The organism is Parabacteroides bouchesdurhonensis (assembly GCF_900186615.1).
GTDB classification, from domain to species: domain Bacteria; phylum Bacteroidota; class Bacteroidia; order Bacteroidales; family Tannerellaceae; genus Parabacteroides; species Parabacteroides bouchesdurhonensis.
Map to the genome: position 1 here is coordinate 1,775,192 of NZ_LT896588.1, position 57,671 is coordinate 1,832,862.

At 38.4% G+C, this 57,671-nt stretch carries 51 protein-coding genes and 3 tRNA genes (2 of these 54 running past the window's edge); 36 read left to right on the plus strand and 18 right to left on the minus strand.

Features of this window, described 5'->3' with window-relative positions; genetic code table 11:
- The 5 genes from gyrB to C1721_RS07575 form a co-directional block, all read right to left on the minus strand.
- Nucleotides 1-1,946, minus strand: partial view of a DNA topoisomerase (ATP-hydrolyzing) subunit B gene (gene gyrB / locus C1721_RS07555; RefSeq protein WP_102409320.1) — the 5' portion only. The gene continues 10 nt to the left of window position 1, outside the view; only the first 1,946 of its 1,956 coding nucleotides appear in the window; the start codon lies at nucleotides 1,944-1,946; its stop codon lies off the left edge, out of view.
- Nucleotides 1,947-2,391: 445 nt separating this feature from the next.
- A tRNA-Glu gene (locus C1721_RS07560) sits at nucleotides 2,392-2,463 on the minus strand.
- 66 nt (nucleotides 2,464-2,529) lie between these two features.
- Nucleotides 2,530-2,787 carry a 30S ribosomal protein S20 gene (gene rpsT / locus C1721_RS07565; RefSeq protein WP_102407822.1) on the minus strand — a complete coding sequence of 86 codons (258 nt, stop codon included), beginning with the start codon at nucleotides 2,785-2,787 and terminating at the stop codon, nucleotides 2,530-2,532.
- Nucleotides 2,788-2,830: 43 nt separating this feature from the next.
- Nucleotides 2,831-2,902 (minus strand) — tRNA-Glu (locus C1721_RS07570).
- Between the two features lie 132 nt (nucleotides 2,903-3,034).
- A complete protein-coding gene (locus C1721_RS07575; RefSeq protein WP_102407823.1) occupies nucleotides 3,035-3,424 on the minus strand; it encodes a DUF2721 domain-containing protein in 390 nt (129 codons plus the stop codon).
- A gap of 86 nt (nucleotides 3,425-3,510) precedes the next feature.
- Here C1721_RS07575 and recO point away from each other — a divergent pair, with 86 nt between their 5' ends.
- From recO to C1721_RS07605, 6 genes are all read left to right on the plus strand, one after another.
- Nucleotides 3,511-4,236 (plus strand): DNA repair protein RecO, encoded by a 726-nt coding sequence (recO, locus tag C1721_RS07580; RefSeq protein WP_102407824.1) that lies wholly within the window; start codon nucleotides 3,511-3,513, stop codon nucleotides 4,234-4,236.
- Nucleotides 4,237-4,304: 68 nt separating this feature from the next.
- Nucleotides 4,305-4,376, plus strand: a tRNA-Arg gene (locus C1721_RS07585).
- A gap of 261 nt (nucleotides 4,377-4,637) precedes the next feature.
- Nucleotides 4,638-5,804 carry a 6-bladed beta-propeller gene (locus C1721_RS07590; protein WP_102409321.1) on the plus strand — a complete coding sequence of 389 codons (1,167 nt, stop codon included), beginning with the start codon at nucleotides 4,638-4,640 and terminating at the stop codon, nucleotides 5,802-5,804.
- A 6-nt stretch (nucleotides 5,805-5,810) separates the two neighbouring features.
- Entirely contained in the window at nucleotides 5,811-6,224 is a 414-nt protein-coding gene (locus C1721_RS07595) for an ATP-binding protein (RefSeq protein WP_102407825.1), read from the plus strand.
- A 3-nt stretch (nucleotides 6,225-6,227) separates the two neighbouring features.
- Nucleotides 6,228-6,539: an STAS domain-containing protein gene (locus C1721_RS07600; protein WP_227472078.1), complete on the plus strand. Its 312-nt coding sequence runs from the start codon at nucleotides 6,228-6,230 to the stop codon at nucleotides 6,537-6,539.
- Nucleotides 6,540-6,749: 210 nt separating this feature from the next.
- Nucleotides 6,750-9,197, plus strand: coding sequence for an ABC transporter permease (locus C1721_RS07605; RefSeq protein WP_102407826.1), 2,448 nt, complete (start codon nucleotides 6,750-6,752; stop codon nucleotides 9,195-9,197).
- Nucleotides 9,198-9,288: 91 nt separating this feature from the next.
- Here C1721_RS07605 and C1721_RS07610 read toward each other — a convergent pair whose 3' ends face one another.
- Complete coding sequence (locus C1721_RS07610) at nucleotides 9,289-10,233, minus strand: FimB/Mfa2 family fimbrial subunit (protein ID WP_102407827.1); 945 nt, start codon at nucleotides 10,231-10,233, stop codon at nucleotides 9,289-9,291.
- A gap of 149 nt (nucleotides 10,234-10,382) precedes the next feature.
- Between C1721_RS07610 and C1721_RS07615 the strand changes: the two genes are divergently transcribed.
- The 6 genes from C1721_RS07615 to nagB all read left to right on the plus strand — a co-directional run bounded on the left by C1721_RS07615 (nucleotide 10,383) and on the right by nagB (nucleotide 16,552).
- A complete protein-coding gene (locus tag C1721_RS07615) occupies nucleotides 10,383-11,537 on the plus strand; it encodes a Gfo/Idh/MocA family protein (protein WP_102407828.1) in 1,155 nt (384 codons plus the stop codon).
- A gap of 33 nt (nucleotides 11,538-11,570) precedes the next feature.
- On the plus strand, nucleotides 11,571-12,572 hold the full coding sequence (locus C1721_RS07620; RefSeq protein ID WP_102407829.1) for a metallophosphoesterase family protein: 1,002 nt from the start codon (nucleotides 11,571-11,573) through the stop codon (nucleotides 12,570-12,572).
- 199 nt (nucleotides 12,573-12,771) lie between these two features.
- A complete protein-coding gene (locus C1721_RS07625) occupies nucleotides 12,772-13,668 on the plus strand; it encodes a diaminopimelate dehydrogenase (RefSeq protein ID WP_102407830.1) in 897 nt (298 codons plus the stop codon).
- 10 nt (nucleotides 13,669-13,678) lie between these two features.
- On the plus strand, nucleotides 13,679-14,512 hold the full coding sequence (lgt, locus tag C1721_RS07630) for a prolipoprotein diacylglyceryl transferase (RefSeq protein ID WP_102407831.1): 834 nt from the start codon (nucleotides 13,679-13,681) through the stop codon (nucleotides 14,510-14,512).
- 10 nt (nucleotides 14,513-14,522) lie between these two features.
- A complete protein-coding gene (locus C1721_RS07635; RefSeq protein WP_102407832.1) occupies nucleotides 14,523-15,716 on the plus strand; it encodes an FprA family A-type flavoprotein in 1,194 nt (397 codons plus the stop codon).
- Nucleotides 15,717-15,739: 23 nt separating this feature from the next.
- Nucleotides 15,740-16,552 carry a glucosamine-6-phosphate deaminase gene (gene nagB, locus C1721_RS07640; protein WP_102407833.1) on the plus strand — a complete coding sequence of 271 codons (813 nt, stop codon included), beginning with the start codon at nucleotides 15,740-15,742 and terminating at the stop codon, nucleotides 16,550-16,552.
- 78 nt (nucleotides 16,553-16,630) lie between these two features.
- On the opposite strand, the gene C1721_RS07645 is transcribed toward nagB, so the two are convergent.
- Nucleotides 16,631-17,677 (minus strand): winged helix-turn-helix domain-containing protein, encoded by a 1,047-nt coding sequence (locus tag C1721_RS07645; RefSeq protein WP_102407834.1) that lies wholly within the window; start codon nucleotides 17,675-17,677, stop codon nucleotides 16,631-16,633.
- 172 nt (nucleotides 17,678-17,849) lie between these two features.
- Between C1721_RS07645 and C1721_RS07650 the strand changes: the two genes are divergently transcribed.
- The 7 genes from C1721_RS07650 (at nucleotide 17,850) to C1721_RS07680 (ending at nucleotide 25,636) form a co-directional block, all read left to right on the plus strand.
- Complete coding sequence (locus C1721_RS07650; protein ID WP_159063562.1) at nucleotides 17,850-18,092, plus strand: NVEALA domain-containing protein; 243 nt, start codon at nucleotides 17,850-17,852, stop codon at nucleotides 18,090-18,092.
- Between the two features lie 117 nt (nucleotides 18,093-18,209).
- Nucleotides 18,210-19,079: a DUF1573 domain-containing protein gene (locus tag C1721_RS07655; RefSeq protein ID WP_102407836.1), complete on the plus strand. Its 870-nt coding sequence runs from the start codon at nucleotides 18,210-18,212 to the stop codon at nucleotides 19,077-19,079.
- Nucleotides 19,080-19,265: 186 nt separating this feature from the next.
- Nucleotides 19,266-19,487: an NVEALA domain-containing protein gene (locus tag C1721_RS07660; RefSeq protein WP_102407837.1), complete on the plus strand. Its 222-nt coding sequence runs from the start codon at nucleotides 19,266-19,268 to the stop codon at nucleotides 19,485-19,487.
- Between the two features lie 79 nt (nucleotides 19,488-19,566).
- Nucleotides 19,567-20,568, plus strand: a complete 1,002-nt coding sequence (locus C1721_RS07665) for a 6-bladed beta-propeller (RefSeq protein ID WP_102407838.1) — start codon at nucleotides 19,567-19,569, stop codon at nucleotides 20,566-20,568.
- A 24-nt stretch (nucleotides 20,569-20,592) separates the two neighbouring features.
- A complete protein-coding gene (locus C1721_RS07670; protein WP_102407839.1) occupies nucleotides 20,593-22,500 on the plus strand; it encodes a hypothetical protein in 1,908 nt (635 codons plus the stop codon).
- 95 nt (nucleotides 22,501-22,595) lie between these two features.
- Entirely contained in the window at nucleotides 22,596-23,618 is a 1,023-nt protein-coding gene (locus C1721_RS07675) for a BF3164 family lipoprotein (protein WP_102407840.1), read from the plus strand.
- 8 nt (nucleotides 23,619-23,626) lie between these two features.
- Nucleotides 23,627-25,636: a hypothetical protein gene (locus tag C1721_RS07680; RefSeq protein ID WP_102407841.1), complete on the plus strand. Its 2,010-nt coding sequence runs from the start codon at nucleotides 23,627-23,629 to the stop codon at nucleotides 25,634-25,636.
- Nucleotides 25,637-25,721: 85 nt separating this feature from the next.
- On the opposite strand, the gene C1721_RS07685 is transcribed toward C1721_RS07680, so the two are convergent.
- Genes C1721_RS07685 through C1721_RS07705 form a run of 5 tightly spaced genes read right to left on the minus strand, consistent with a single transcriptional unit; the run spans nucleotide 25,722 to nucleotide 31,454 of the window.
- Nucleotides 25,722-27,074: a TolC family protein gene (locus C1721_RS07685; protein WP_102407842.1), complete on the minus strand. Its 1,353-nt coding sequence runs from the start codon at nucleotides 27,072-27,074 to the stop codon at nucleotides 25,722-25,724.
- A 15-nt stretch (nucleotides 27,075-27,089) separates the two neighbouring features.
- A complete protein-coding gene (locus C1721_RS07690) occupies nucleotides 27,090-28,190 on the minus strand; it encodes an efflux RND transporter periplasmic adaptor subunit (RefSeq protein ID WP_102407843.1) in 1,101 nt (366 codons plus the stop codon).
- A 37-nt stretch (nucleotides 28,191-28,227) separates the two neighbouring features.
- Nucleotides 28,228-29,487: an ABC transporter permease gene (locus C1721_RS07695; RefSeq protein ID WP_102407844.1), complete on the minus strand. Its 1,260-nt coding sequence runs from the start codon at nucleotides 29,485-29,487 to the stop codon at nucleotides 28,228-28,230.
- 28 nt (nucleotides 29,488-29,515) lie between these two features.
- A complete protein-coding gene (locus C1721_RS07700; protein WP_102407845.1) occupies nucleotides 29,516-30,778 on the minus strand; it encodes an ABC transporter permease in 1,263 nt (420 codons plus the stop codon).
- Nucleotides 30,771-31,454 carry an ABC transporter ATP-binding protein gene (locus C1721_RS07705; RefSeq protein ID WP_102409324.1) on the minus strand — a complete coding sequence of 228 codons (684 nt, stop codon included), beginning with the start codon at nucleotides 31,452-31,454 and terminating at the stop codon, nucleotides 30,771-30,773. Before C1721_RS07705 ends, C1721_RS07700 begins: the two co-directional genes overlap by 8 nt.
- A gap of 354 nt (nucleotides 31,455-31,808) precedes the next feature.
- Here C1721_RS07705 and C1721_RS07710 point away from each other — a divergent pair, with 354 nt between their 5' ends.
- The 10 genes from C1721_RS07710 to C1721_RS07755 all read left to right on the plus strand — a co-directional run bounded on the left by C1721_RS07710 (nucleotide 31,809) and on the right by C1721_RS07755 (nucleotide 43,971).
- A complete protein-coding gene (locus tag C1721_RS07710) occupies nucleotides 31,809-32,531 on the plus strand; it encodes an MBL fold metallo-hydrolase (protein ID WP_102409325.1) in 723 nt (240 codons plus the stop codon).
- A gap of 25 nt (nucleotides 32,532-32,556) precedes the next feature.
- Nucleotides 32,557-32,934 carry a VOC family protein gene (locus C1721_RS07715; protein ID WP_102407846.1) on the plus strand — a complete coding sequence of 126 codons (378 nt, stop codon included), beginning with the start codon at nucleotides 32,557-32,559 and terminating at the stop codon, nucleotides 32,932-32,934.
- A 186-nt stretch (nucleotides 32,935-33,120) separates the two neighbouring features.
- Nucleotides 33,121-34,098, plus strand: a complete 978-nt coding sequence (locus C1721_RS07720) for an ROK family protein (protein WP_102407847.1) — start codon at nucleotides 33,121-33,123, stop codon at nucleotides 34,096-34,098.
- A gap of 92 nt (nucleotides 34,099-34,190) precedes the next feature.
- Nucleotides 34,191-34,712 (plus strand): NUDIX hydrolase, encoded by a 522-nt coding sequence (locus tag C1721_RS07725; RefSeq protein ID WP_102409327.1) that lies wholly within the window; start codon nucleotides 34,191-34,193, stop codon nucleotides 34,710-34,712.
- Between the two features lie 95 nt (nucleotides 34,713-34,807).
- Nucleotides 34,808-37,807 carry a tetratricopeptide repeat protein gene (locus C1721_RS07730; protein ID WP_102407848.1) on the plus strand — a complete coding sequence of 1,000 codons (3,000 nt, stop codon included), beginning with the start codon at nucleotides 34,808-34,810 and terminating at the stop codon, nucleotides 37,805-37,807.
- A 6-nt stretch (nucleotides 37,808-37,813) separates the two neighbouring features.
- Complete coding sequence (locus tag C1721_RS07735; RefSeq protein ID WP_102407849.1) at nucleotides 37,814-39,589, plus strand: TonB-dependent receptor; 1,776 nt, start codon at nucleotides 37,814-37,816, stop codon at nucleotides 39,587-39,589.
- A gap of 69 nt (nucleotides 39,590-39,658) precedes the next feature.
- Complete coding sequence (locus tag C1721_RS07740; protein ID WP_102407850.1) at nucleotides 39,659-40,759, plus strand: sensor histidine kinase; 1,101 nt, start codon at nucleotides 39,659-39,661, stop codon at nucleotides 40,757-40,759.
- 15 nt (nucleotides 40,760-40,774) lie between these two features.
- Nucleotides 40,775-41,929 (plus strand): sensor histidine kinase, encoded by a 1,155-nt coding sequence (locus C1721_RS07745; RefSeq protein WP_102407851.1) that lies wholly within the window; start codon nucleotides 40,775-40,777, stop codon nucleotides 41,927-41,929.
- A 3-nt stretch (nucleotides 41,930-41,932) separates the two neighbouring features.
- Nucleotides 41,933-42,787, plus strand: a complete 855-nt coding sequence (locus C1721_RS07750; RefSeq protein ID WP_102407852.1) for a sensor histidine kinase — start codon at nucleotides 41,933-41,935, stop codon at nucleotides 42,785-42,787.
- A gap of 8 nt (nucleotides 42,788-42,795) precedes the next feature.
- Nucleotides 42,796-43,971, plus strand: coding sequence for a PP2C family protein-serine/threonine phosphatase (locus tag C1721_RS07755; protein WP_102407853.1), 1,176 nt, complete (start codon nucleotides 42,796-42,798; stop codon nucleotides 43,969-43,971).
- Nucleotides 43,972-44,114: 143 nt separating this feature from the next.
- Here C1721_RS07755 and C1721_RS07760 read toward each other — a convergent pair whose 3' ends face one another.
- Entirely contained in the window at nucleotides 44,115-44,378 is a 264-nt protein-coding gene (locus C1721_RS07760; protein ID WP_102407854.1) for a tetratricopeptide repeat protein, read from the minus strand.
- Nucleotides 44,379-44,493: 115 nt separating this feature from the next.
- Between C1721_RS07760 and topA the strand changes: the two genes are divergently transcribed.
- The 3 genes from topA (at nucleotide 44,494) to C1721_RS07775 (ending at nucleotide 48,363) form a co-directional block, all read left to right on the plus strand.
- Nucleotides 44,494-46,842, plus strand: a complete 2,349-nt coding sequence (gene topA, locus C1721_RS07765; protein WP_102407855.1) for a type I DNA topoisomerase — start codon at nucleotides 44,494-44,496, stop codon at nucleotides 46,840-46,842.
- 128 nt (nucleotides 46,843-46,970) lie between these two features.
- Nucleotides 46,971-47,867 (plus strand): AraC family transcriptional regulator, encoded by an 897-nt coding sequence (locus C1721_RS07770; protein WP_102407856.1) that lies wholly within the window; start codon nucleotides 46,971-46,973, stop codon nucleotides 47,865-47,867.
- Between the two features lie 85 nt (nucleotides 47,868-47,952).
- Nucleotides 47,953-48,363, plus strand: a complete 411-nt coding sequence (locus tag C1721_RS07775) for a YybH family protein (protein WP_102407857.1) — start codon at nucleotides 47,953-47,955, stop codon at nucleotides 48,361-48,363.
- A gap of 29 nt (nucleotides 48,364-48,392) precedes the next feature.
- On the opposite strand, the gene C1721_RS07780 is transcribed toward C1721_RS07775, so the two are convergent.
- The 3 genes from C1721_RS07780 to C1721_RS07790 form a co-directional block, all read right to left on the minus strand.
- Nucleotides 48,393-49,262: a VIT1/CCC1 transporter family protein gene (locus C1721_RS07780; protein ID WP_102409329.1), complete on the minus strand. Its 870-nt coding sequence runs from the start codon at nucleotides 49,260-49,262 to the stop codon at nucleotides 48,393-48,395.
- 10 nt (nucleotides 49,263-49,272) lie between these two features.
- Nucleotides 49,273-51,066 (minus strand): arginine--tRNA ligase, encoded by a 1,794-nt coding sequence (gene argS / locus C1721_RS07785; RefSeq protein WP_102407858.1) that lies wholly within the window; start codon nucleotides 51,064-51,066, stop codon nucleotides 49,273-49,275.
- Between the two features lie 106 nt (nucleotides 51,067-51,172).
- A complete protein-coding gene (locus C1721_RS07790; RefSeq protein ID WP_102407859.1) occupies nucleotides 51,173-51,445 on the minus strand; it encodes an HU family DNA-binding protein in 273 nt (90 codons plus the stop codon).
- Nucleotides 51,446-51,633: 188 nt separating this feature from the next.
- Here C1721_RS07790 and C1721_RS07795 point away from each other — a divergent pair, with 188 nt between their 5' ends.
- Genes C1721_RS07795 through C1721_RS07805 form a run of 3 tightly spaced genes read left to right on the plus strand, consistent with a single transcriptional unit; the run spans nucleotide 51,634 to nucleotide 54,327 of the window.
- Nucleotides 51,634-52,356 (plus strand): rhomboid family intramembrane serine protease, encoded by a 723-nt coding sequence (locus C1721_RS07795; protein ID WP_102407860.1) that lies wholly within the window; start codon nucleotides 51,634-51,636, stop codon nucleotides 52,354-52,356.
- On the plus strand, nucleotides 52,337-53,215 hold the full coding sequence (locus tag C1721_RS07800; protein WP_102407861.1) for a rhomboid family intramembrane serine protease: 879 nt from the start codon (nucleotides 52,337-52,339) through the stop codon (nucleotides 53,213-53,215). The genes C1721_RS07795 and C1721_RS07800 overlap by 20 nt, the downstream gene beginning before the upstream one ends.
- Before the next feature lie 8 nt (nucleotides 53,216-53,223).
- On the plus strand, nucleotides 53,224-54,327 hold the full coding sequence (locus C1721_RS07805) for an endonuclease/exonuclease/phosphatase family protein (RefSeq protein ID WP_102407862.1): 1,104 nt from the start codon (nucleotides 53,224-53,226) through the stop codon (nucleotides 54,325-54,327).
- A gap of 20 nt (nucleotides 54,328-54,347) precedes the next feature.
- Here C1721_RS07805 and C1721_RS07810 read toward each other — a convergent pair whose 3' ends face one another.
- The gene (locus C1721_RS07810; protein ID WP_102407863.1) at nucleotides 54,348-54,893 is read right to left on the minus strand and encodes a DUF4468 domain-containing protein; all 546 of its coding nucleotides are present in this window, start codon (nucleotides 54,891-54,893) and stop codon (nucleotides 54,348-54,350) included.
- A gap of 8 nt (nucleotides 54,894-54,901) precedes the next feature.
- Nucleotides 54,902-55,918: a DUF4468 domain-containing protein gene (locus C1721_RS07815; RefSeq protein WP_102407864.1), complete on the minus strand. Its 1,017-nt coding sequence runs from the start codon at nucleotides 55,916-55,918 to the stop codon at nucleotides 54,902-54,904.
- 174 nt (nucleotides 55,919-56,092) lie between these two features.
- Here C1721_RS07815 and secDF point away from each other — a divergent pair, with 174 nt between their 5' ends.
- Nucleotides 56,093-57,671 carry the 5' portion of a protein translocase subunit SecDF gene (secDF, locus tag C1721_RS07820; protein ID WP_102407865.1) on the plus strand. The gene runs 1,430 nt beyond the window's last position, so only the first 1,579 of its 3,009 coding nucleotides appear in the window; its start codon is at nucleotides 56,093-56,095; the stop codon falls past the right edge of the window.

Consider the following 57,671-nt stretch of genomic DNA (forward strand, 5'->3'; position numbering starts at 1 on the left):
ATATTTGCATACGTAGCATTCTCTTCGATAAATTCGCGGCGCGGACCTACGTCTTCACCCATCAACATGGAGAATATCTGGTCTGCTTCGGCTGCGCTATCTATCGTAATTTGCTTCAATGTCCGGTTTTCGGGGTTCATGGTTGTATCCCATAGCTGGTGATCATTCATTTCTCCCAAACCTTTATACCGCTGCGTGTGAATCTGGTTTTCGTTACCGTTGCCATATTTGTCGATAAAGACCTGGCGTTGTTGCTCTGTCCAGCAATATTCTTCTACCTTACCTTTTTTACACAGGTAAAGAGGTGGAGTTGCCAAATAAACGTAACCGTTTTCTATCAGCGCACGCATACGGCGGAAGAAGAACGTAAGAATCAAGGTGGCAATGTGGCTTCCATCCACATCGGCATCGGTCATGATAATAACCTTATGATAGCGTATCTTATCCATATTCAAGGCTTTCGGATCATCTTCCGTTCCTATGGTAACGCCCATAGCCCGGAAAATATTTTGAATTTCTTCGCTCTCGAATATTTTGTGATCCATTGCCTTTTCTACGTTCAATATTTTACCACGAAGCGGAAGGATAGCCTGGAAATTACGGTCGCGTCCTTGTTTTGCCGTACCCCCTGCGGAATCTCCCTCGACAAGGAACAACTCACATTCGGCTGCGTCTTTCGATGAGCAGTCTGCCAACTTACCCGGCAGTCCGCCACCTGTCATTGGAGACTTACGCTGAACCAACTCACGTGCTTTACGTGCGGCCTGACGGGCCTGTGCAGCCAGGATAACCTTGTCTACAATTATTTTGGCTTCTTTCGGATGTTCTTCCAGATAGTAACCAAGTGCTTCGCCGATAGCCTGGTCTACTGCGCCGGTAACTTCACTGTTACCCAGTTTCGTTTTTGTTTGTCCTTCAAACTGCGGTTCAGCCACCTTGATGGAAATAACGGCGGTAAGCCCTTCGCGGAAGTCATCCCCCTGGATTTCTACTTTCGCCTTTTCCAGCAATTTGGAGTCTTCCGCATATTTTTTTAGCGTACGTGTCAAACCACGGCGGAAACCGGCAAGGTGCGTACCGCCCTCAATGGTGTTGATGTCGTTTACGTAAGAAAATACGCTTTCGTTGTATGAGGTGTTGTAAGTCATTGCTACTTCAACAGGTATTCCCTGTTTTTCGGTTACAATGTGGATTACATCCTGAATCAGCTTTTCTTTGGAGCGGTCGATGTAACGGACAAATTCTTTCAATCCTTCATCGGAATGGAACGTTTCGGATTTGTAAGTTCCATCTTCTTTCTTTACGCGTTTATCCGTCAGATGCAGTGTGATACCTGCATTCAGGAAAGCAAGTTCGCGTAAGCGAGTGGCTAAAATGTCGTATTTGTATTCGGTAACGGTAAAAATACTTCCGTCCGGTTTAAAGGAGATTGTTGTACCGGTTGTTTCGGCATCTCCGATAGTGTCTACATTGTGCAATGGTTTTCCGCATGAGAACTCTTGCATGTAAATTTTCCCGTTTCTGCGGACTTCCGCTTTCAGGTATGTGGAAAGAGCATTCACACAAGATACGCCTACCCCGTGTAAACCGCCTGATACTTTGTAAGTACCTTTGTCAAATTTACCTCCGGCATGTAATACGGTCAGTACTACTTCCAGGGCTGATTTTCCTTCTTTTTCGTGCATATCCACAGGGATACCACGTCCGTCGTCGGTAACGGTGATAGAATTATCTTCATTGATTATTACATCGATATTGGAGCAGTAACCGGCTAGTGCTTCATCGATAGAGTTGTCTACAACTTCGTATACTAAGTGATGCAAGCCTTTTTCACTGGTATCACCAATGTACATGGACGGTCTTTTCCGTACAGCTTCTAACCCTTCAAGTACTTGAATACTGTCTGCTGAATATTCGTTAGCAGTATTCTTCATTTCTTCACTCATGAATTTATGTTGTTTTAATCGGTAATTATCTGTTGCTAAAAAGCTAACAAATATACGAAAAATAATTGAGATTGGAGCTTGCATGAACGTGAAAAATGCTGTATGCCGTGTTGAATTTTCTCAAATCCGGTATTTCTCTTTCTCGGTTTAGAAAACCCTATTTGTATTTATTATATATAATATTTATTTTAATATATAGGGCTGTACGAAGGTGCGCCGGGCTTCTGTTTTGTAACCGGCGTGTAGGCCTGATGTGTGAATGGATTTGGGGGGCCGGATTTATGTCGCGATCCCCGCCACTTTAAAAATTGTAAGGAAGGGGAGAAAAGGATATATCTTTTGAACTTAAAAGTCCCGTCTTAACATTTCAAAAGAGCAGACCTTTGAAGTGTTAAGACGGGACTTTTACTTTCAAAAGAATGCTCTTTTGAGAGCTTAGTCCGGGTAGCCCGTGGGGGAATCGAACCCCCCTTTCAAGAATGAAAATCTTGCGTCCTAACCGATAGACGAACGGGCCGGGAAGTTTAAAAAAGCCGGGCTTTTCAGAGTCCGGCTTCATACTTTATGTAAAGTAATTTACCTTTTACTTAGCAAGGTTGTTGACATGTTTTGCCAACTTAGACTTCAGGTTGCCTGCCTTATTCTTGTGAATAATGTTCTTTTTGGCAAGCTTGTCTAGCATTGAACAAACTTTTGGGAATAAAGCTTGGGCTTCATTCTTGTCTTCTGTAGCACGCAAAACTCTCATTGCATTTCTTGCAGTCTTTGCATAATATCTATTGTGCAAACGTTTTGCATTAGTTTGTCTGATTCTCTTGATAGATGACTTATGATTTGCCATTTCTTAGATATCCTCTCTATTTAATCTTTAATTTTGTTTATTGTAGCCCGTGGGGGAATCGAACCCCCCTTTCAAGAATGAAAATCTTGCGTCCTAACCGATAGACGAACGGGCCATATAGTCAAAGCTCTCACTTTTAGCACTCTGGAAGTGCTGTTTTTCTGATTGCGAGTGCAAAGATAGATCATCTATGGAAACTACCAAAACATTTCGAGGGAAAAATTAAAAGAAGTATTTGTTTTAACTTCTATTTAGAACCTATATCCTCCAAATGAATCTCCAAAGCTTTTACGGAAATATTTATTTCCCAGATACATACGCATAATGATGCGGCTAAAAGCAGTAGGGCGATACCGAATATCCATGCTGCTATCAATTGCCACGATATATAAATGAAGAACATGGAGATAACGCATAATAATAAACTGAGAATGCCTAGAATTTGCATGGAACGTGTCAGATACAAGCGTTTTCTTAAATTTGCGATTTGGGCATAGTCTTTCGGATCATGTGTTTGCAGATGTTTTTCTTTTAGATTACGAACCACGCTTGCGTACGACAGGAACCGGTTGGTGTAAGCCAATAGTATTAAAGATATGGCAGAAAACAAAAGAGAAGGGGTTGTAAGGTCCAACATAATGCTTAATTCTTTTTAGTATAACTGATTATATATGTAAATAGTTCGTTGTTTTTGTATCTTTGTGGCTGTAAAGATATGAATTTATGCTGAGTAAGACACGTGGAATCGTATTGCATTCCATTGCATATAACGATAAATACTCCATTATATATATGTACACGGAGGCTTTTGGCAGAGCTTCTTATCTGGTAGCGCGTAACCGGGGAAAGAAGACGGCTGTATCCAAAGCTCTTTTTATGCCGCTTTCTGTTTTGGAGATGGAGGTGGAGCATTTAAATAAGCGGGACTTGCACCGTATCAAAGAAACAAAATTATGTTATCCTTTAACTGAATTGTTTTGCAATCCGGTAAAAAATGTGTTGGCTCTTTTTCTGGCCGAGGTTCTTTTCAGGGTAGTAAAAGAGACGGAACCGGATGCGCGTTTGTTCGGGTTTCTTTATGAATCGATTCATTTGCTGGAATATGCAGAGGAGGGGATTGCCAATTTCCATTTGGTTTTCTTGCTTCGTTTGTTGTCTTGCCTGGGGATTTATCCGAATGCGGATTCTCATAAAGCGGGTTATTATTTTGATATGATGAATGGTGTATTCTGCGATACGGTTCCTGTGCACCGTCATTATCTCGATAAAGAAGAAAGCCTGGTGTTTGCCCGTCTGCTGAAGATGAGCTTTGAAAATATGTCTCTATATTCTTTTTCCCGCCAGGATCGCGTCCGTATTATCAACCGTATTTTCGAGTATTATCGTTTGCATTTGCCGGAATTTCCAGAGATAAAATCTTTTTCCGTGCTACAAAGTCTCTTCGATTAGGCACTTTGCAATCTTATTACTTGCCAGTTTAAGGAAAAGATTATACTTTTGCCCCACCTCTTAGAGATGGTCTTGTAGTTCAATGGATAGAATAGAAGTTTCCTAAACTTTAGATCCGGGTTCGATTCCCGGCGAGACTACTTATTATATCTACCTCTCTTTTTTTATCTTTGCTTTTGAGTCTATAAATTCGCATAAACCAATCTGCTTGAAAGGAGTGTGGCTATACTATTAATAAACGATAATGAGATTCAACACTTTATTAAGCGGATATTATGTATGAATAAGTTTTATTGATTATATTGCAGGCAATATTTATTTTCTTGACATTTTTGAAAAGAAATGACTGGGGAGAGATGTTTTTCGGGGATGTAGAATGTCATAAATTAAAATGTATATTTATGAAAGGGATAAAGATTCTTGTATTATTACTTGTAACAACTATATTGTTTGGGTGTGTAAAAGAGAGTAAACAGGCAAGCATTATTACAATAGATGTTTCTGCCAATCATTCCTCAAAAGAATTAATTCTTCAAGATTTTATGGACGTAGAATATATTCCATTGGAAACGAATGACGATTTCCTCACTCAAGGTAATGTAATGGATATAGGCAACAAATATATATTAGTGAAAAATTGGGCTAATGACGGAAATATCTTTGTTTTTGATAGAAAAACCGGTAAAGGGATAAGAAAAATAAATAGAAAAGGACAAGGTGCCGAAGAATATAATTTCATCAACAGTATTATTCTGGATGAAGGCAACAATGAAATATTTGTCAACTGTTCTGTAACGAAAAAGATATACGTATATGATTTGTCGGGCAATTTCAAACGGAGCTTCAACTATACGGAAGGCTCTGAATATTTAGACATATTCAATTATGATAGAAACAATCTGATTGGCTATGACATGTCCATATATTATAAGGAAGGGCAACAGAGAGACAAAAACAAATCCTATCATGCGGTCCTATCAAAACAGGATGGTAGTATCACCCGGAATATCTACATCCCATTTGATATAGTCAAAGCTCCGTATGTAAGAAAAGGAGATGGAGTTGCAGTGGCTTCCGTGCGTCCAATAATTCCGAACCAGGGACAATGGCTGCTTGCCGAAACATCGTCTGATACGATATACAGTTATGTGCCGGAAGAAAATGAATTAACCCCATTCCTTATAAAAACACCTACTCAAGATCCTGAAATACTTCTTACGATAGGGGCAGCTACAGACCGCTATTATTTCATACATACCATAAAGAAAGTATTTGATTTCACTACCGGAAGAGGTTTTTTTATTACTGATTTAATGTACGACAGACTGGAAAGTGCTGTTTTTGAAGCTAACGTGTTCAATAGTGATTTTGTAAAAAAACAAAGTGTGGATATGATTTCATACCCTGTAAATAATAATGGAATTGCAGCCATTCAGACATTGGCTGCTTCTCAGATTGTTGAGGCATATAAAAATGACGGATTGAAAGGCAAGCTGCAAGAAATAGCCGCAGGATTAGATGAGGAATCAAATCCGGTGGTCATGCTGATGGAATATAAAAGGAGGTAGCTATATATGCAAAAAGCATTGTCTATTAAAAATGATATAAAGGAACTGAACCGGATGAACCTGTTTCTAGAGGAAGTTGGAAAGGATTTTCATTTGGAATCTTCCTTTTTAGTGAAATTGAATCTGGTATTGGAGGAAGCAGTGTCTAATATTATTTTTTATGCGTATAAGCCTGGTGAAGTTGATCGTCCGATAGATATTATATTGTCATATACCGATTTGCTGGCTGTTAAGCTTGTGGATAAAGGGAAACCTTTTGATCCGACGAAACGGGCGAATCCTGATATAACATTATCTTTAGAAGAACGTCCGATTGGAGGATTGGGGATCTTTTTAATTAAACAGATAATGGATGAAGTTACTTACAAGAGAGAGAACGGACAAAATATTTTAATCATGAAAAAAAGAATAAAAGTATAATATATGAATGATAATATGAAAGTAACAATTACAGAAGGGCCGGAAGTGATAATAACTATTTCCGGCAGACTGGATACAAATAGCAGTGCGGATTTTGAAAAAACAATTGAACCTATCCTTTCCGGAACTGCTTTGAAGGTAAAAATGAATTGTACCGACTTGAAATATGTAAGTAGTTCCGGATTAAGATTGTTCCTTTTATTGCAGAAAAAACTTTCTCATCGGAACGGAACGTTGCGTTTGTGCGGTTTGAGTGCTGATGTAAGAGAAGTATTTGATGTTACAGGCTTTTCTGCATTGTTCTTGATTGAATAATAAAAAGATTATAAATGTACGCCGTCATGCTGAATTTGAAGCATAAAGTGTCTAATTTCTTTACACTACTATCAAATAATTAGACACTCTTGAATGTGGTTTGTGTTATTAATCTATTGATAGTTAGTTGTTTGTATGTTTTGGCATGCTTTTTGATTATTTATATTATATAGTTGTAACTATTTATAGGTGAGACTAAATTAATTAAATATGCAAACCACATTCAAAAATTTACTTTACGTCCTTACGCGTTATAAGTTGGCAACAGCCACTAATCTTTTAGGGTTGAGTTTTGCTTTTGTGTTGTTTATTCTGATTTGGATACATGTAAACCATGAATATAGTTTTGATACATCCATACCTGATAGAGAGCGGATTTTTCAACTTGAGAATATGCGTAATGATGGGATATGGGAAGCCAACTTCTCTCGTCCCCAGCTTGAACGTTTTATTGCGGCCTCACCCGGTATAGAAGCTGCAGCAGTTACAAATAATCTGGTTTATTCTTCTGTCCGTTTAGGGGTTTCTACCAGCAGAGATGTTGATGGAAAGAGCTATATGGAACAAGTGGAACGAATAACGGTGGGATATACAAAAGTGTTTGGTTTTGAGATGGTAACCGGAAACACGGATTGCCTGACACATCCGGATGGTATATTGATATCGGAAAGTATGGCCCGGAAATTTTTCGGTGAGGATAATCCGGTTGGTAAACCTCTTTATTTTTCGGAATTTGGAAGCACTGAGGCCACAGATATATATGGACTCCATTTTGAACCGGTATATATAGTTGGCGGGGTTTATCGTGATTTTCCGGAAAACACCCGTTTGAAAAATGCGTTATATCTTCCAATCATGGAAAATGAAATGATGGAAGACTGGAATACCGGTCCATATTATTGTTACCTGTTGATGTCGTCTCCGGAAACCGTTTCGGCTATGGTTAATCAATATGTGACTGATAGTAAGGAATTTCTTAAAAATTTTGCGATTGAAGATATTCGTCTCAGACCTTTGACTGATCTTTATTTTGGTCAGCAGGTACGCGCAGACGCCGCCCCTGTAGGTGATAAATTGAGGACGAATATGTTGTTTTTTATTGCAATTCTGATTATAGGTATTGCGATGGTTAATTATATAAATCTCTCAATCGCATTGGCTCCCATACGTACCAAGTCGATTACCGTTCAAAAAGTATTGGGTAGTTCGGATATGACGCTTCGGAAATATCTTGTGCTGGAGTCTTTGGTAATAACAGTATTGGCTTTTTGTATAGCTCTACTTTTTGTCTTTCTTTTAAGTGATATACAATGGGTTGCAGATATGTTAGGACATCAGTTGGATTTATTCTCCAACTGGAAGATTTTAGCAAAGACTTTATTTATTGTGCTAGTATGTGGTATCCTGGCCGGAATATATCCAGCTTTTTATATAACGTCTTTCCCTCCGGTGATGGCTCTGAATAAATCTTTCACTCTTAGCGATAGAGCGAAAAATACCCGGAAATTGCTGATAGGATTCCAGTTTGTTATTTCAATTACGTTGGTGGTCGGTTCGCTGTTCATTTTTTTGCAAAATAAATATATAGGAAATGTTGATTTGGGATTTGACAAAGACCATATCATGGAAGTAAGATTAAGTGTAGGAGCTGCGTTGAATAAGAGTGAATTGTTTAAAGCCCGTCTTTTGGAGAATCCCGATATCAGTGGGGTTGCCTTTAGTGAGTTTAAATTTGTTTCGGATGAGTCCCGCTCCTTCATTGGATATAATTACGAAGGACAACATTCATATATGAGTTGGCTGGGAGTTTCTTCTCATTTCCCTGAGTTAATGAATATGAAGATGATTGCCGGTCGATATTTCCGCCCGTCGGATGAGGCGCCGGATAATAACCAGCCTGTATGTATTTTAAGCGAAAGTGCGGCAAGAGATATTGTATCTCATTTTACTTCCGGCGAAATAAATGATCTTTCGGATATAGTAGGAACAAACATCTTGGATAATAATGCTCCGGTACAAATCGTAGGTATTTTTGAAGATGTTCACTATGAATCGCTGTATAAAAAAATGCGTCCGCTGGGACTTTGGGTATCGGCGGAGAACCATTATCGCCGTACAGTGCCGGAAAGATATTCGTATGTGAAAATTGCCGGCGGAGATCCACGCGCAGCAATCGAACACATCCGTAAAGTAGCGGAAGAATTAATACCGGGATATCCGGTGGATATCCATTTTTTTGATTCTGTATTAGATGAGCTTTACTATAAAAGTCAGAAACAGGGAGCATTGGTTACCGTTCTATGTCTTCTAGCGGTGTTTTTATCGATGGTCGGAGTATTCGGACTGGTTATCTTTGAGTTGCAAGGCCGGGAAAAAGAGATTGCTGTACGCAAAATCTTTGGCTCTACGGTTCGACAGATTCTTTGGATGTTAAACTCGTCTTTTCTTCGGATTACACTTGTTTGTTTTGTCATTTCAATTCCTATTGCTTATTATGGCGTAAATGTATGGTTGCAAAGTTTTGCTTATAAAACACCTGTCTATTTGTGGGTATTTGTCGTGGCATTGCTGATCATCACTTTACTTACGTCATTGACAGTTACATTTCAGAGCTATCGTGCGGCTACCGCAAATCCGGCTTCCAAGTTGGGTCATTGATATTAACATACTTATGCTAACCGTACCCAAGAATGCGTTAAGAATCGCAAGCTTGGGTACGGTCTTACCGGTTGATCCTGTTTTAAGGTATTTATTCTACCGGAATATCTTCTGTAGGGTCATCCCATGCGCCTTCCCCGGCGATAATTAATGTGAATGTTTCATCTACATTTTTAGGAGAATAAAGTTTTCCTTTATATCGGATAATTTTGTTTTCAATAGGAGTAATATTGTTTATTTCCCTTTGCTGAATAACCGATCCGTCGGTATCTACAGCAATTAATATAGCAGATAATGTTTCGTTGCCGGAAGGAATCAACGAGTAGAAACTATGTGTTGGAGCTGGTTGTTCTTTTTCTTCTGCGACGAATGAATAAGGTATGCTGAATGAATTTATATGTTCTGTACTTTTTCCTGTAAATAAATCTACTTTGCTAAAATAAGGCTTTACCGTTATGTCTAAACTTTTTATGTTTGACGGAACGGCTTCTTCCGAAACAAATTCGATCCGGCTGACTATACGTTTTAGTTCTATTTCGTCCCTTACTGTTTCATTTCCATTTATCGGTAATATAGTGCAAGCATGAAATGTATCGGATACTTTATCAAAACAAATTGTATGGTCCGACAAGGTTGCTGTGGCTGATGAATGGGCCAGAAAGGCAATCTTATAATTTCCTGCCGGGAGAGAGTCGTAGACAATGCCGAAATCTTCATCTGTCGGAATAAATTGTTTGTGATGGATAAGTTTCTCAGGACTTTCCGTATTGTCGTAAACAACGTACTCAATTCGGTTGAATAACATTTCTTCCGGAGTCTCCGTATCGTCTCCGGGCGAACTTTCCTTTAGGACAGGTTCCGGTATTGAAAATGCAGGGATACTGCGTTTTTCGGGGAATGGAAGAATCTCTTTTTTTAATTGTACGGAGAACTGAACCGGATACATTTTGTCTGCCGTGTTTTGTTTTGTATCCATAGATTGGCAACCAGCCAAGCAGAGAATGCCGGCTAAAGCCAGCAACGCTTTCTTTTTCATAGTTGGTGTATGATTAAATTAGTAATGGCTGCAAAGGACGTATTTATTTTTTAATTTAGAAAATATTAAGTTCATCAAATTGATAAACGTTAATTATTTGTATAGCTTTGTCCAACCACATAGGTGTTTTATCGAGGAAAATTAATGCCATGAATCGAAAACTGAAAATGGGAATGATAGGCGGCGGCGAAGGTTCTTTTATCGGAGCTGTTCATCGTATGGCTGCCAATTTAGACGGACAGATCGAACTGGTCTGCGGGTGTTTTAGTTCTGATCCGGAGAATTCAAAACGTACCGGTCTTTCTTTATTCTTGCCTGAACACCGGATTTACAATACATATAAAGAAATGATAGAAAAAGAGTCGTCTTTCCCGGAAGGTGAGCGGATGGATTTTGTTTCTATCGTTACGCCTAACCATCTCCATTTTGAACCGGCTACATTTGCCTTGGAACATGGTTTTCATGTGGTATTGGATAAACCGCTGACTTACACGTTGGGCGAAGCATATTCATTATGGAAAAAAGTAAAAAGTTCAGGTAAATTATTTGCTTTAACGCATACATACACAGGTTATCCGATGGTAAAAGAAGCCCGCTTGCGGGTACAGCGGGGGGATATCGGAAAGATACGCCGTATTTATGTCCAGTATACGCAAGGGTGGTTGTATGATGATTGTGCTGGTACAAATAAACAAGCTTCATGGCGGGTAGATCCTAAACGTTCGGGGAAAGCCGGTTGTATGGGCGATATTGGTACGCATGCGTTTAATCTGGCTGAATATATAACGGGTTTGAAGGCGGTTGAAGTATGTGCCGAACTGAATACTTTTGTTCCCGGACGTTTGCTGGATGATGATGGCGCCGCGTTTATCCGTTATGAAGGAGGTGCGCGTGGTGTACTGACTGCCACACAAATAGCAACCGGAGTGGAAAATGATTTAAGTATCCGTATCTATGGTGAAAAAGGCGGATTGGAGTGGAAACAGGAAGAACCGAATACAATGATTCTCCGTTTTCCCGGACGACCGGCGGAGATAATACGAACGTCTAACAGTTATATGTCGCCTGTTGCTGCTTACAATTCCCGTGTACCCGGCGGACATCCCGAAGGTTATCTGGAGGCGTTTGCTAATATTTACCGGAACTTTGCACAAGCATTACGAGCTACGCAGAATGGAGAAGAGCCTGAACCTGAAAGCCTGGATTTTCCTTCTATTGAAGAAGGTGTTCGTGGTATGCAATTTGTTGAAACAATTGTGGTAGCCAGTGCAGATGATAGGAAATGGGTGAAAATGATAGATTGAACATTATTACAAATTTAATAAAATAATTAGGACATGGATTTAAGAAAAGTGATGCTGTTGGGCGCATGTTGCCTGGCATCGGCAATTTGTTCTCTGGGGTTTGCCCAGAAGCCGGAACTAAAGTTCAATAAGGACAAAAAGTTTAAGATTGTGCAATTTACGGATTTGCATGTGGTATGGCAGGATAAACGTTCGGATGTGGCTTTTGAACGAATGAATCAGGTTTTAGACGAAGAGAAGCCTGATTTGGTTATTTTTACCGGTGATATAATTTATAGTAAACCTGCTGACCGGAATTTGCGGAATGTGCTGAAAACGGTGTCCGATCGCAAAATACCTTTTGCTTTTACTTTTGGCAATCACGACCATGAGCAAGGCATGACAAATGATGAATTGTTTGCTGCAGTTGCAGATATGCCTTATAATATCACAGTAGATGAGGTTCCTGAATTATCCGGTACCGGAAATTGCGCGTTGCCTGTTAAAGCTTCTAATAGCAATAAAACTGCTGCTGTTTTGTATTGTATCGATTCCCATGCCTATTCCCAACTGAAAGATGTAGAGGGATATGATTATATTAAATATGACCAGATTAATTGGTACTTGGATCGAAGCGCAGGCTTTACAAAAGAAAATGGTGGCGAGCCGCTTCCGGCTTTGGCATTTTTCCATATCGCTTTGCCGGAATATGCACAGGCTGCTTCGGATATGTCGGCTTGTTTGTATGGCATTCGCAAAGAGGTGGTTTGTTGCTCTCCATTGAACTCGGGTCTTTTTACGGCTATGAAACAAAGCAAAGATGTGATGGGCATATTCGTAGGGCATGACCATGATGATGATTATGCTGTTTACTGGAAAGGTATCCTTTTGGCTTACGGACGTTTTACGGGTGGTAATACAGAGTATAATCATGTCCCGAACGGAGCTCGTGTGATAGAAATGAAAGAAGGTGAGCGCTCATTCCGTTCGTGGATTCGTACGAAGGCTGGCGTAGAACAGGAAACGACCTTCCCGGATGACTTTGTAAGGAAGTAATCCGGTATTTCACGTTTTTCTATAACATCCCGATCATTTTTCCAAATCATCCCGATGATTTGGAAAAATGATCGGGATGTTTTGTTTATGTCATCGAGAGAACCTTTCTGTCAACTTTAAACAAAAAACAACATCTTGCCTTACTTTTAGTGCTTAATAATGATTAACTTTGCAGCTGATTGAAAAGTAAAACTAAAATATGAAAAAGATTAGAGCCGCCATTGTTGGATATGGCAACATCGGAAAGTATGTGTTAGAGGCCCTGGAAGCTGCTCCCGATTTTGAAGTAGCAGGTGTTGTACGTCGTAATCCGAATGACGTACCGGATGAATTGAAACCATATGCTGTGGTAGACAGCATCACTAAGTTGGATAAGGTTGATGTGGCCGTATTGGCTACTCCTACACGTAAAGTAGAAGCGTTTGCAAAAGAAATTCTGGCTCTTGGAATCAATACGGTTGATAGTTTTGATATTCATGGAGGTATTGCCGATTTGCGCCGTTCGTTGGATGCTGTGGCCAAAGCGCACAATACCGTTGCGGTGATCTCCGCCGGTTGGGATCCGGGAAGTGACTCCGTAGTCCGTGCCTTGTTGGAAGCAATTGTTCCGAAGGGAATTACTTATACAAATTTCGGTCCGGGTATGAGCATGGGGCATACCGTAGCCGTGAAAGCTATTGAAGGCGTGAAAGCCGCTTTAAGTATGACAATACCTTTAGGTACAGGTGTCCACCGTCGTATGGTATATATCGAAGTGAAAGATGGATACGACTTTAAGCAGGTTGCCGCCGCAATTAAAGCGGATGACTACTTTGCCCATGACGAAACACATGTGATGCAGGTTGAATGCGTAGATAATCTGTTGGATATGGGACATGGCGTTAATTTGGTTCGAAAAGGTGTTTCCGGCAAGACGCAGAATCAGTTGATCGAATTTGATATGAAGATCAATAATCCGGCACTCACAGCACAGATACTTGTGTCGGTAGCCCGTGCAAGCTTCAAACAGCAACCGGGTGCATATACAATGATTGAATTGCCGGTAATAGATATGCTTTACGGCGAAAAAGAAGACCTGATTAGAAGACTCGTTTAAACGTAAAAATATGTTGGATTTTATTACCTGGACGGCTGATCCCGCCATCTTTTCTATCGGACCTCGTGAAATACGCTGGTACGGACTTGCGTTCGCTATTGGTTTCTGGATAGGGTATATGATTGTGGACCGGATGTGGAAAAATGAAAAACTTCCACCGGCATGGATCGATTCACTACTTATTTATACCGTGTTGGGAACAGTGATAGGTGCCCGTTTAGGACATTGCCTGTTTTATGATCCGGGATATTATCTGGCTAATCCGATCGAAATATTTAAAGTATGGGAAGGTGGTTTGGCAAGCCATGGCGGTACGCTGGGTATTGTTATTGCCATTTATTTCTACTCAAAGCGTGTGAGCCATAAAAGCATGTTGTGGACATTTGATAAATTGGTTGTCCCTACAGGACTGGTTGCCGCTATGATACGTCTGGGTAATTTAATGAATCATGAGATATATGGACATCCTACATATTTACCTTGGGGATTCCGTTTCATCGAGAATCTGCATGCGTGGAAAAGAGGTGCAGAACCTATATTCACAGTTCCGAGCCATCCCACACAACTATATGAAGCCATTTCCTATTTAATTACTTTTGTCTTGTGCATGTGGCTTTACTTTAAGAAAGACGCCTGGAAGAAAGAAGGACTTATTTTCGGTGTCTTTATGATTTGTGTGTTTGGCTCACGTTTCTTTATCGAGTTCCTGAAAAATAATCAGGAAGAATTTGAAGCAGGTATGATTCTGAATATGGGACAATTGCTTAGTATACCATTTGTTCTGGCTGGTTGCTACTTTGTGTGGAGGGCGCTGAATAATGGGAAATCAAAAATTAAAAGTTGAATTTTAGAGAATGTATAAGTTAAAAGAAATAGCAGATAAAGTTTATTATGTAGGAGTAAATGACCGTCAGAAGGCTCTCTTTGAGAATTTGTGGCCTTTACCATACGGCGTTTCTTATAACTCATATCTGATTGTGGATGAAAAGACCGTGTTGGTTGATACGGTAGACGTTTGCTATTCGGATATTTTTCTGAAGAAGATTGCCGATGCGTTGAACGGCCGTCAATTGGATTACTTGATTGTGGATCATATGGAACCCGATCATGCAGGCAGTATCCGCTTGTTACGCCAGCAATATCCGGATGTACAGATCATCGGAAACAGCAAGACTTTCGGAATGTTGGAAGGCTATCATGGCATTAAAGAAGGTTTGCATGAAGTGAAAGAGGGCGATACATTAAATATCGGTCATCATCAGTTAGTTTTCTATATGGCGCCGATGGTACATTGGCCGGAAGTAATGGTTACTTACGATGTTACGGATAAGATACTTTTCTCGGCAGATGCTTTCGGTACATTCGGTACACTGGACGGAGGAATTATCGACAGTGAAATGAATGTGGAGCATTACTGGGAGGAAATGATCCGTTATTATTCAAATATAGTCGGAAAATATGGAAGTCCGGTACAACGTACTTTGCAAAAACTTTCAGCTTTAGAGATTAATACCATTTGTTCTACGCACGGTCCGGTATGGCGTGAACATGTAGTGAAAGCGGTAGATATTTATGACCGTATGAGCCGTTACGAAGGAGAAGAAGGCGTTGCTATCGTTTACGGCAGTATGTACGGAAATACTGAACAGATGGCGGAAGCTATCGCATCTTCATTGGCTGCGAACGGAATCCGCAATATTGTTATGCATAATGTCAGCAAAAGTCCGGCTTCGTATATATTGAAGGATGTGTTTAAATATAAAGGACTTATCGTAGGTAGTCCTACTTATAGTAACCAATTATTCCCGGAAGTAGAAGCTATCTTGAGTAAGATAGAGATCCGTGAAGTGAAGAATCGTTGTTTTGGTTACTTCGGTTCATTTACGTGGGCGGGCGCAGCTGTAAAGCGTCTGGCTGCATTCGGTGAAAAGATGAAATGGGAAACAGTTGGTGCTCCTGTTGAACAAAAACAAGCACTGAATGCCGACAAATACAACGAATGCATTGCTTTGGGTGAAGCAATGGCCGCTAAACTGAAACAAATTTAATAACTGATTTAAAATACAGTATCATGAGATTAATTATTGAACCTAATTACGAACAGCTTTCAAAGTGGGCTGCCAATTATGTTGCAGCTAAGATCAAGAAAGCAAATCCTACTGCGGAAAAGCCATTTGTACTTGGACTGCCAACCGGATCATCTCCTTTGGGCATGTACAAGAACTTGATTGAACTGAACAAACAAGGTGTTGTTTCTTTTCAGAATGTAATCACTTTCAATATGGATGAATACGTAGGTCTGCCTAAAGATCATCCTGAAAGCTATCATTCATTCATGTGGAACAACTTTTTCAACCATATCGATATTAAGCCGGAGAATGTAAATATCCTGAACGGTAATGCTACTGATCTGGAAGCCGAATGTGCTTCTTACGAGGCAAAGATGAAAGCTGTAGGCGGTGTTGACTTGTTTCTGGGAGGTATTGGCCCTGACGGACACATTGCGTTCAATGAACCGGGTTCTTCTTTGTCTTCCCGCACACGCGTTAAGTCACTGACAACCGACACAATTATTGCCAATTCCCGATTCTTCGACAACGATGTGAATAAAGTTCCGAAGACTTCAGTAACAGTTGGTGTAGGTACGGTTTTGGATGCTAAGGAAGTGCTTATCATGGTAAACGGACACAATAAAGCTCGTGCTTTGCAGCAAGCTGTTGAAGGTGCGGTAAACCAGATGTGGACAATTACGGCTTTGCAATTGCATCCGAAGGGTATTATTGTTGCCGATGAGGCTGCCTGTGCCGAGATAAAAGTTGGTACTTATAACTATTTCAAAGACATAGAAAAAGACAACCTTTGCCCTTGCTCTTTGTTGAAGTAATCTATTAAAGATAAATAAAATAGAAGAGGATGTCTTTACGGATATCCTCTTTTGTTTTATGGATACTTATATAGTAAATTATTGTGATTCCTTTATTACTTTATTCCCTATCAGTAAACGATATCCTTTATCCCTTGCGTTTTCTATCCTCAATTCAGGGAATGGTTCAAGTTCGTTGCGTAGTCGTCTTATAGCCTGTACAAGTGCATCTTTGGTAGACATACCATCTGCCCAAACAGTATCTTTAATGATATCAACCGGAATGAAATGCCCTATCTCATTTAGTAATAAAGTAAATAATTTAAGCTTGTAGGTTGTCAATATAATTTCATCTCCCTCTTTATACTTTAAAATACCATCTTTCTCGTGAAAAATAATATCATCCGTAATTGCAATGAAGCCATCAGGAAGAGGAACTTCTTTTTTCTTCTTCTTCCTGAATATTAGCCAAGCCGTTATGCCAATTAAAAGTAACCATATCCCCAGTCCGCCAATATAAAAAGAGATGGATTGACGTATTATGTAAATAAATGGCAGTTTTACATAGCCTTGTAAAACTATTTTGTGATCCAGTTCAATTACGACGTCCTCCAGTTTTGATGCAGAAACATAAAAAGAGGAATCGGATGTGCTATAATGTTTGATTCCATCAATTCCATAGATAACAGCAGTCTGTGCCGGAATATGGTTTTGATGTAATGTTTCAGAGAAAATGCTGTCAAGCCGGAATGGACGAATTGGATTTATTTTGGCTAGATACATTTGTTCAGTAATGTATCTTTTTTCATCTTCTACCATTGATTTCAGTTTTTCTGTTTTTTCTATTAAAATCGTAGTATCAGTCGAATGCTTTATAATATGAGATGATTGTTTTATTTGTATATTTGAAGGGAAAGATTTAGAGATAGAGTCTTTGGGTAAAGGCATATATATTTTAAAAAAGGGCTTTTCTTTTTCTCTTATATATTTGTTAATTTGAATTGATTTATTAAATAATTGTTCAATCTCTTTTAATGTCTTTTTCTCAGTCGTTTTGTAATTTTTATTGATTATAAGTCCTTCTATAAAGCTTATACAAATAATAAGTGAAATAAATAAAATCTTTTTATTGTGAATATCTTTCATGAAAGTTAGAATTAATATGTGGCAAATGTAATTAATTCTTTGTTAATTTAAGTAAGAAGGAAAATAAATGGTTTTTATCGTTTTTTTATATCATGTCATTTACTTGTCATCGTCATAATTTGTAAATAAGGAAAATAAATAGAATAATTTGTATATTGAAAATAATAAACATATGAAAACAAGTATGACAAAAAAAATGTTGCTTATAATTGGCGTTTTAAGTTTTTTCTTTGTTTCTGCTTTTCTGGTAGAGCAACATGAAGAAAATGGGGATATTCAACTTTGTAGTAATGTAGAGGCTTTAGCTGGAGGAGAAGGAGGTGGTGATGTGCATTGCTATAATTCTGGTACAGTTGATTGCTACGGATTTAAAGTAGAAGAGATCACCTATTGGAGTTTAGAAGAATTTGAATAAGAAGTGGTAATTCTTCCTTATACTTAGCCAGTGACTAACAAAAGAAAGATAGGATATATGTTTTTAGATTCCTAAAACAATTTCCTATCTTTCTTTAAAAATGAAAAACACATACTTATGAAATGCCTGAATGTAATACTATTACTTACTGTATGTTTTCTTTCAATCTCCTGCAAGGATAAGAAAAAAGAAGAGATAACTCAGTTGGTCACTAACTGGCAGGATAAAGAGATCATATTTCCTTCCAACATGGTTTTTACGCGGTATATGATAGATACCATAGATTATCAAATACCTCAAAGTAATTATAAAGTGCTTATTTATGTTGACTCCATTGGGTGTGCCAGTTGTAAATTGCAGTTACCCAGATGGAAAGAATTTATCGCTCAGATAGACTCATTAACAAACAGTCAAGTTCCTTTTCTCTTTTTCCTCCATCCGAAAGACTATAAAGAAATACGGTACATTTTAAGACGAGATGGATTTGACTTTCCTGTTTGTATAGATACAGAAGATGCACTAAATAAACAAAATAAGTTTCCTGCAAACATCACGTTTCAGACTTTTCTATTAGATAAAGACAATAAAGTAGTTGTGATCGGAAATCCGGTCCATAATATAGCGGTAAAAGATTTGTATCTGAAACAACTTTTACAAGGGACGCATGTAGCTGACAATTCAATCAAAACAACAGCAGAAGTAAATATAACAGAAGTGAACTTAGGTGATATTCCGGCAAAAGAAACAAAAAAGGCCGATTTCATCGTGAAAAATACGGGGAATAGTCCTTTAGTTATTTTAGGAACCAGTACTACTTGTGGGTGTGCTGTTACAACATTTGATAAGCATCCTGCTAAGCCGGGAGAGAGTCTTCATTTAACAGTAAGCATGACACCGAAAGAATCCGGCATGTTTGATGAAGTTATCATGGTAAAGTGTAATACAGAAAAACCAATTCAACTAAAGATACGGGGACATGCCCAATAAAGGCAAGAAAGGGAAGAATGCCTAGATTTCAGAACACCAAAAGCAAACTTCCCCCATGTCCCCTCCAAAAAAGAAAGGAGGTGATGGAGCAAAAGTAAGAAGAATTCAGGAATAACAATGTTTCTTATTGAAAAATAGTAGATGAGAAGTAAAAGTCGATAGAATAACAGTTAAAGTTTAAATATTATGAAAAAGAAATTATTCGGTATAGCTATAGTTGCTATGATTGCAGTAGCAACTGTATGGAATGTAAATGAAAACAAGAATGAAGTAACACTGAGCGATGTCGCATTAGATAATGTGGAGGCATTGGCAAGTGGAGAAGGAAATTGTCCAAATGGCTGTCTTGCAAATGGAAAAGGATGTTATTGTAATGGAAGTTATCCTAGTGACAGAGAGGCTGGTTGATATTTGGTTTGTTGCGCCATAATAGGCGCAACTTTTTATAATTATCACATTTTAGTTGTTGAACTTTATAATAAAAGATATGAGAATAGTTTTTTTTCTATTATTTATGAGCTTATGTTGTGGTTGCACATATAAAGCAGAAACAGAGAAATATCAAACTAAACGTGATCGGATTGTCAATGTGCATAATAGTATAAAAGAAATAAAAATAGAAGAGCCTTTGATAAATGAAAATTCGAGCTTGTATTTGATTGATAAATATCTGATTATAGGAGACTATAAATCGTTGGATAAGATAATACATCTATTTGATCGTAATAACTTTAAATACATAACAAGTATCTCTTCGTTAGGGCAAGGTCCGGGTGAAATAGCTAATTTGGGATATATTGGAGTCAATAACGCCGATAGAGAATTCTATGTAACCGATCATGGAAAGCAGAAAATATTTAGTTATAAATTAGATAGTGTTATAGCCAATCCCTCGTATATTCCAGAAATGAAAATGGAAATAAAAGAAAATCAATTTCCTACTAAATATCAATACATAAATGATACATTATGCATAGGTATAATTATTGAACCTGTAGGAAATGCAAATTTCAAACCAACAGTCGCTAAATGGAATATGAATACCGGCGAAATTCGATTGATGCAAAATTATCATCCTGATATAAGTAAAAAGCGAATTAATTTGGGAGTGTCAATGCATGATAGTCTTTATGCTGAGTGTTATACTTACCATGATTTAATAACAATATGTGATTTGGATGGAAATCTAAAGTATAATATATATGGTCCAAATTGGGCGAATGAAGGTCCTCGGAAAATTCATTATTATGATGATATAATATTTTGTAAAAGTAAAATAGTTGCTGCTTATTCTGGTGGAGATAATCTTACCGATGCCTATTATCCAACTAAATTTATGGTTTTTGATTTAAATGGTAATTATATCAAAACATTGGAAACCGGATATATGATATTCAATATCTGTTATGATAAAGATAATGAACGGATTATAATGAGTTTGAATGATGAAATTCAATTTGCTTATCTGGAAATGGACAATTTAATTTAAAGTAAAAATTTAACATCTACGCGTTTGAAATACTTTGTTATCATACTATTCTTTTTCCTGTTTTCCTGTATCTCAAAAGAAGATAAGCGCTTGTTTCATACACTGGAATTTGCCGGTGAAAATAGGCCTGAACTTGAAAAAGTATTGGAACATTATAAAAATGATTCATTAAAACTAAAAGCGGCACGTTTTCTGATTGAGAATATGCCACAGCATTATACACTGGAAATACCTCAAGCCGATGTATTGGAACAACTGAAAGTAAAATCGGCAAAAGAAGATACCCTGACTTATGCTGAACGATTACGTATTCAGGATATACAGAGGTCTGTTTTGGGTGCAAAGAAGATATACGATTGTCAGGTTATTACTGCAGACTATTTGATTGAGAATATAGACCTTTCATTTAAAGTATGGCAAAAACGACCATGGGCTAAATATTATTCATTTGACGACTTTTGTCGGATGATTTTACCTTACCGTATAGAGCATGAACCGTTGGAATCATGGAAAAAGGAATATTATGATCGTTTTGCCCCTGTACTGGATTCTTTATATCAGGGGATAGATGTTATAGAGGCCTGCAATGCTCTGGCTTTGTTTATGCAGATAAAAGAATTTCCGAATAATAATCTGATGTCCTTTGAATTGCCCCGTTACAGAGCGTCTTTTCTGCTGAAAGAACAGATCGGTGGATGTAAGGAAGTAATAGATTTTGCAACTTATATATTACGTTCTTTAGGAATACCTGCCAATCTTGATATGCTGTACTTTTATTATGATTTGTCTTTTACCCATTATTGGGTATCTGTAAAAGATACGACCAGAAAGTTAGTCACTACCGATTTTGATATAAAAGGGATTAAGAGAGGAAGGAATGATGATGATATTCGTCCCAAACGGAAGATATACAGACAGTGTTATGCCGAACAACCTTGTCGTTCTGTTGAAGGTATTGGTTTCAAGGGAATTCAAAAGATTATAAGGAATAATCTTATTAAGGATGTAACATCCGAATATTATGGAGAAAATACGTTGTCTTTGAACTTACCTTCTGCAGATGGGGAACAGAATATTTATTTATGTGCTTTCGGACGTAAAGGCTGGGTTCCTCAAGCGGTTGCTCCTGTTCAAAAGGGAAAAGCTGTTTTCAAAAACATAGGTCCGAATTTGTTGTATTTTCCTGCATTTTATATGTCCAAAGAACTTAAGACTGTAGGTTGTCCTTTTTTCTTTGATGGTCAAGATATACATTATTATATACCGGATACATTGCATTTGGAAAATGTAAAATTAATACGTAAAACACCGCTTGCTACCCGTATTACAGCCCATTTGGATAATATTTTGGATATCTCTATAGAATATGCAGATAATCCTTCGTTTAAACCTGCGTATCAACTTCATAAAATAACCGATACGATTCGTACTAATTATAATGTTGTGCCGATTGTACCTGAGCGTACATTTCGTTATGTTCGTTGCACTGCATCGGCTGATAAAAAGTTGGAATTTGCGGAACTGGCATTTTATGGAGATGATAAAATGGAACGGGAATTACCGTATACCATTATAGATAAAAATGTTTCTTCTTCTGTGCAAAATATAAAGGATAATGATCCACTATCGTACTATACGGCTGAGGAAAAAGGAGCATCTTTGCATCTTGATTTTTTAAAAGAAGTAACAGTGAGGAAACTTATGTTTATTCCTCGGAATGATGATAACTTTATTCGTATTGGAGATGAATATGAATTGTTTTTTTTCAATGGTGATAAAGGCTGGGTTTCTTTAGGCAAACAGATTGCGAAGGAAAATTATTTATTGTATAAAGCTCCGAAAAACGCAATGCTCTGGTTAAAGGATTTAACACGAGGACAGGAAGAAAACTTATTTATTTATGAGGATGATGAACAGAGATTTTATCTTTAAATAAAGATATAATATCGTGTTATAATAATTTATATATTCGGTAAAATATATTTATTAAATTCACTATAACCGTTATTATTAATAGTACTGGAATTATGAAAAAACAAATACTCTTATTATTCCTCATGTTATGTTGCAGTTGTGTACATAATGCAGAAACAGAAATATATCAGAATAAACGTGATAAAACGATTAATATTCATGATAAGATAAAAGAGATAAACATAGAAGAGGTGTTGATTGGTAGAAGTAATCAAATACGGATATTGGGAGATTTTCTTATCATCGGAGATTATAAAGCGATGGACAAACTAATACATCTTTTTGCAAAAGACCGTTTTAGTTATATAACCAGTACCGGATACTTAGGGCAAGGCCCCGGTGAAATTGCGAATATGGGACATATAGAAGCCAACGAAACAGATCGTGAGTTTTACGTGACGGACCACGGTAAACAAAAGATATTTAGTTATAATTTAGATAGTGTTCTTATAAATCCTTCATACATGCCCAGAGTTAAAATGGAGCTAAATGAAAAACAATTTCCAAGTGAATATAAATATATAAATGATACACTATGTATAGGACGGATTATAATGCCTATGGGGAATTATGGTTTTAAGGAGTCTGTTGCAAAATGGAACATAACTACCGGAGCTATAATTCCCATGAAATATGAACATCCTGAAATAGAAAAAAAGCGTTCTGCACTTGCTGTTTCTGTGAAAAATAATATGTATGCAGAATGTTATAACTATCATGATTTAATGACTATTTGTGATTTAGATGGAAACATAAAATATAATGTCTATGGTCCAAAGTGGGATAATGAGACAACAAATAAAATAAGTTATTATGGAGATGTTGAGTTTTGTAACGATAAGATCATTGCGACTTATTCCGGAGAAGAATCTTTTATAAAGAGCCAAAATGGCCAGATAGAATCCAAACTACCTACAAAATTCCTCGTTTTTGACAGGAACGGAAATTATATTAAAACACTGGAAACGGAGTATAGAATTATCCGTTTCTGCTATGATGAAGATAATAATCGGATTATAATGAGCTTAAATGATGACATCCAGTTTGCTTATTTTGATTTGGATGGACTTATATAAAATACATAATGATGAAGCGTTTCTTTTTTATATTCGTTTTTGCAGGATGCCTGTCTTGCATATCAGATTCAGATAAACGCTTATCTGAATCTTTAAAAAGGGCAGGAGATAATCGTGTTGAATTGGAAAAGGTATTATCTCATTACAAAAATGATTCTCAGAAGCTAGAAGCTGCCCGTTTCCTTATTGAAAATATGTCAGGTCATTATTCTGTTTCTCCTGATAGTGAAGAAAAATACCAAACGTTATATGATCGGCATGAATCTATTTCTATCAAACATAATTGGACTACTAGTGAAGAATGGAAACAAGAGATTGACAGTCTTGAAAAAGCAAATATTCATTTATTATATTCAACTTATTCTACTTCAAAAATCTCCGATTTAACCTATATAAAATCGGACTGGCTTATCCAACAAATAGATTTAGCTTTTCGGGCATGGAAAGAGAATGTATATACGCGCAATCTTTCTTTTGAGACATTTTGTGACTTCATTTTGCCCTACAGGTTTCGGGATGGAATTATACCTAATTATTCACGCGCCCCATTTTATGAGAAATATGGCTATATGTTCCGGGATAGTACACGAAGTTTCATTCAGGCTGTAGATTCATTACTGTATTGGAACCGTGACATTCAGTTCAACTGGACTTTTGGGAATAAAATACCGGTTTACAGCCTTCGTGTATTACAGCAGATTAAATACGGGCAGTGTGATGAGAAAAGTTGGTATAACTGTTTAATGTTTTCTTCCTGTGGGATGGCTGTGTGTACGGATTTCGTACCCAACAGAGGAAACAGAAATAATGCGCATACATGGAATACTCTGATTGTAAATGAAGAATCTTATCCATTAGAACCCTTTTGGGATAAAGACCGTTGGAACTATAAAACTATTTATAACAATGTAAACATAGATCGTGAATGGGGTAAATTCCGAATTCCAAAAGTTTTCAGAAATACATACTCTATACAAAGAGAGGGACCGTTATTTGATAAAAACTGTCCTAAAAAGAATATCCCCGGTTTGTTTAGAAATCCACGTATCCGGGATGTCTCTGAGCAATATTTTGATGCACAGGATATAGATGTTGAGATATCGGACAATGCTAAAAATCTGCAATATGTTTATATATGTGTATATGGGAACCGGAAGTGGGTTCCGGTTCATTGGGGAAAGATTGTAAATGGACAAGCCCATTTTACGAAAATGGGGAAAGATATTCTATATATTGTTGCTTCTTATGCCAATGGAAAGTTAGAACCGATTTCAGAACCTTTTTACTTAACGCCGGAGGGTAATATTCAATATGTACAAAAAACGGATAAAACTACCAATATTTACTTTCATAATGTAGGATGCTATGTAAGGCCTGCTCCTAAAAAAGAAGCTGTTAATAAAATACTCGGAACTCTTATTGTTGGGGTAGACAGTTCTAATAATGGCATTGATACATTGGGTATTATTAATGAAGACACGGATGTTTGGGAAAATAGAATCACCGTGAGGAATAATAAAAAGTATAGATACATAGATTTATATTTACCCAGTGATACTGTAGCTTTTAATGATTTTGTTCTTTATCAAGAAGAGAATGGAAAAATAGATCCCATATCAAAAGCCCGGATATGTACTCAAATACTTCCGATCCATAAAAAGGAAACTTTAGATATGATAACAGATGGTATATCTGCCACCGGATTTATGGGACTAATAACAAATAAATCAGGAAGAGAGCATAAGCTTCGTATAGATTTACAAGAAGAACAAGAAATTGTTTCTATCTATTTCAGTCCATATATTTATAGTATTATGAAACCGACATGTACTTACAAACTTTATTATTGGGACAACAGTTGGATATATTTCGGAGAACAGAAAGGTAACGATAGTTTTCTTATATTTAATGATGTGCCACAAGGAGCACTTTATCGTATTGAAAATGAAGGTGATTCTTTTCAGCAAGGAAAAGAACGGGTGTTTCTTTATGAAAACGGTTTTATCAGATGGTTATGACTTTCTGTTAGTAGTTATTAAAACAAACTCTATTAAAATACGTACTGTACTTTAATAGAGTTGAAAAGAGTGGTTATTTATATACCTAAAGTGTTATAGGTATTCCGTTGTAGAAGTCCAGGATTTTTGCACGGAAGACAAAATCGTATTTCGCTTGGGCCTGCTCTGCTAAACTTTGAGCATACTTCGTTTTTGCTTCATTGTATTCAAAGACTGTACTTTTACCTGCATTGTATCGCTCCTCTGCATATTTGAATGCTTCTTGGCTTGCCAGGACAGATTTGTCGGATGAACGGTATTTTTCTTGTGCCGCTGTTGCATCGTAGTAAGCTTTCTGTATTTCTTTATAGAGAGCTTTCTTGGTATTTTCCATAAGCAATTCCTGATTGCGGATACCTATGTGTGCCGTGCGTACACTGTTGCGAACCTGCATGCGGTTGAATAGCGGAATGCTTAGAGAAAGACCTATAATTTTCTGTCCGTTTTGCTTTAACTGGTCTCCAAAGGAAGGGTTGATAAATGCCTCTTCACCTCCGCTGGTGGTATGATAATAGCCATTGCTGTAACTGGCTCCCAAGTTCAACTTCGGATAGTAACCGGCACGGGCTACGTTAAGCATTTTCTTTTGACTTTCTAACAGATATTCCTGTTGTTTGATTTGAGGTTTGAAAGTTACAGCATTATTGAAGATCAGTTCCGGAGGCACGATACTTCCCATGTTGGATGCAATAACATCGTCAATTAATGGGTTTACAATATCGAAACTTTTGTCTTCGCGTTCCAGTTCCAGACTTTGTGCCAAATCCAGCAATGCCAGATTTACATTGTTTTGCGATTCGGTAAGAGTAACCTCGTCTTTTGCTAACTGTGCCTTAATGTCATAAAGCTGTGATAAAGGTACTTTTCCTGCATTTACCATAGCTTCCGTCTTGGTAACCTGTTCGTTATCCAGTGTAACCTGTAGCTCTGCAATCTTTAATAGTTCTTTGTTGTAAAGTACTTGCAGGTAGTAAGAGGCTACTTGCATGGAAAGGTCTTCTTTTGCCTTATTGAGGCTTTCCATGGCTGCTTGTAAATCCAATTTACGGGCGGCGATATCATTAGGAATCTTCAATCCGTCGAATACAGGCATATCCAGATTGATACTGAGAGACGAGTTTGCTGCATTTTGGTCTACAATTAAACCGGACTTTGTACTTGAACGACCGAATTGGAAGCTCTGCCCCATACTTGCATTAACAGCCGGTAGCCAGCTGAGCTTGCTGGTGTTCAGCTCTACTTTGCGGCTTTCCTGTTCTTCTACTTTCTGCTTTAAGTCTATGTTATGCTCTATAGCGTACCGGATACATTCTTCCAGAGTCCATTGTTTTGCAGTTTCTTGAGCTTGTACTCCTGCGGTGAAGAGTAAAGCGATTGCCAGAAGTATGAAATGTTTCATAATGATTACGGTTTACTATTTGTTCTCTATGGCTGCACCTCTGATCTTATCACTTTCGGTGAGGCCTTCTTTAATTTCAATCTTGATACCGTCAGAAAGACCTACGTTAACAGGATGTTCTTCAAATATTTGTTCAGGTTCTTCTTGTTTTACGATTTGTACGAAGGCCGAATCACCTCTGAACTGTACTGTACTTTCGGGTACAGTGATTACATTATCCGCACGCTTCAATACGATTTCGGCATTGGCACTGTATCCGGCACGAATAAAGGCGTCTTCCGGAATCTCGGCAGCCGCTTTTATTTCAAACATGATAGCTCCGTTTTCTTCTACACCTTTTGGTGAAACATATTCCAACATTGCGTCGAATTTACGGCTCTCCAAAGCTCCTACCGTCAATTTGATAGGCATACCTTCGTGGATACGGCCTACTTCCGTTTCGTCTACTTTCCCTCTGAATATCATATCACCCATGTCGGCAACAGAAGCAATCGTAGTACCATCGTTGAACGTATTAGATTGAATAACAGAGTTACCTACCTTAATAGGCACATCCAGTATCATACCGGTAATGGTGGAACGTACCTGAGTGGTACTGGTGGCAGAAGATTTCTTGGTAATACCCTCGCGAATAATATCTAAGGCGTCTTGTGCATTATCCAGCTCTTCTTGTGCTTTCTTATAGTTAGCTAGTGACGCTTGATAATCTTCTTTGGAAATAACACCTTGTTCAAACAGTTGCTTATCGCGTTTGTATGTCTCGTCGATCTGTTCTTTACTGATTTTGGCTACGCGTACACGTGATTCGGCACTGTTTAACTGTACCATTTCAGGAATAACCTTGATTCTGGCAATAATTTCTCCTTCTTTTACCATCTGTCCGGCTTCTTTTAATACTTCCGAGATGATGCCGGATAATTGAGGTTTGATTAACACTTCGTCATGTGGTTCTACTTTGCCGGTTGCCACAGTCTTTGTCTCAATAGTATCTCTCTGAGGCGTTACTATTTCGTACTTGGTAATAACCGGTCTCGATTTCTTCCATAAGAAATAGAAAGTACCAATAACGGCTACCCCTATCAGTACAAGGATTACAATTCTGACAATTTTTTTCATGTGATTCCTTTATTTATAATTTTATTTTATTCAAAGTTTATTCTTCACGTATTGCATCAATTGCTTTAATCTGCATAGCGCGCCACGCAGGGATAAGTCCGGCCAAAAGTCCGCTGATAAGCAATATGATGGTTGCTGCTACCGCTGTATTGATATTGATTTCCGGATTATAAAAGAACGTATCGTCTCCGGCACCGGACGATTCCAGAAATCTATTCACCGCATCCAGCAGGAATACGCCTAAAGTCAGTCCGATCAATCCGGCCAGGGCTGTCAATACAAGACTTTCACTCATAACCTGAATTATGATACTCATCGGTTTTGCTCCAAGCGCACGCCGTACACCGATCTCTTTCGTTCGTTCTTTTACAGTAACCATCATAATATTACTTACCCCGATGATTCCTGCAAGAAGCGTACCCATACCAACCAGCCAAACCAGAATATCTATGCCGGTAAACAGCATATTGAATGTTTCTGCCTGCTTGGCTATGCTAAAGCTTCCAACGGCTTGCGGATCGGTAGGCGAAATCTCGTTTTGTGATTTCAACAGAGCTTTCACATCTTCCGTAATTTTGTCGCACGAATAGCCGTCTTCACCTGTAATGCAAAGAAACCAGAACTTGTCTCCATTATTAGTAACCTGTTGCAGAGTACTGAACGGCAACATTACACTCTCTTCCGTGCGTCCGCCTATACTGGCACGTGGTTTTGCCTTGATAACACCTATAACCTGATAATAAATACCATTTACCCGGATATACTGTCCGGTCGGGTCTTCTCCGGGCTTGAACAACACTTCATAGACGCGGGTACCGATCAGGCAAACTTTTCGTTTTTCTTTCAGGTCAATTTCATTAAGCAGGCGTCCATAGTAGATATGTTGCGTTTCGATGTTGAAATAGTCGGGATAGACACCGCGCACGTTGTAACTTCCGGCTTTTTGACCTCTTACAACGTTATTGTTCCCGGATTGTCCCCAGTGCATCGGTGAGATATATTTAATACCATGTACCTGCTGTTTTATGGCTTCCATATCCCGGTTTCGCATGCTCCAATAGCGACCTTTGCGATAGCCTTTATATGGTTCGGACGTACGTTCGGTGTAGAAGAAACAAGAGTTGGTGGCAAACCCGTTTACATTCTTGAAGATACCGTTCTGCATTCCTTTACCTGATCCTAATAATAATACGAGCATCAGTATTCCCCAGAAGACACCGAAGCAGGTGAGCAAGCTCCTCGTTTTGTTTCGAGTGATTGTGATCCATATTTCTTGCCAGCGGTCTATATCAAACATGAGTTCTAATTTTTAGAGTTATATGTTGTTATTCGGTTCTCATGGCTTCGATAGCCGTTATTTTGACGGCTTTACGTGCCGGGAAATAACCTGCCATCACACCTGCCAGTATCAATAATCCGGTTGCGGCAAATGCAATGCTTAAGCTAACGGTTGGATTGCGGAATATAGTCATATCGTCTCCGGAAGCTTGTCCCATATTCATCATATCCATGGCATAATTAATGCCTTCTGTAATACCGATTCCAAGCACCATGCCTACATACCCGAACATGGTGGTTATCAGTATGGATTCAACGATGATGAGTTTTAATATGGAGAAAGGCGTTGCCCCGATCGCTTTGCGAATACCAAATTCTCTGGTTCTTTCGCGTACGGTGATCAACATGATATTACTAACGCCTACAATGCCGGCAGTTAGCGTACCGATGCCGATAATCCAAAGGAATAAGGAAATACCATTCATCATGCCATTTAACATCAAAAACTCTTCGGCCGTATTCCACATATATAAAGAACCTTTATCCGTAGGGTCAAATCGATGGCGTTTCCCCATACTTTCACGGAAACGGGTTTCAAAGGCTTCGTTTTCTTCTTTAGTCTTTAATCCTTTTAACGTGAATGATATTTGTCCGATACCATATCCGAAATTATATAGCGTTTGTCCGGTAGAGAAGGGGATATATGCCGGAGAGTCGTTGCTGTTGTTTTCATCTTTATAAACACCAACTACCTGATAAACAATGTTACTGGTATTTATATATTTTCCTAGAGGATTTTCCGAATGGAAAAGAACTTCTTTCATTCGGGGACTGATAACGATTACTTTTCGTTTCTGTTGAATATCTATGTCATTGATAAAACGTCCGTTACCAACCAGCATTTGTATATTGTCTATAATAGAGTGGGCCGGAAATACGGCACGCATAGAGTAGGTTCCATATTCTTCTCCAACTGATAGTGTATCGGTATGATATACAACGGCACTAACCAAGTCTATTTCCGGATGGTCGTATCGTATAAGTTTCAAATCTTCATCTTTAAACTTAATGCTGCGATTGGTAGGCATACCTTGATAAGGCATCGTTGTATAGCCCGGCCATACGGAAACTCTGTTGGTGGACATATTCCGGAAATTGTGTAAAATACCATTCCGAAGTCCGTTTCCTGCTCCCAACAGGATAATAAGCATGAAAATACCCCATGCCACCGAAAATCCGGTCAGAAAAGTACGTAGCTTATTTTTCCGGATGGTCCCGAATATTTCTCTGAAGTTGTCGAAATCAAACATGAGCTTTTCCTTTTTCTATTGTTTCGATCAAACCGTCTTTTACGCGGATTATTTTACTGGTAGCGTCGGCTACGGATTGCTCATGTGTAACTATCACCATTGTCATTCCGGTGAGGTTTACCTGACGGAGTAATTCCATTACTTCCACAGTTGTTTTACTGTCTAAAGCTCCGGTTGGTTCGTCGGCAAGGATTACTTGTGGCTTCGCTATCAAGGCACGGGCGATGGCTACACGTTGTTTTTGTCCGCCGGACATTTCGTTCGGCATGTGCTCTGCCCAGTCTTTCAATCCAACCATATCCAAATATTCTAACGCCATCGCATTCCTCTTCTTTCGCCTTATTCCCTGATAATAAAGAGGCAATGCTACATTTTCCATTGCGTTTTTAAAAGAAATAAGGTTGAATGATTGGAATATGAAACCGATCATACGATTACGTAATTCTGCAGCTCGCGTTTCGCTCAGGTTTTGGATTAACTGACCATTCAATGTATAAGTTCCCGTATCATAAGTGTCTAATATACCAAGTATGTTTAACAATGTGGATTTACCGGATCCGGAAGCTCCCATAATAGATACCATTTCCCCTTTTTCAATATCAAGGTCAATTCCTTTCAGAACGTGCAACGGTGCTCCGTTGAAATACGTTTTGTTAATTCCTTTCAGTTGGATCATCATATTTTACAGTAACTTTTAATATTAGACGTTCTGTTTGCCGGAAATGTTACATTTTAGGTAAACTTTCTGTTTTTATGCTAGCAAATATAGAATCTTGCAAAATACCTTGTATCGCAAGGTACTTATAATTATAAAATATTAACAAAGTGTGTTAGTGGTCAAATATAAGGTAAAGAATATTTCATCCCGATGAAATTAAGAAAACATCCCGATGATTTTATAAAATGATCCCGATGAATTAAAAAAACGGGTATAGATATAATTGTTATTTTAGCTAAGTTTGTAGCGACATGCAACAACAAGTAAATAGGCTGTTGTGTTCTTATGAATATAATTAAAGACCGAAAAAAGATGAGACTTGTTTACATTTATCATAGTGGTTTTGTTGTTGAGGCAAAAGGTTTCTCTGTTTTGATTGATTATTATCGTGATACAGCAACTTCTTCCAATGGCGGATTTGTCCATGATGATTTGCTAAAACGGCCAGAGCCTTTGTATGTATTATCTTCTCATTTTCATCCGGATCATTTCAATCCGGAAGTATTAACATGGAAAGAGCAAAAGAATAATATCCATTATATTTTTTCAAAAGATATTTTGAAGCATAAGCGTGCTAAGGCCGAAGATGCTTTCTATATACAGAAAGGCGGAATTTATCAGGATGATAATTTAACAATAAAAGCATTTGGTTCTACGGATGTAGGCGTTTCTTTTCTGATGGAGATACAGGGACAAACTATTTTTCACGCAGGCGATCTGAACAACTGGCATTGGAAAGATGAATCTACAAAGGAAGAAGTAAATGAGGCTGAAAAGAAATATTTGCATGAATTGGATATAATAGCGAAGGATACTGACCGGATGGACTTGGCTATGTTTCCGGTAGATCCCCGTTTAGGAACGGACTTTATGCGAGGTGCTCAACAGTTTATAGATAAAATACAGACGAAAGTATTTGTTCCGATGCACTTTTGGGACAGACCTGCAGAAGTAGAAGCTTTTGCTCCCTATGCGGAGTCAAAAGGGGTTCGTTATGTGTTGTTATCAGTCCGTGGAGAAGGAACTGATTTTTAATTATTACTATTATAATAAATGTATTATGGAGATAAAAGGAAGATTTGATCATTTTAATATTAATGTACTTGATCTGGAAAGAAGTGTTGCGTTTTACAATAAAGCTTTAGGTTTGGTAGAACATCACCGCAAAGAGGCATCAGACGGTTCTTTCATCTTGGTTTATATGACGGATGAACAAACCGGTTTTCTTTTGGAGCTAACCTGGCTTCGTGACCGTAAAGAACCATATGAACTGGGTGATAATGAAAGTCATCTTTGTTTTCGTGTGGCAGGAAATTATGATGAAGTGCGTAAATACCATAAAGAACTGAATTGCATCTGTTACGAAAATACGGAAATGGGTTTATATTTTATTAATGATCCGGACGATTACTGGATAGAGATACTTCCTTTGAAATAAAGGGGGCGTAGAGCGGAAAATATACCCATTAATATATAACAATGTTGCATGATATAAGTTTGTAGAAAAACAAAATAAATATATCCTGTATGATAATTTTTTTAAGAAAACGTATTGCAACTTATTATAATCCTCTTATATTTGCTTCTCGTAAATGAGATCATTATTAATCCTAAATATAAAATCATGGAGAAACCTTATGTTGTAGGTATTGATATAGGAGGTACCAATACAGTTTTCGGTGTAGTAGATGCAAGAGGTACAGTTTTGTACAGTGGTTCGATTAAAACTGGCAAATATGCAGATATTGAAGATTATGTTGCGGCTTTAGGCCAAGGACTTATGCAAGTTATAGAACAAGCAGGCGGTTCAGACAAAATTAAAGGTATCGGTGTAGGTGCTCCGAATGGTAACTACTTTAATGGTTGCATAGAATTTGCACCGAATCTTCCTTGGAAAGGTAAAATACCTTTGGCTCAGTTAATCAGTGAAAAAGTAGGAGGTATACCGGTTGCATTGACAAATGATGCAAATGCCGCCGCTATCGGAGAAATGACTTACGGTGCTGCACGTGGTATGAAAGATTTTATCGTTATTACGCTGGGAACAGGTGTAGGTAGCGGTATTGTTATTAATGGTAATCTTGTCTATGGACATGATGGCTTTGCCGGAGAATTGGGTCATGTGATCGTACGTCGTAACGGACGTTTATGTGGCTGTGGTCGCGAAGGATGTCTGGAGGCTTATACTTCAGCTACCGGAGTAGCCCGTACAGCGCGTGAGTACTTGGAAATCCGTAAGGATGAAAGTTTGTTGCGCGAACTGGATCCGTCCGAGATTACATCAAAAGACGTATATGATGCAGCTATGAAGAATGATAAGTTGGCTCTTGAAATTTTTGAAATAACCGGTTCAATGCTGGGAGAGGCTTTTGCTAATTTTGTAGCATTTTCCAGTCCTGAAGCTATCATCTTATTCGGTGGTTTGACAAAGGCCGGCGATTTGATTATGGAACCAATCAAGCGCTCTATGGATGCTAACATGCTGAAAGTATTTGAAGGTAAAACAAAAGTTTTATTCTCTCAATTGAAAGAAAGTGATGCTGCCGTATTGGGCGCAAGTGCTTTAGGTTGGGAAGTGAAAACTCAGGACCCTACGTTATAATTGAATTTGTATCTACGCAAAAAAGTGTAGATTTCAGTGATATAACAAGCCGCATCTGAATGAAGGTGCGGCTTGTTGTTTATATTTTTTATATGAAACATCCATTAGATAAATTTGAATATTGTCCGGTTTGTGGGGCTGCAAGTTTTGTCTCGCATAATGAGAAAGCTAAGAAATGCGCAGTTTGCGGTTTTGTTTATTATTTCAACCCTTCTGCCGCGGTAGCCTGTTTTATTCGTAATAGAAAAGGAGAGTTGTTGTTGGTAAGGCGGGCAAAAGAGCCGGCCAGGGGAACTTTGGATTTGCCGGGCGGATTTGTAGATTTGCACGAAAATGCGGAAACAGCAGCTCGCCGTGAAGTAAAAGAAGAAACGGGGCTTGCGATAATAGACTGTCGTTATTTATTCTCCCTTCCTAATATTTATCCCTACTGCGGATTTGATGTACATACTGTGGATTTATTTTTTGAATGCTGTGTTGATTCTTTCGACTTGGCATGTGCCGGAGACGATGCTGCAGAGATTGTAATTCTTACTCCTGATAAATTAAAACCGGAGGATTTCGGACTGCATTCAATAAAAAAAGGGATAAAAAGTTATATTGCTTCATTTTAGATGATGACTTTCTTTTTATTTGCGGCTTATTCTTTATATTTGCAACTTAGAACAAACAGGTACTTTTGGTGTCTGTATTTAAAAGCAAGTGAGTGATGAAGAGAATACTTATTCCGCTATGTTTGATATTGGGAAGTCATGTGGCGAACGGACAAAGGTCGTATCAGTTTCAAGCGCCCGATCGTCTGTTCGTGGAAGGCAAAGAGTTGTTTAGTCTAAAAAATTATCCTGGCTGTATAGATAAGTTAGAGGCTTATAAACAGCACTCGACAGATGCCGACTTGATACAAGAGGCTGATTACATGCTAGTGTATGCTGCTTATGAACAAGGGCGGCCAAATGCCGATGAGTTGCTGAAAGATTATCTGGAAACTTATCCCTCATCCCGTCATAGCGATGAAGTAAATTTCCTGATTGGTTCTGTCCATTTCGGATGGAAGGAGTATCAAAAGGCTATTTTCTGGTTTGGGGAATCCAATATTGATATGTTGAACCCGGAACAACAGGAAACATATAGCTTCCGTTTAGCCTACTCTTTGTTACAAACAGGAGAAATGGATAAAGCTCGTAGCTATTTTGCCCGCATCGAACAAGTGGGTGTGAAATATCGTGAAGCTGCCACTTATTATGTTGCTTACATCGACTATGCTACCGGAAAATATAATGCTGCTCTGGCAGAATTTTCTCGTTTGAAAGAAATCCCCGCTTATCGTGAACAGTCATTATATTATATCACTCAAATTTATTTTATTCAAAGTAAATATGAACGGGTAATAAAAGAGGGTGAGCAGCTTCTTGCCTCTTACCCTGACAGTAAAAATAATACGGAAGTTTACCGTATGTTGGGTAATTCGTATTATCATCTGGGAAATCAAGGCAAGGCTATCGAGATGTTGAGCAAATATGTTTCATCAACTGATAACCCGTTACGTGGTGATTTGTATATTCTGGGAGTTTGTTATTATGACAAAGGAAATTATAGTAGCGCCGTTAATACATTAGGACGTACAGTTCGTGAAAATGACGCTCTGACTCAGAATGCCCATCTTTATTTAGGGCAATCCTACCTGAAATTGAAAGATAAAAATAATGCTCGTATGGCGTTTGAGGCAGCAGCGACTTCTTCTTTTGACAAACAGATTAAAGAAGTGGCAATGTATAACTATGCCTTATTGATTCATGAAACCGCTTTTACCGGTTTTGGTGAGTCTGTTACAATCTTTGAAGATTTCCTGAATGATTTCCCGAACTCTCAATACGCGGATAAAGTAAATGATTATCTGGTAGAAGTATATTTGACAACTAAGAACTATCAGGCGGCTCTTAACTCCATTGATAAGATTAAACATCCCAGTACGAAAATATTAGAAGCAAAGCAGGATATTTTATTCCAATTGGGAACACAAGCTTTTGCCAATATGAAACTGGACGATGCAGTTGGTTTGTTCAGTCGTGCTATTTCGCTGGGTGCTTATAATATGGAAGCCCGTAATGATGCCTATTTCTGGCGTGGCGAATCATATTATCGTTTGGGTGAATATGAAAAGGCTATTTCCGATTACCGTACGTATTTGAATAATGCCCGTCAACGTAATACGGATATGTATGCTTTGGCTTATTATAATTTAGGCTACAGTTACTTCAAGCTGAAAGATTACAATGAAGCATTGAGCCGTTTCCGTCAGTATGTAAATATTGAAAACAATCAGAGTGCCGCTTCTTATGCCGATGCCTATAACCGTATTGGTGACTGCTTATTCTATAATCGTCAATTTGCAATGGCGGAGGAAAATTATTCGCGTGCTGCACAATTACAACCTTCGGCAGGAGATTATTCCATTTATCAAAAAGCTTTTGTTTTGGGTTTACAGAAAAACTATCAGGGAAAGATCAGTACGTTGGATCGTTTGATTCGTGAATTCCCCGAATCTCAGTATATAGATGATGCTTTATTTGAAAAGGGACGTGCGTATGTGTTGTTGGATAATAATAAAGCGGCGGCACAATCGTTTGAAACCTTGATTCAAAAGTTCCCGCAAAGCAGTTTGGCTCGCAAGGGAGGTGTTCAGCTCGGGTTAATTTATTTCAACGATAATCAACCGGAAAAAGCTGCGGAAGCTTATAAAATGGTTATTAGTAATTATCCGGGTAGTGATGAAGCGAAGGTTGCTTTACAAGATTTGAAATCCGTATATATTGAATTAAACGATATTAATTCGTTTGCTGCTTATGCAAATTCTTTGGGAGGTAATGTTCGCTTTGAAGTAAGTGAACAAGATTCATTAACTTATCTGGCTGCCGAGAAATTGTTTCTGCGTGGTGATAATGACGGTGCCCGTAGAAGTTTAACCAATTATCTCCAGACTTTTCCTCAAGGGGCTTTCAGTTCCAATGCAAATTTCTATCTGGCCAGTATCGCATTTGCCAAGAAAGAATACGAAGAAGCAAAACGTTTATTCTCGCTTGTTCTGGAAAGCGGAGATACTAAATTCCTGGAAGAGGCAGTGGCCCGTAAAGCTGAGATTGAATATATGGATAAGGATTATCCGGCTGCTTTGGAAAGCTTTAAACGTTTGCAAATAGTAGCAGAGAATCCGGAGAACAAACAAGCTGCCAAATTAGGTATTATGCGTTGTGCGCAATTTACCGATCAACCGAAAGAAGTCCTTTTGGCTGCCAATGAATTGCTGAAAGAACCTAAACTTTCACCGGAAGTAAGTGCCGAGGCCCGTTATGCACGTGCGAAAGCTTATCTTTCTTTGAAACAGGACAACAAGGCTTTGGAAGATTTAAAAGAATTAAGCAAGGACACACGTACTGTTCATGGTGCGGAAGCTAAATATTTGTTGGCTCAACTGTATTATGACAGTAATGACGACAAAAATGCAGAAAAAGTTCTTGAAGACTTTGCAAAGAATGGTACGCCTCACCAATACTGGTTGGCTCGTGGCTTTATCTTGTGGGCTGATATTTATATCCGTCAGGGTGATGATGTTCAGGCTCGTCAGTATCTGACCAGTTTGCAGAATAACTACAAAGGCGATGACGATATTGCCGGTATGATAGAAAACAGATTGGGTAAACTAAAGAAATAAGTAACGATGAAGACTATATATAATATAAAAACGTTGTGTGTGCTTGCCTTTCTAGGTGTTTTTGCAACCACTGTAAGCGCACAGGAAGACAATACGGCTAAGGATAAGAATCTGAACCGTGAGATGACATTGGAACGTGAATATGACCCTTCTGTACAAGATGCCAGTAAAGTAAATACGCTTCCTGTGGTTAAGGAACCGGAGGTGCGTAAAATTCCTATTGATTATGCGATGTTTACGATTCCGGCAGATCCTGCTAAGGAGATAGGTTTACTTCCCTCCGGTAATATCATGACGCAGATGAATTATAATAAGCGTCGTGGTTATTTTAATTTCGGAGCAGGTACATATTTGAACCTGAATGGGGACTTGGGGTATCATATTCTGAGTACGGATAAGGATAAACTGAATATCTGGTTTTCCCACCGTTCTACAAACGGAAAGGTGAAATATATACAAACGGATGAAAAGGTAAAAGCAAAACTGAATGAAAATCTGGGCGGTATAGACTTTAAACATAACTTTGACAAATTATCTTTGTTAATGGGATTGAAATATGGATATTCGGCGTTTAATTATTATGGATTGCCGGTAGATAGCAAAGGAGGTCTTCCATTGCCTGGTTCGGAGCTCAATCCTCCGTTGGATATTGAAACTAATCAAGTAAACCAGACTATCCAGGCAAACATAGGAGTGGAATCAAAAGAAGATGCTCCTGTTGGTTACTTGTTGGATATTGCTTATGTCAACTTTTCCCATAAATATGCTTTGTATAAAGATATAGATGGCCCGACTGAACAAGCGTTTGATGCTAAATTCGATTTGAATGCCCGTTTTGGAGGAAATCAGAAAATTGGATTAGGTGGTAATATTGAATATTTCAGTTATAATCTTCCTTCCGAATATCTTTATTTTGAGAATCATGCGGAAGGGCGTGTTTCTCCGTATTATAAAGTAGAAGGAGACAATTGGAATCTGAAATTAGGGGTAAATGTAATGTTCGTTACCGGTGATGATAGCAAGATGATGGTCAGTCCGGATGTTGCTGTAGATGTTGAAGTTGCGGATAAGACTGTTTTGTATGCTGCAGCCGGTGGTAAGTTGAATTCTAACAGCATGTATGAGATATCGCTGATTAATCGTTATGCAAATCCTACCCAAGAAGTATCTCCTTCCCGTAATTGGCTGGATGCAACATTAGGAATTAAAAGCGGGGTAGCTCCCGGTTTTTGGTTTGATGTGTTTGCCGGATATAAAATTACAGGAGAAGATGTTTTGTTCGTTCCTTCCCGTTATGCGGAGATGGGCGGATTTTATAATTATTCGGAATCGATGAGTAATATAGATACTAAACGTTTCTTTGCCGGAGCTAACTTAAAATATAGTTATCAACAATTGGTAGACTTTTCGCTGAAAGGTGTCTACAATCACTGGACTGCAAAATATGGCAGTGGTTGGGACGGCGTTTCCGGTGATTTGGAACACGCTTGGGGCAAACCGGAAATGGAACTTAATGCGGGAGTTTCGGTTCGTCCATTGAACCCTTTGACTGTTTCGCTGGATTATTACCTGGCTACCGGACGTTATACCGAACTTTACGGATATGACGTAGTTAAAATGAAAAATATCAACGAACTTAATCTGACCGGAACATATACTTTCAACGATACATTTGGCGTATATGCGAAGTTGAACAATATCTTATGCCAGAAATATGAAGTGCTTTACGGTTATCCGTTGCAGAGTTTTAGTGCTATGGTTGGCGTGAATATTAATTTCTAGGCTTTCGGAAGAAATTAGAAATGCATTCGGAAGAAATTTGAATTTCTTCCGAATGGAATCAAAAATGTGATGGGTGATATAAACATAAAACAAATAGAAAATCTCCGGTTACGCATACAAGCGCTCGAAATACTTTCCTTAGTCGGGTTAGTCGGAATGGCGATCTTTGTATTTAAGGAAAAATATGATCTGGTGTATTATTGTATCGGCATAATTATTCTGCTTTATGTTTATAAGTTTTTTACGAATGTCCGGTTGAGGAAAAAAGAGTTTCTTTCCAATATAGTAGAAGCCCGGACAAATGAGCTACGTTCACAGCGGGATACGATACAAGCAGAATCTCAGAAATTATCGCAGGCCTTGGCTGCACTGGCGGATGCTCAGGATGAATTGGTGCGAAAAGAAAGATTAGCCTCTATAGGTCAGCTTACACAAGGACTTGTAGACCGTATATTGAATCCGTTGAATTATATAAATAATTTCTCCAGCTTGTCGGTTTCTCTCGCTAAAGATATCCGGATGAATATGGAGGAAGACGTAAAAAACGATAACCATGCCAACTTCAATGACTCGTCGGAATTACTTTTACTATTGTCTGGTAATCTTGATAAAATAACGAAGCATGGAGATAATACGGTGCGTATAGTGAAGGCTATGGAAGAGTTGCTGAAAGACCGTTCCGGTAATCGTACGACTGTTGAGATAAACGAACTCTGTAAGGTTAATCTGGGTATATTGAAACGTAATTATAAAGACGAAATAGACCGTAACCAAATACTTATCCACTATTCGGAACTTACTGCACCTCTCACGATGGAATTAAATATTGAACAGATGGGAAAAGCCCTGCAGCATATTCTTAACAATAGCATGTATGCTGTATTGAAGAAAGCGGGTTCATCTGAATATCTTCCGGCTATTTCTCTTTTTTTAGGCATAAAAGCAGATAAACTGCAAATTATAATCCGTGATAATGGAGTAGGAATAGAGGATAATATAAAGTCGAAGGTCTTTTCTCCTTTTTTCACAACGAAGACTACAGCCGAAGCTGCCGGTACTGGTTTGTATCTTAGCCGTGAAGTAGTGTTGAACCATAAAGGAACTATTGAAATTGCTTCTGAAAAAGATCGTTTTACAGAAGTAACTATTTCGTTACCTATTTATCAGTAGGAAGGAGAGTGCTGTATGGGAAGCTTATATGAAGAAATAAAGACACTGCAAGTTAAGATTAAACGGTTGGAACGTTCAACAACGATCGGGCTGATTGCTTTTGTTGCTGTTATCATAGCCGAAGCTGCCGGTGTAAATAGATTAGGGGGATGGGTTACTCCGACATTGGCTGTTTTTTTGATTGTAGTACAAGTCTACAAATCAAGATGCCGCAAAAAGTTAAAGCAAAAAGAACTTTTGGCGAAAGAGGTTGAAGTCCGTACGGAAGAGATACGTTCCGAACGTGATGCCGTGCAGGAAGAATCTCAGAAGTTGGCAACCGCTTTATCTGCTTTGGCAGAAGCTCAGGACGAATTGGTACAACAGGAAAGAATGGCAACAGTAGGGCAACTTACCAAAGGATTGGTTGACCGTATACTGAATCCATTGAATTATATTAATAATTTCTCCTGTCTTTCTGCTACATTGATTAAGGATTTGAGGGAGAATCTGGATAAGGAAAAGGATCATTTATCTAAAGAGGTTTACGACGATTCGATGGAACTGCTCGATATGATGAACGGGAATTTGAACAAGATATCGGAACATGGTTTTAATACGGTCCGTATTGTAAAAGCAATGGAGGAATTGTTAAAAGACCGCCGGGGAAATACTACTTTGACAGATATAAATAACTTGTGCCGGATCACTCTTGACAAATTAAAGAGGAACTACGAAAAAGATATTGAGGAGAAGAATATCCGTATTGTTTTTGACGGACTTACTCTCTCTGTAATGATGGAAGTGTGTATGGAACAGCTTAGCAATGTTTTGCTCGGTTTGTTACAAAACGCGATGTATGCTGTATTGAAAAAGGCGGAAAAAGTAACTTTTAGCCCGGAAATATATATGAAGCTCCGGGTAGAAGGAGACAAACTGCAAATTACAATACGAGATAACGGGATTGGTATATCCGACAATATAAAAGAAAGGATATTCTCTCCGTTCTTTACAACGAAACCAACAGGCGAGGCGGCCGGTATCGGTCTTTATCTCTGCCGTGAAGTGGTGTATAACCATAAAGGTACAATAGAAGTTAACAGTGAACAAGGTGAATATACAGAGTTTCTGATAAACATTCCGGTTTATCAACCACACCCTGCCACACCGGAAAACGACGAAGACGAGTAATATATGGAAAACCAAAGTAACGAAATAGAACGTTTGCGATTGCAGATAAAAAACCTCGAGAAGCTATCTTCTTTAGGCATGTTGAGTGCAGGTATTGCCCATGAAATACAAAATCCGCTCAATTTTGTGATTAACTTTAGCAAATTATCGGGTAAATTGGTCGATGATCTGGAAGATGTTTTGGAAGAGGAAAAAGAAGTTCTATCACCGGAAACATGGGAAAAACTGACTTCTATTCATGAAGAGTTTACTGAAATATTAAACGATCTTCATGACAATCTTCAGAAGATTGAAGAACATGGAAATCGTGCTACCAGTATTATTCGAGGTATCTTGCTTTACTCAAGAGGAAAGGAAGATGAATATATCCCTACTAATATACAGCAGTTAGTGAAAGAATACGTTTGGCTTGCTTATCATTCAATGCGCGCTAATTATAAAGGTTTTAATATAACGATACGTGAGTTTTATGACGACTCTATTCCGATGATGAATCTTATTCCTCAAGACTTTAGCCGTGCGGTTCTGAATATAATGAACAATGCTTGCTATGCTGTGTACAGTAAATCTAAAATGTCTTCACTCGATTATCAGCCTACAATTGTCGTTGATTTGAAAAGGGTAGGAGATGAGGTGCGTTTGAGTATTGAAGACAATGGAACAGGTGTTCCTGAGAATATCCGTAATGAAGTATTTGATGCCTTCTTTACCACTAAACCGGCTGGAGAGGGAACCGGTTTGGGGCTTTCCATTACTAAGTCTATTATTGAAGAAAAACATCATGGCAAAGTTTTTCTGGAAACTCAAGAAGGCGAATTTTCCCGTTTTATTTTCCTTATTCCATTAACGAATAAATAAACAGCATTATGGCAATTAAAATATTAAGTGTAGATGATGAACTAGATTTGGAGGTTTTGTTAACCCAATATTTCCGGCGTAAGATACGCAAAGGAGAATATGAGTTTGCTTTTGCCCATAACGGTTTGGAAGCCTTGAAGCTGTTGTTGGAACAACCGGATTTCGATATAATATTAAGTGATATTAATATGCCGGAAATGGACGGCTTGACTTTGCTTACCAAGATCAATGAAATGCGTAATCCTGCATTGAAGTGTATTATGGTTTCTGCATACGGAGATATGGAAAATATCCGTACAGCAATGAACCGGGGAGCTTTCGATTTTGCGACGAAACCTATTGATATGGAGGATTTAGAGCGTACGATAGAGAAGGCTGTGGAGCAGATTGCGTTTATAAAGGAAGCTCAAAAAGAACATAACCAGTTGGAAGCTATCCAGTATGATCTAAATGTGGCCAGGGATATCCAACAGTCTATTCTTCCAAAGCAATTTCCTCCGTTTCCGCAATATTCCCAGTTTGATATTTATGCAACTATGAATGCTGCAAAATCTGTGGGAGGAGACTTTTACGATTTCTTTTTGATAGATGAGAATCACCTGGGATTTACTATTGCCGATGTGTCGGACAAAGGTATTCCGGCTGCTATTTTTATGGCTATCAGCCGGACTGTAATTCGAGCAACAGCTTTGCGCCAGTTATCTCCTGCAACTGTATTGGAACAATCCAATGAGTTGCTTTGTAAGGAAAGCGTCAACAATATGTTTGTAACTGTATTTTATGCTATTTTGAATATTTATACGGGAGAAGTGTCTTTTTGTAACGGAGGTCACAACCGTCCGGTTTATATCAGACAAGACGGAGAAGTTTCTATGCTTCCACTGACTGGTAGTATGGCTTTAGGAGTGATGGCTGATGCTGTTTATCAAGAAAAAACAATTCGTTTGAATCCGGGTGACAGCCTTTTTCTTTATACTGATGGCATTAGCGAAGCTATGGATAAGCATGATAACCCATACGGGAATGACCGTCTGATGGATGTTTGTCGTTCTATGAAAAAGATGTCTTCAAAGGAAATGGTGGAAATAATGACAAATTCTGTTTGCGAGTTTGTTGATGGAGCTTTGCAAAGTGACGATATGACTATGCTAGCCATCGTCTATAAAGATAATACTGCTGTTTGATGTTGATTATATGTTGTTTATTATGATTGTTTAGTGCTTGTAGAAATTTGTACTCCGATTATAGCCATGTTGAAAGGTAAAATCGGGGTCGAATCTGAATTGGGTAAAGGTTCTACTTTCTGGTTTACGTTACCATTGTAAGATTAATGGTTATACATATCCTTGTTGTAAAAGTTCATGATATCCATTAGCATGTCGTGTGCTCTACGCGCCGGGCCATCTGGATTTAACTCCATTGCCATAAGATAATTGTTAAGTGCACGCTGGAAATCACCTTTTTTTCTATATGCGTTTCCCCGAAGGAAAAAGGCTTCATCAAGGTGTTTGTTGTCAGCAATAAGTTTGTCCAAAAGGTGGATCGCTTTGTCAAGTTCGCCATTAAAAATAAGTTGCTTTATCTTTTCCATCTGTATTTTGAGATTTGAAAGTTCAGGTTACAAAACTACGAAAATATGTTAGCAATCTGTTTTTACGTTAATTATTTGTGTATGTTTGCACTCGATTTCCAAAAAGAGAAAGAATATGCAGAAGAATTTGGTAATAGTGGAATCACCCGCGAAGGCAAAGACCATTGAAAAATTCTTGGGAAAGGATTACAAGGTCATGTCTAGTTACGGGCATATCCGCGACTTGAAAAAGAAAGAATTTAGTATTGACATTGAACATAATTATACTCCTCAATACGTTATTCCGGCTGATAAGAAAAAGTTGGTGTCGGAATTGAAAACTCAGGCAAAAGCCGCTTCACAGGTATGGCTTGCTTCCGATGAAGACCGTGAAGGAGAAGCTATTTCGTGGCATTTGTATGAGGTGTTAGGATTGAAGCCACAAAATACCAAACGAATCGTTTTTCATGAAATTACCAAAAATGCTATATTACATGCTATCGAAACTCCGCGCGATATCGATATTAATCTGGTGAATGCTCAACAGGCACGTCGTATATTGGATCGTATTGTAGGTTTTGAACTTTCTCCTATTCTATGGCGTAAAGTGAAGCCGGCATTGTCTGCGGGACGTGTTCAGTCGGTAGCTGTTCGTCTTATAGTAGAGCGTGAACGTGAAATAAACGATTTTGTGTCTGAGGCTGCTTTCCGTGTAATAGCAAACTTTATATTGCCGGATGGAACTACTGTGTTAAAAGCGGAACTTAACAGACGTTTGAAAGATAAGAATGAAGTCATAGCATTTCTTGAATCATGTAAGACTATCGCTTTCAGTATTGACGATATAACGAAAAAACCTGTAAAGAAATCTCCCGCTCCTCCGTTTACTACTTCTACATTACAACAAGAAGCAGCCCGTAAGTTGGGATATTCGGTTTCGCAAACGATGATGCTGGCACAGCGTTTGTATGAATCGGGATTGATAACCTATATGCGTACAGACTCTGTGAACTTAAGTGATTTGGCTTTAGACACAGCCAAGTCGACTATTATGAAAACATATGGTAAGGAGTATTATAAGTTCCGTCAGTATCATACAAAGAGTAAAGGGGCACAGGAAGCGCATGAGGCGATTCGTCCGACTGATCTTAGTAATGTGGAAATAAATGGAACGCCTCAGGAAATGAAACTGTATGAGTTGATTCGTAAGCGTACAATTGCTTGCCAGATGGCCGATGCGCAATTAGAGCGTACTACTATTTCAGTAGGAATGGGCAACCGGAAAGAGAAGTTTGTTGCTGTAGGCGAAGTGATTGCTTTCGATGGTTTTTTACAGGTATATCGTGAAAGTTCGGATGATGAAAATGAAAAAGAACAGGAAAACGGATTACTTCCACCGGTTTCTTTACATGAACCTTTAGAATTGAAGGATGTTGTAGCAACAGAACGTTTTACACAACGTCCTCCTCGTTATACGGAAGCAAGTTTGGTTCGTCGTTTGGAAGAATTGGGTATCGGCCGTCCTTCTACGTATGCTCCGACTATCCAAACTATTTTGAATCGTGAATATGTAGTAAAAGGTGATAAAGAGGGAATTGAGCGTCAGTTCTGTGTGATTTCTCTTTCAAACAGTAAAATAAAAGAAACGGAGAAGACAGAGATCGCAGGTTCTGATCGAAATAAACTGATGCCTACTGATATAGGCATAGTCGTGAACGACTTCTTGATGAAATATTTTCCATCTGTCCTCGATTATAATTTTACAGCCAGTGTGGAAAAGGAATTTGATGCTGTAGCCGAAGGTGAATTAGATTGGACGAAAGCTATTGACAAGTTCTATAAAATGTTCCATCCGATTGTAGAGTCTACAACTGCAGTTCGTACGGAACACAAAGTAGGTGAACGCGAATTGGGTATTGATCCGAAAAGCGGGAAACCGGTATTTGTGAAAATCGGTCGTTATGGTCCTGTTGCTCAGATCGGACAAGCACATGCGGAGGATAAAGAAGCTCCAAAACCGCAATTTGCTACATTAATGAAGGGGCAGTCTATAGAAACGATTACTCTGGAAGAGGCATTGAAGTTGTTTGATCTTCCCCGTACAATTGGAGATTACGAAGGTAAGACTGTTGTGGCTGCTGTAGGTCGTTTTGGCCCGTTTATTCGTTTTGATGGTAAATTTGTGTCTATTCCAAAGACGCTGGATCCGCTTACAATCACTTTGGAAGAAGCGATAGAGCTGATTAATGATAAGCGCTTAAAGGATGAACAACGATTTATGAAGAAGTTTGACGAAGAACCCGAGTTGGAAATACTGAGAGGACGTTTTGGCCCTTATATCGCTTATAAAGGAAGTAATTACAAGATACCGAAGTCTGTAGAGCATCCGGAAGAACTTACATTGGAAGACTGTAAGAAGATAATAGCCGATGCAACGGAAAAGCCGGTTGCAACTAAAAAGCGTACTAGAAAAAAGAAGGCTTGATAAAATAAACCTGAAATAAATTACGGGATGGTTCTATATCGGAATCATCCCGTTTTTATATAACAGGCAAGCTCCGGTTCGATTTGCAGAAACTTAATTTTAGTATATTTGCTAAAATATCATGAAGCATGGAAAGACCCAATATAGATATTCGTTCCATACCCTCATACAACTTCTATAAGAATAAATACGGAGATGAGTTGCTCATAGATGTTGTACATCTGGATTTTGTGAAGAAATATATGGCAGAACATTCTGCGCATACCTTGACTTATTTCGACATTACATTGATCACGAAAGGAGAAGGGGAATTTTGTATAGATGATTCTGTTTACCACGTGAAACCTCATGATCTGATATTTACCAAGCCGGGAGAAGTGCGTAAATGGGACAAAAATGCTATTCAGGAAGGATTTGCTCTTATTTTTGAGGAAGAATTTTTGCAATCATTCTTTAATGACCCGTATTTTCTCCGTAATCTATCTTACTTTAAGACAAACAGAGTTTCACCGTATTTGAGCCTTGCCGATGTTGATAATATACGAATCTCCGGACTTATTATGGAGATAGAGCAGGAGATACGGAATTATCAATCGAAGGATAAACATTTGTTGAGAGCGCTATTGTATGAAGTATTGATGTTATTGAATAGACTGTATGCTAATTCCGCTCATGTGATTATAGATACGAATAATGAAAACCGGAACGTATATGTCGATCGTTTTCGAGAGTTGGTAGATCATCGTTTCTCAACAGATCATACTATCTTTGGTTATGCAGATCAACTATGTATTACACCTAACTATTTGAATGAAATAGTGAAGAATACAACCGGTCTTAATGCCAAACAATATATTCAGAATAAGCTTTTAGTGGAAGCTAAGCGTTTGTTAGCTTATACCAACCAATCGGTTTCTGAAATATCTCAGGCTTTAGGTTATGATTCGTCCTCTTATTTTATACGCTTTTTCCGAATTAAAACCGGCGTGACTCCTTTATATTACCGTAAGCATGTAAAACCATAAAAAGTGCTATTTCTTCCTTTATTCGTGTTATAGATAATCAAGTTCGATCTTTTACTTTTGTCTTATAATCTTAAATAATGAAATTATGCAGGATGTAACACAAAAAGAGAATATTTCGGAATTGATTATCTCTTTGGAAAAACAGGCTTTGGAGGTATGGAATAGCGGCAATCCGGATGCTTATCTGAAACTTTCGGATGCGGATGTCATTTACTTTGATCCTGTATTGGAGCAGAAGATAGAAGGATTGGAACAGCTTACGGGTTATTATGAACGTTTGAGAGGTATGGTGCACGTAGAACGTTATGAAATGATCCGCCCGATTGTTCAGGCGGTAGAGAATATGGCGGTTCTTACGTTTAACCTTATTTCTTATGAGGGAGAAAAAATTTACAGATGGAACTGTACGGAGGTTTACCGTCGTAATCCGGCGGATGAATGGAAAATAATACAGACCCATTGGTCGTTAATCAGACCTTTAGGAGATAATATGTAGGCGGATACGGTGGGTATTGACGCTTTGTTTTAAGCGTCGATGCCCGTAAATTCTTTAAGTGCGTACCCAATCAAGAAACTCAGGGCTGCTACACTGAAACTCAATACAGCCATTTCAGTGAACCGTTTGCGAAAACTTTCACTTCGGGCTACCGAGTAATAGTAGTTAAACAGCGCTATAATGAGTAATGCTGTGGCAAGCATAATAATCAGAGCAATAATAACATTACTTATAAATATAAAGGGAGCTACTAAAGCTACTACAGTGAAAATATAGGCAATACCTGTGTAGATTGATGCTTTTATCGGATGTTTCTTGTCTCCGTCGGATTTGGTTGACAAATATTCGGAAGAAGCCATCGAAAGAGCGGCAGCAATCCCTGTAATACTGCCTGTCAGGGCTATTAACTTTGAATCGCTTAATGCCAATGTAAAACCGGCTAAAGCGCCGGTGAATTCAACCAAGGCGTCGTTTAATCCCAGTACTATTGATCCCATGTACTCCAGACGTTCTTCGTTTATTAGCTCAATTAATTTCTGCTCATGTTCGTCTTCATCTTTTGCTATTTGTTGAAGATCCGGGTAGTCTTCAAATGTTGCGTAGTTTTCTTTAGCGCTTTCTTCACCGGACTCCATCAGTTTGATTGCAAAAGTGATACCTAGAATACGTGCTAACCAATAGAATTTAACGATTTTCCACCTACAGGGAGAGGTTTCCGTTTCCGTATATTTTTTCAGGATGTTGTAATGTCTTTTTTCGTCGGTTGCGATACGGAGCAGAATGTTTTTATTGGCAGGATTCTTTTCTATGGAGGCCAGTTTAGTATAAACAATACTCTCTGTGACTTCATTTCTCTGAAGTCGCAGTAGAGATTGTCTTGTATTTGTGTCGATTCCCATAACTGGAGAATTACATTCTTTCTGGAACTTCAATGCCTAATAAAGCCATACCTGTCTTAATGATGTTAGCTATATTAGCTGAGAGAACCAACCGGAAATTCTTTAACTCTGCATTTCCTTCACGCAGGATAGAGAAATCATGGTAGAACTGATTGTATTCTTTTACCAGATCGTAAATATAATTTGCTATGCAGGCGGGGCTGTAAAGTTTACCGGCTTCTTTCACTACAGCCGAGAAGTCTGCAATCATCTGAATAAGATTCTCTTCTTTTTCTGAGATTGTAGAAGTCGTCGGTAACTGTGTTGGTAATACGAGACCCTGCTCTGCCGCTTTACGAAGGACAGAGCGGATACGTGCATAGGTATATTGGATAAAAGGACCTGTGTTCCCATTGAAGTCGATAGATTCTTTCGGATTGAAAGTCATATTTTTGCGAGGATCTACTTTCAGTATGAAGTATTTCAGTGAACCTAAACCAACAATGCGTGCAATATCTTCTGCCTCTTCCGGTGTCATTTCATCCAGCTTACCTAATTCTTTGGAAATTTCCCGAGCGGTATTGATCATTTCTTCCATCAAATCATCGGCGTCAACAACCGTACCTTCGCGGCTCTTCATCTTGCCTTCCGGCAATTCCACCATGCCGTAAGAGAAATGTACCAACCCTTTTCCGAACTCAAATCCCAATTTATCCAATAAGATAGAGAGTACTTGGAAGTGATAGTTTTGTTCATTCCCTACTACATAGATCATTTTATTGATAGGATAATCATCAAATCTCAGTTTGGCAGTACCTATGTCTTGTGTCATATATACGGATGTACCGTCTGCACGTAACAAAAGTTTTTCGTCCAATCCCTCTTTGGTAAGGTCCGCCCATACGGAACCATCTTCCCGACGATAGAAGATTCCTTTAGCCAACCCTTCCAATACTTTGCTTTTACCTTCTAGATAGGTTTGGGATTCATAGTATATTTTATCAAAGTTTACACCCATCATCTTATATGTCTCATCAAATCCGGCATAAACCCAATTATTCATCATTTCCCATAAGGCGCGTACTTCTTTGTCTCCGGCTTCCCATTTACGTAACATTTCGCGAGCTTCTGCCATTAACTGAGATTGCGCTTCTGCTTCTTCTTTAGTTAAACCTTTGGCTTCAAGAGCTGTTGTTTCTTCCTTCAATTTATTGCTGAAAAGAACATAGAAATCTCCAATTAGATGATCACCTTTCTTCCCTGTGCTTTCGGGAGTAACACCGTTACCCCATTTTTGCCAGGCAAGCATAGATTTACAAATATGAATGCCACGATCATTTACAATATTGGTTTTTACCACCTTGTTCCCATTCGCTTTCATGATTTCAGATAGACTGAAACCTAGAAGATTGTTACGTACGTGACCTAAATGGAGTGGTTTGTTTGTATTTGGTGAAGAATATTCAATCATCACTAACGGAGACTTTTCCGTGACAGGAATGATACCGTACGTGGGCTGTTCATTTATCGAATTTAATAAATCAATCCAGCAGGAGCAAGCGATGGTTAAATTAAGGAAGCCTTTTATTACATTGAACTCTTCCACAGCCGATTCGTTTTTAACCAGATATTCCCCAATTTCTTGCGCAGTCTGTTCCGGAGATTTCTTGGACATTCGTAAGAATGGAAATACAACTAAAGTGAGATGTCCTTTGAACTCTTTTTTTGTCTTCTGCAATTGTACCTGGTCGGCAAGTATTTCTGCCCCATACAATTCTTTAATGCCGGTTATTATCGCACCGGTAATCTGTTGTTCGATAACCATATTCGTATTACTATATGTTCGGATTTTATTTTTAGTTGCAAAGGTACATAAAAAAACCGTCCCTGCTATCAGGAACGGTTCTTTGCTATTTGAAGAACTATATTTCTTACTTTACGAGTTCTGCTAATTCAGCACCAGCTTTAAATTTAACGCTTTTACGTGCAGGAATTTCAATAGTTGCTTTTGTTTTCGGGTTAACGCCTTTGCGTGCAGCTTTTTCTGTAACTGAGAATGAGCCAAATCCTAAAAGGGCTACTTTGCCTCCGGCTTTTAATTCACTTGAAACTGTGCTTACAAAAGCTTCTACAGCTTTTTTCGCATCAACTTTGCTTAAACCAGATTTTTCTGATACAGCATTGATAAATTCTGTTTTGTTCATGATGGTTTGATTGTTAATATATTAAACAAATTCTCCTATAGTTCAAAGTTGGTGTCAAATGTAATCTTATTTTAAGATACAACAAAGAAAAAAAATGTTTTTTTTATTGATTTACTATGTTTTATTCCCATACGGGCAGAAATGTATATAAAATATACTTACCTTTGCCTCTAAATACAAATATTTTTATGATGAATCAGAACGGTGCGGGCTTTTTAAACAGTATCCCGCCAGTAACTAAAAATCTTATAATTATAAATCTTCTTTTCTGGGTAGCAAGTCTGGCTTTGCCAAAAATAGGTGTTGATTTGGTAGATTTGTTAGGCTTACATTTCCCCGGGGCAACCGACTTTAAGGCTTATCAGTTCATTTCCTATATGTTCATGCACGATACCCATTCTTTCGCGCATGTCTTTTTTAATATGTTTGCCGTTTATATGTTTGGACGTATTCTGGAGAATGTATGGGGGCCTAAACGTTTTCTTATCTTTTACCTGGTTACAGGAATAGGTGCCGGAATCATACAAGAATTGGTTTGGTTCTATAATTTACGTGATGTGGTATTTGCCAGTCAGGATTTGATTAATGTAGGAGGTTCGCAAATCCTTTCAAAAAGTGAATTCCTAAATTTCTTTGTAACGATCGGTGCTTCAGGCGCAGTCTTTGGAATATTGCTTGCTTTTGCCATGCTTTTCCCGAATGTCCCATTGTTTTTGATGTTTATACCGATACCTATTAAGGCAAAATATTTTGTTATATTTTACGGTCTGGCAGAACTTTTCTTGGGCGTAGCCAGTTTTGGAGGAGATACGGTAGCGCATTTCGCTCATTTGGGTGGTATGTTGTTCGGCTATATTCTTGTTCGGTATTGGAAAAAGAAAGATGCAAACAATGGACAGTATTTTTACTAATTTAAAGCGAACATTCCAGTCCGGGAATATTCTTGCTAAGCTTATATATATAAATGTAGGCTTATTCGTCCTTATACGGCTGATAAGTGTATTTTGCATACTGTTTAATGTCGGAAGTTTTTCTTTCCTTCAATATCTGCAAATGCCTTCATCTCCGGAATTACTTTTGTACAGGCCGTGGACAATTATAACCTATATGTTTACCCATTTTGATTTCCTTCATATCTTGTTCAATATGTTATGGCTGTACTGGTTTGGAGGATTATTCCTTACCTTTTTTAATGAACGCCAGTTAGGAGGGTTATACTTGTTGGGTGGTATAGCAGGAGCTGTCTTTTTTATGTTGGCCTATAATATTTTTCCGTATTTTCAGACAGTGGCCGCTACCAGTTATCTGATGGGAGCTTCTGCTTCGGTTATGGCTATCGTGTTTGCCGTTTCTTTTTATCGGAAAGATCTGGAGATAAATTTATTTCTTATTGGCCGTGTTCGTTTGATTTATTTGGCTATATTTACACTGCTAATAGATTTTCTGGCTATCACTTCAGATAATGCGGGAGGACATATAGCCCATATTGGCGGTGCATTATTTGGCATTCTGTTTGCGGTCCGGATTCAGAAAGGGAGAGATCTTACAGCTCCAATGAATCGTGCTATAGATTGGTTTGTTAATTTGGGAAAGCGTAAGCCTAAAATGCGTGTTATTTACAAACGTGCCGAAACGGATTACGAATACAATGCCCGTAAACATCAGGAATCTGCTGATATAGACGCCATCCTGGATAAACTGAAACGTTCGGGATATGAAAGCCTTTCCGCCGATGAGAAAAGAAGGCTGTTTGATGCCAGTAAGAAATAATAAACCAGATGAAAACGTTACGGATATTTTTGCAATTCTTGTTTGTCGTTGTAAACATTATAGTGGTTGTACTATTTGTGTTGGCAGCTTATTCAAGCAGGTTTTCTCCCGAAAAGAATCTTTTCTTTTCTTATCTGGGGTTAGGTTTTCCTGTATTGTGTGTGTTGAATATCCTTTTTATTCTTTATTGGTTATTCCAGTGGGAATGGAAATTTATTCTGATAGGATTGATTTCCTTTTTGATCTGTTGGAATCCGGTAAAGAACTATTTCCCGTTCCATAGCAAAGTTGCCCCGGTGCCCCAAGAGAATGTTTTGAAAGTACTTACATACAATGTCATGGGATTCGGATATAAAAACCATACTAAATTAAGCCCGAATAAGATTATCGAATATATTGTCAACTCGGATGCCGATATTGTCTGTCTGCAGGAATATGCGGAACATAAGTCGGAGAAATACCTTACACGTGAAAAAATATTTAATGCTTTGAGCATGTATCCATATCGCTCAATTTTTATCTTGAGCAATACTAAGTTTATGTCTTACGGAATAGCCGTATTCTCTAAATATCCTATATCCGATTCACGAAGAATTAAATATGAGAGTTCGTTTAATGGCTCATCTGTTCATCAGATAAAAGTAAAAGATAAGAATATCACATTAATAAATAACCATTTGGAATCATTTAAGCTGACCTCGGAGGATCGTTCACGATATTCTGCTTTTATTAAAAATATGGGTTCGGATACTTTTGACGAATTACGGGGAGCTATCCAGCAAAAACTGGGACCTGCTTTCGTTATTCGTGCCAAACAGGCTAATATTGTTGCGGAGGAGGTGAAAAATGCGAAGAATGATTATGTTCTTGTGTGCGGTGATTTTAATGATACTCCTATATCTTATGCGCATCATACTATACAAGGACCTCTGGTTGATGCTTTTTCTGAATCAGGCTGGGGAATGGGGATTTCCTATAATCAAAACTTTTTCTTGTTCCGCATTGATAATATATTACATTCCGCGAATATGAAAGCTATCAACTGTACAGTTGATAATGTAAGATATTCAGACCATTATCCAATGTGGTGTTATTTGCAACTGGACAAATAACACGCACATCTTATTATTTTCTACTCACCCTTAGCTGCGTCAAATACGTCGCCGAATAAGTTTTCTACAAAGAAAAACGTTGCATTGCAGAATAATGATGGATTTTTAATAATAGCAATTGTATTGCTTTTGCCATTATTGGCAATTACATTTTCCGCTTTGTACGTTTTATATTTCTTATCATTATCCGGATCATACTGATAAACGATATCATAGACTTCTATCGTATACTTTTCCTCTTCACAATTAATACGCATTTTGTATTTAAGTATGGTTTTATCCGTATCATTTAGCAATAATTCCACTTTAGAGCTTACAAATACGCTTCCTTTGTTTTTATTGGAAGAAACATTGGAAAGGAATACATCTTTACCATAATTCTTTTTAGCCCATTTGTTGATGGAATTGAATAACTCCATTTTACTTACCCCCGGCATATCAACATTATCACTGTATACCACTTTCCCGTTCTTCATGGGAGCGCAGTTGTCTGCGTTACCTTTGTGCCCCTGTGCCATACATAGCATAGGAATAATCATACATATAAATAATAATACCTTTTTCATCTTTTACCTTATTTTATCCAAACATTCATTATTTCACCAAGGACAGTTTTCTGCCCGTTATTATCCGTTTCGCCTTGTTTGCGGCATTGTATAATCATCCATGTGTTGTTGTTCTCTTTGTCTAAGATCGAAATCTTATATGCTTCACCATCTCCGATTGCCTGATAAACGGTACTTGCCGGTGCTATGGAGAATGAAGCCACTTTTTTACCGAATACAGTACTGATCCCTTGCCATGTAGCATTGTTTTCTTTCAATGCTTCAATTTCAATAACAATCGGGCTGTCCGGAAGCATTTGGAGGATTGTACTTGGTATCTGAGCCGGATTAATAGCCACAAATCCTTCCAGCGCTTGCACAGGCTGTGCAGGAGTTGCCGGAGTAACAGGGGGTACTGGAGTTACGGGTGCTGCCGGCTGAACCGGAGCTACTGTTGTATTCTGATCGGAAATGACAACCGAAGATGTTTTCTGCGGACTGTCAAATGCGGTTAAAGCACTGTTCATCGTTTTATCAACGAAGTCGATAGTTGCTTTGCGGAATTTTGATGCACTGCGGATCAGCTTCCCTTTTTTATTTATAGCGTATTTATCTGTAATAAATCCTTCCGCCGTATACTTTTCCGGTTCCCGTTGATAAGCCACATCATACGTGTACCGGATCGCACTTATTTTCAATGTGCACGCACTTCCTTCGCATTCTGCCGTAAACTGGTATGACATTAAAGCACGGTCCAGTGAAATGGCGTTGCTTTGGAATATAATATATGTATTGCCCAATGCGGCTATTTCACCTTTTTCTTTATTGGCATAGACGACTCTTTCATCCTCATTGTTAAAATATCCTTGCGCCCAATTTAACAGAACGTCATATATCTGGTCTTGTGATAAAGATGGGGCGTTAAATTCTTTAGAGAATACCACCTTGCCGTCAATTTCGGGGACGGCGCCTGCCAAATAACGTTGATCGTTCTGGGCTGCCAGCAATGCCGGAATAAATAACAATAACAATAATAGTCGTTTCATGGTCCTTGTTTTCTTTAGAATTTAAAAGCAAAGATATACATTTGCATCCGAAATAAACTATGAGAGTGACAAATAATTAAACTAATTGCTCTTTATCAAAGAAAAAAAGTCTATATTTGCACCCTGTGAAAAAACGAAAATAAATAATGTAATAACATAAACAATAAGATTCAAATGCAAAACAAAGGATTTGTGAAGGTCTTCGCGGTGTTACTTACGCTTGTCTGCTTATTTTATCTGTCATTCTCGTTTGTGACAAGATATTATAACAACAAAGCCGCTGAGTATGCAGGTGGAGATCCAGCGAAAGAGAGTACTTATTTGGACTCTTTATCTACTCAGAAGGTATGGCTTGGCTATACGTTGAAGCAATGCCGTGAAATGGAAATCAGTTTAGGTCTTGACCTTAAAGGTGGTATGAACGTCGTACTTGAGTTGAATGTTGCCGATGTAATCCGGTCGCTTTCAAATAATAATCAAGACGAGAACTTCAATAAAGCCCTGGATTTAGCGTATGCTCACCAGGCCACCAGTCAGAAAGACTTTATCGATTTATTTGCAGAAGAGTATAAAAAGCTGGACAACGGCGCACGTCTGTCTGCTATTTTCAGTACATTCGAGCTGAAAGATAAAATCAATCCGCAGAGTTCAGATGCTCAGGTTATTTCCATATTGAAACAAGAGTTACAGAGTGCTATCGACAATTCATTTAATGTATTGCGTACTCGTATAGACCGCTTCGGTGTTGTATCCCCTAATATCCAACGTCTTGAAACGGCCGGACGTATCTTGGTGGAACTGCCGGGCGTAAAAGAACCTGAACGTGTACGTAAATTACTTCAAGGAAGTGCAAACCTTGAATTCTGGGAAACCTATCAGTTGCCTGAAATATACCAGCAATTAATTGCTGCCGATAACGTATTGGCTGCTATATTAAATGCAAAAGAGATCGATTCTGCTACTGAAACTGCCAATGAACCGGAAGCTACTGCCGAAGCAACTGCAGCTGAAACCGCTACAAGTGATGCTGATTCATTGTTGGCTCAAATTCATCAGGACAAACCGGAAGCTGCCGCAAGTGCCAATATGGAAGAATTTGCAAAGCAACATCCTTTATTTGCCCTTTTGCAGATCAATCAGTATAATGGACAGCTTGTTCCCAGTGCTATTGTTGGTATCGCTAATGTGAAAGATATTGATAAAATCAATGAATATCTGAATATGAAGCAGGTTAAGGATGTGTTACCGCGTAACCTGTCTTTAAAATGGGGCGTTAAAGCCATTGATGAGAAAGAACAATATTTCTATCTGTATGCAATCAAAATGACGAACCGTGACGGAAGCCCGGCTCTAGGTGGTGATGTTGTAACAGATGCAAATGCCGACTTTGCCCAGCAAGCCGGACGTAACGAACAGGAAGTTAGTATGACGATGAATGCCGAAGGCGCTAAGGCTTGGGCTCGTCTGACTAAAGATAATATAGGTAAAGCCGTTGCTATTGTTTTGGATGATATGGTTTATTCGGCTCCTAATGTACAAGTAGAAATTACCGGCGGACGTTCGCAAATTACAGGTCATTTTACTCCGGAAGAAGCGAAGGACTTGGCAAACGTATTGAAATCAGGTAAGATGGCGGCATCCGTACAGATTGTACAGGAAGACGTTGTTGGTCCGTCTTTAGGACAGGAAGCAATCAATGCCGGTGTTATCTCATTCGTTCTGGCTCTTGTTCTGTTGATGATTTACATGTGTG

Bases quoted from the DNA above. Each gene is read 5' to 3' on its own strand.
- C1721_RS07625 (WP_102407830.1), top strand. From the start codon at position 12,772: ATGAAAAAGATTAGAGCCGCCATTGTTGGATATGGCAACATCGGAAAG.
- C1721_RS07710 (WP_102409325.1), top strand. From the start codon at position 31,809: ATGAGACTTGTTTACATTTATCATAGTGGTTTTGTTGTTGAGGCAAAA.
- topA (WP_102407855.1), top strand. From the start codon at position 44,494: ATGCAGAAGAATTTGGTAATAGTGGAATCACCCGCGAAGGCAAAGACC.
- C1721_RS07700 (WP_102407845.1), bottom strand. From the start codon at position 30,778: ATGTTTGATTTCGACAACTTCAGAGAAATATTCGGGACCATCCGGAAA.
- C1721_RS07720 (WP_102407847.1), top strand. From the start codon at position 33,121: ATGGAGAAACCTTATGTTGTAGGTATTGATATAGGAGGTACCAATACA.
- argS (WP_102407858.1), bottom strand. From the start codon at position 51,066: ATGGTTATCGAACAACAGATTACCGGTGCGATAATAACCGGCATTAAA.
- C1721_RS07645 (WP_102407834.1), bottom strand. From the start codon at position 17,677: ATGAAAGATATTCACAATAAAAAGATTTTATTTATTTCACTTATTATT.
- C1721_RS07595 (WP_102407825.1), top strand. From the start codon at position 5,811: ATGCAAAAAGCATTGTCTATTAAAAATGATATAAAGGAACTGAACCGG.
- C1721_RS07795 (WP_102407860.1), top strand. From the start codon at position 51,634: ATGATGAATCAGAACGGTGCGGGCTTTTTAAACAGTATCCCGCCAGTA.
- C1721_RS07665 (WP_102407838.1), top strand. From the start codon at position 19,567: ATGAGAATAGTTTTTTTTCTATTATTTATGAGCTTATGTTGTGGTTGC.
- C1721_RS07730 (WP_102407848.1), top strand. From the start codon at position 34,808: ATGAAGAGAATACTTATTCCGCTATGTTTGATATTGGGAAGTCATGTG.
- C1721_RS07745 (WP_102407851.1), top strand. From the start codon at position 40,775: ATGGGAAGCTTATATGAAGAAATAAAGACACTGCAAGTTAAGATTAAA.
- rpsT (WP_102407822.1), bottom strand. From the start codon at position 2,787: ATGGCAAATCATAAGTCATCTATCAAGAGAATCAGACAAACTAATGCA.
- C1721_RS07690 (WP_102407843.1), bottom strand. From the start codon at position 28,190: ATGAAAAAAATTGTCAGAATTGTAATCCTTGTACTGATAGGGGTAGCC.
- C1721_RS07815 (WP_102407864.1), bottom strand. From the start codon at position 55,918: ATGAAACGACTATTATTGTTATTGTTATTTATTCCGGCATTGCTGGCA.
- C1721_RS07675 (WP_102407840.1), top strand. From the start codon at position 22,596: ATGAAAAAACAAATACTCTTATTATTCCTCATGTTATGTTGCAGTTGT.
- nagB (WP_102407833.1), top strand. From the start codon at position 15,740: ATGAGATTAATTATTGAACCTAATTACGAACAGCTTTCAAAGTGGGCT.
- lgt (WP_102407831.1), top strand. From the start codon at position 13,679: ATGTTGGATTTTATTACCTGGACGGCTGATCCCGCCATCTTTTCTATC.
- C1721_RS07705 (WP_102409324.1), bottom strand. From the start codon at position 31,454: ATGATCCAACTGAAAGGAATTAACAAAACGTATTTCAACGGAGCACCG.
- C1721_RS07610 (WP_102407827.1), bottom strand. From the start codon at position 10,233: ATGAAAAAGAAAGCGTTGCTGGCTTTAGCCGGCATTCTCTGCTTGGCT.
- C1721_RS07695 (WP_102407844.1), bottom strand. From the start codon at position 29,487: ATGTTTGATATAGACCGCTGGCAAGAAATATGGATCACAATCACTCGA.
- C1721_RS07740 (WP_102407850.1), top strand. From the start codon at position 39,659: ATGGGTGATATAAACATAAAACAAATAGAAAATCTCCGGTTACGCATA.
- C1721_RS07725 (WP_102409327.1), top strand. From the start codon at position 34,191: ATGAAACATCCATTAGATAAATTTGAATATTGTCCGGTTTGTGGGGCT.
- C1721_RS07680 (WP_102407841.1), top strand. From the start codon at position 23,627: ATGATGAAGCGTTTCTTTTTTATATTCGTTTTTGCAGGATGCCTGTCT.
- C1721_RS07750 (WP_102407852.1), top strand. From the start codon at position 41,933: ATGGAAAACCAAAGTAACGAAATAGAACGTTTGCGATTGCAGATAAAA.
- C1721_RS07685 (WP_102407842.1), bottom strand. From the start codon at position 27,074: ATGAAACATTTCATACTTCTGGCAATCGCTTTACTCTTCACCGCAGGA.
- C1721_RS07650 (WP_159063562.1), top strand. From the start codon at position 17,850: ATGAAAACAAGTATGACAAAAAAAATGTTGCTTATAATTGGCGTTTTA.
- C1721_RS07780 (WP_102409329.1), bottom strand. From the start codon at position 49,262: ATGGGAATCGACACAAATACAAGACAATCTCTACTGCGACTTCAGAGA.
- C1721_RS07590 (WP_102409321.1), top strand. From the start codon at position 4,638: ATGAAAGGGATAAAGATTCTTGTATTATTACTTGTAACAACTATATTG.
- C1721_RS07735 (WP_102407849.1), top strand. From the start codon at position 37,814: ATGAAGACTATATATAATATAAAAACGTTGTGTGTGCTTGCCTTTCTA.
- C1721_RS07620 (WP_102407829.1), top strand. From the start codon at position 11,571: ATGGATTTAAGAAAAGTGATGCTGTTGGGCGCATGTTGCCTGGCATCG.
- C1721_RS07605 (WP_102407826.1), top strand. From the start codon at position 6,750: ATGCAAACCACATTCAAAAATTTACTTTACGTCCTTACGCGTTATAAG.
- C1721_RS07615 (WP_102407828.1), top strand. From the start codon at position 10,383: ATGAATCGAAAACTGAAAATGGGAATGATAGGCGGCGGCGAAGGTTCT.
- C1721_RS07660 (WP_102407837.1), top strand. From the start codon at position 19,266: ATGAAAAAGAAATTATTCGGTATAGCTATAGTTGCTATGATTGCAGTA.
- C1721_RS07655 (WP_102407836.1), top strand. From the start codon at position 18,210: ATGAAATGCCTGAATGTAATACTATTACTTACTGTATGTTTTCTTTCA.
- C1721_RS07575 (WP_102407823.1), bottom strand. From the start codon at position 3,424: ATGTTGGACCTTACAACCCCTTCTCTTTTGTTTTCTGCCATATCTTTA.
- C1721_RS07790 (WP_102407859.1), bottom strand. From the start codon at position 51,445: ATGAACAAAACAGAATTTATCAATGCTGTATCAGAAAAATCTGGTTTA.
- C1721_RS07775 (WP_102407857.1), top strand. From the start codon at position 47,953: ATGCAGGATGTAACACAAAAAGAGAATATTTCGGAATTGATTATCTCT.
- C1721_RS07635 (WP_102407832.1), top strand. From the start codon at position 14,523: ATGTATAAGTTAAAAGAAATAGCAGATAAAGTTTATTATGTAGGAGTA.
- C1721_RS07755 (WP_102407853.1), top strand. From the start codon at position 42,796: ATGGCAATTAAAATATTAAGTGTAGATGATGAACTAGATTTGGAGGTT.
- C1721_RS07805 (WP_102407862.1), top strand. From the start codon at position 53,224: ATGAAAACGTTACGGATATTTTTGCAATTCTTGTTTGTCGTTGTAAAC.
- C1721_RS07760 (WP_102407854.1), bottom strand. From the start codon at position 44,378: ATGGAAAAGATAAAGCAACTTATTTTTAATGGCGAACTTGACAAAGCG.
- C1721_RS07770 (WP_102407856.1), top strand. From the start codon at position 46,971: ATGGAAAGACCCAATATAGATATTCGTTCCATACCCTCATACAACTTC.
- C1721_RS07810 (WP_102407863.1), bottom strand. From the start codon at position 54,893: ATGAAAAAGGTATTATTATTTATATGTATGATTATTCCTATGCTATGT.
- C1721_RS07600 (WP_227472078.1), top strand. From the start codon at position 6,228: ATGAATGATAATATGAAAGTAACAATTACAGAAGGGCCGGAAGTGATA.
- C1721_RS07715 (WP_102407846.1), top strand. From the start codon at position 32,557: ATGGAGATAAAAGGAAGATTTGATCATTTTAATATTAATGTACTTGAT.
- recO (WP_102407824.1), top strand. From the start codon at position 3,511: ATGCTGAGTAAGACACGTGGAATCGTATTGCATTCCATTGCATATAAC.
- C1721_RS07800 (WP_102407861.1), top strand. From the start codon at position 52,337: ATGGACAGTATTTTTACTAATTTAAAGCGAACATTCCAGTCCGGGAAT.